This is a genomic window from Clostridia bacterium, assembly GCA_017405765.1.
In the GTDB taxonomy this organism is placed as follows: Bacteria; Bacillota; Clostridia; order Oscillospirales; family RGIG577; genus RGIG577.
This window is the reverse complement of sequence record JAFQZS010000050.1, coordinates 1-57,671: the sequence shown is the minus strand read 5'-3', so window position 1 is coordinate 57,671 and position 57,671 is coordinate 1. Positions and strand designations below refer to the sequence as shown.

Sequence of the window (57,671 nt, the reverse complement as noted above, 5' to 3'; positions counted from 1 at the left end):
AAGGTTTACAGGGCGATTTGCGACGACGATACCAAAAGAGCAAGACACGCCGTATCAATGATCGTGGGGCGAGATACGGAAAGGCTTGACAAGGCGGGCATAATACGCGCCGCAGTTGAGACGGTCGCGGAGAACACATCGGACGGGGCGGTCGCGCCTATGTTTTTTTTGGCAATAGGCGGCGCGCCGCTTGGCTTTTTTTACAAAGCCGTAAATACAATGGACTCGATGATAGGATATACCGATCCGCCGTTTAAAAATATAGGTGCGTTCGCGGCGAGAGCCGACGATGTATTTAACTTCATACCGGCGCGCATTTCGGCGCTTTTTATGCTCGCTGCAGGCGCGATTTTGGGATTTGACGCAAACGGCGGCGTGAAGATATTTAAAAGAGACAGATATAATCACAAAAGCCCAAATTCCGCTCAGACGGAATCGGTATGCGCAGGTCTTTTGGGCATACGCCTTGGGGGCGGCGCATGGTATCACGGAACGTTCCACGAAAAACCGTATATCGGCGACGATACAAGAGATATAGAAAATGAAGACATAGCGCGCGCCTGCCGCCTTTTATATTTGACGTCGGTCATCACGCTTATGGTATTTTGCACGATCAAAATCATTATTATCATATAGGGGGAAAACGCAATGCTTTATAATACAAAAAATCCCCATGGCGGCGATATATACTCGGGAAACATCACGCTTGACTTTTCCTCGAGTATTAATCCGCTAGGAACGCCCGAAAGCGTTAAAGATGCCGTTCGCCGTGCAGCCGAGCGCATACACGTTTACCCCGACCCTTATTGCCGCAGACTTACTGAGTCTGTCGCGGAGTATGAGAATATAAAAAAAGAGAATATCATTTTCGGCGCAGGCGCGTCAGAGCTTATATACGCTTACTGCGGCGCGCTTTTGCCGGGGCGCGCAGTCTTGACTGCGCCCACGTTTTCGGAGTATGAAAGGGCGCTCGGGCGCGCGGGCTGCGAAGTATACAGATATGAACTTGCGCGTGAGAACGGATTTGCCCTTGGGGAAGGATTTCTTGATTTTATAAAAGAAAAATCTCCCGACGCAGTATTTTTATGCAATCCAAACAATCCGACGGGAAGGCTTATATCCGAGCGCACTTTGATCAAGATACTCGATCTTTGCGTCGACACGGGAACGGCCTTTTTTTTAGACGAGTGCTTTCTTGACCTTACAAACGGAGGCGAAAGCCTGAAAAGGTATATTTCGGAATGTTCCGGCCTGTTTATTCTGAAGGCATTTACAAAGAATTTCGGCATGGCGGGAGCGCGCCTGGGATATGCGCTTACAAGCGACAGCGAACTTATCTCAAAGATGTCTTGCGAGGTACAGCCGTGGAATGTGTCGGTAATATCGCAGGAGGCCGGTCTTGCGGCTCTAAGCGAGACAGATTTTTTAAAAAGCGCGCGTTCGCTCATAGAAATACAGAGGTCATGGCTTAAAAAGGAGCTTGAAGGGCTGGGATTTTGGGTATGCCCGTCAGACGCGAATTTTCTTATGTTTTACGGCGAAGAGGGACTTCATATCCCGCTTAAAGAGCAGGGGATAGCCATAAGAAACTGCGCAGATTTTCATGGACTGGGAGAGGGTTGGTACAGGGCGTCGGTAAGAATACAAAAGGACAACGAAGCTCTTATCAAAGCGCTCACAAACGCTGTTTTGGAGAAAAGATATGGCTAAGAATATTATGATACAGGGTACAATGTCAAACGCGGGGAAAAGCTTGCTTGCCGCCGCATTATGCCGCATTTTCAGGCAGGACGGACTTCGCGCCGCGCCGTTTAAGAGCCAGAATATGTCGCTTAATTCCTTTATTTCGTCCGACGGAGGCGAGATGGGGCGCGCACAGGCAGTACAGGCGGAGGCGGCCGGCATTGCGCCTGACGTAAGGATGAACCCCATACTGTTAAAGCCTACTACGGATATGGGAAGTCAGGTCATCGTCGGAGGCCGCGTTTTGGGCAATATGAGAGCTGCGGAATACTATAAAAAAAAGCGTGAGTTTATCCCCGATATAATGGCGGCGTATGAAAGCCTTTCCGAAGAATACGACGTTATAGTGATAGAAGGCGCGGGAAGTCCGGCGGAGATAAATTTAAATAAAGACGATATCGTGAACATGGGGCTTGCGCGCATGGTAGACGCGCCCGTACTGCTGGTCGGAGATATAGACCGCGGCGGCGTGTTCGCGCAGCTTTACGGCACGGTGGCGCTTTTATCAGGCGAGGAGCGCGCCCGAATAAAGGCGACGGTCATAAATAAATTCAGAGGCGACAGAACGATACTTGAACCGGGACTTGATATTTTAAGGGACCTTTGCGGCGTTCCAGTAGCGGGGGTCATACCGTATATGAATATCGACATTGACGACGAGGACAGCTTAACAAAGCGCTTTTCGAACGATAAAAAGAGAAGGCTCATAGATATTGCCGTAATACGCCTGCCGCGCATTTCCAACTTTACCGATTTTTCGCCCTTTGAGCGCTACGACAGCGTATCGTTAAGGTACGTAACGCATCCGCGCGAGCTTGAGGGTGCGGATATGATAATGATACCTGGTACGAAAAGCACGATAGAGGATCTAAAGTGGATTAGATCGCGCGGACTTGAGGCAGCCGTAAAGCATGCGGCTTCAAACGGTACGCCCGTTATGGGCGTCTGCGGCGGATATCAGATGCTCGGACGAAGCATTACGGACGAGGGAGGCAGCGAAAGCGAAAATACGTCGTCCGTGCGAGGCATGGAGATGCTTGATATGGATACGGTATTTTTTAAAGATAAGGTGCAGACGCAGACAAGAGGCGTTTTTTCCTCAGTTGAGGGCGTGCTTTCTTCTTTGAACGGCCTTTCTTACGAGGGATATGAGATACACATGGGACGAAGCGCACAAGAGTCTTCGCCTCTTTCGGGGAAGGGAAACGTCTACGGCACGTATATACACGGCATATTCGACGCCGAAGGGATAAGCGAACGCATTATTCATGCGCTCTGCGCCGAAAAAGGTGTAGATCCGTCTCTCATTAATGCTTACGATACGAAAGTGTATAAAGAACGTGAGTACGACTTGCTTGCCCGTATCGTCAGAGAAAACATAGATATGGAGCTTATTTATCGTATTTTGAATAAAGAGGTGTGAATATGGCGGGGCTTTTGCACATTTACTGCGGAGAAGGCAAGGGTAAAACGACTGCCGCCGCAGGGCTTGCTTTGCGCGCGGCAGGCGCGGGCATGCGCGTTTTGTTCGTGCAGTTTTTAAAGGACGGCTCATCTTCGGAAATAAAGGCTCTCGAAAAGTTTGAGAATATCAGCATAGAAGTATGCAAAAAGAATTACGGTTTTTTTAAGCATATGAGCGATGAAGAAAGAAAAGAAGCCGCGCACGCCTACTGCGAGCTTTTTAAAAATGCAGTAAAAAAGAGCGAAAACGGAGTGGATATGCTTATACTTGACGAGATAATATCGGCCTGCAGCCATAAGCTCATTTCGGAGGCGATGCTTACGGATTATATAAAGAGAAAGCCCGCAGGCCTCGAGCTTGTATTGACGGGGCGATATCCCTCTGATGCGCTTATAGATCTTTCCGATTATGTTACCGAAATGAAGAAAATAAAGCATCCTTACGACAGAGGTATAGCGGCACGCCGCGGAGTGGAATTTTAAAAGGAGAGGCGTATATGGAGAAAAGGTTAAACTATCTTAAAGCTTCGGTGCGCCCGCTCGATACGGCGGCAATGGATGCGGCGAGAGAGCGTCAAAGCAGGCTTGCAAAGCCGCCTGGAAGCTTGGGAAGGCTTGAAGCGCTGTCGGTCCAGGCAGCGGGGATAACGGGACAGGTCCACAATGAGATAAAAAAGACGCAGCTTCTGGTGTTCGCCGCAGACAACGGCGTTGTTTCAAAAGGCGTATCGAGCGCGCCGCAGAGCGTTACGTTAAAGCAAGCCGTAAATATTGCACAGGGCAGAACGGGAGCCGCTGTTTTGGCTAAGACTTTCGGCTGCGGCGTGACCGTCTGCGACGTGGGCATAAACGGCGATGTTTCATGCACGGATGTAATAAATAAAAAGATAGCCTATGGTACGCATGACATTTCGACAGGCGCAGCCATGACAAGAGATCAGGCGCTTAGGGCTGTGCTTACGGGCTTTGAAGTTGTGGAGATAACAAAAGCCGACGCCGTAGGTATAGGGGAGATGGGTATAGGAAATACGACAACGGCCTCTGCGGTGCTTTGCGCGCTTTTGGATACAGATGTAACAAGCGTGACGTCGCGCGGAGGCGGTCTTACTGACGCGGCTTTTGAAAACAAAAAAGCAGTTATACGCGCCGCCTTAGAAATAAACAGGCCGGATAAGAACGATGTTTTAGACGTCATTTCAAAAGTCGGCGGATTTGATATAGCGGCAATGTGCGGCGCGTTTTTAGGCGCGGCATATTTTAAAAAGCCTGCAGTCATCGACGGTTTTATTTCCATTGTTTCCGCACTTTGCGCCGTAAAGCTTTGTCCGAACGTTTTGGGATATCTGATACCAAGCCATGCATCTGTTGAACTAGGGTATAAAGAGGCGGCAAAGGCGCTTAAAGTTAGACCGCTGTTTGATTTCGATATGCGCCTTGGCGAGGGCAGCGGCTGCCCGTTCGCGCTTGCGGCGCTTAGAGCTTCGTGCGAGGTCGTCAATAATATGGCGACGTTTGATGAGGCGGGTATTGACGATTCGTACCTTGAAGATATAAGGCGCGAAATATAGGCTTAGCGTATCATAAATTGCGGGAGGATATAATGGGCAGGCTTGTGCTTGTAATGGGCGAAAACAACAGCGGCAAAAGCGCGTTTGCCGAACAGCTTATTCTAAAAAGCGGCGAAAAGCGATATTATATAGCGACGATGACGCCGGTGACCGAAGAAAACCATGAACGTATAAAAAAGCATAAGGCTGCGCGCGCACGATACGGCTTTAAAACTCTTGAGCTTCAGTATTCGGTGAGCGATGCAGATATCGCGCGCTATAGCGCCGTGCTTCTTGAGGATGTGTCTAATCTGCTTGCGAACACTGTTTTTGAAGGCAGGGGTTCTTTGGAAAGCGTTTATTCCGATATTCTGAAGCTTAAGGACAGATGCGATATCCTCGTTGCCGTTACCATATCGGGACTTACCGAAGAAGGCTTTGATAAAGATACCGCGCACTATATCAGCGCGCTTAACGAATTGAACGAAAAGCTTTCAAATTCGGCGAACGCTGTTATCATAATGAAGAATAAAAAACATTTATATGTGAAAGGCTCAGAAAATGATATTTTTTAAAGCGTTTCTTACCGCGCTGTCAACCTACAGCGCGATACCCGTGCCGCAGTCTCGGTTTGACGAACGCACGATGAAATACGCCATATGCTTTTTTCCGGCAGTCGGAGTTATAATCGGCGTTATTCTTTTAGTCTGGTATAAGCTTTCAGCTGCCGCAGGACTAAGCGGTATTATGTTTTCGGCTGTCGCGTCCGCTTTGCCTGTAATTATAACGGGAGGCATTCATCTCGACGGTTACATGGACACGGTGGATGCGATTTGTTCGCACAGAGAGCGCGAACGAAAGCTTGAAATAATGAAGGACCCTCACACGGGAGCCTTTGCTCTTATCTATATCGTAGTATATTTTATAATATACTTCGCGCTGACAAACGAGCTGTATATATTGAGGGCTTTTTCTGCGGCTTTTCCTGTGTTCATTATATCGCGCGCGCTTTCGGCCTTTTTGGCGTTGCGGCTTCCGAATGCGAGAGGCATGGGCATGCTTCTTTACTATACCGAAAGCACCGAAAAATCGAAAGCGGAGCTTGCGGCGCTTATAACAGCGGCGGCTGCGTGCGTGCTTATGATAATAATATCGCCGCCGTGCGGCATTTTTGCCGCCGTGCTTTCGGTTTTGTGGGTGCTTTTATACACACATACGGCAATGAAGCAGTTTGGGGGAGTTACCGGCGATACGGCGGGCTTTTTTTTAGAAGTCTGCGAGCTTTTATGCCTTGCCGGCGTATTGATAGGAGCTCTTATAAGATGATCGACGTTATATTTATCCGCCACGGAGCGACGGCGGGCAATCTTTTGAGGCGATACGTCGGACGAACGGACGAGCCGCTTTGTGCGGAGGGCATAAAACAGGCGCTGTCGCTTAAAAAAGAGGGATTTACCCCCGATCATATTTTTGTAAGCCCGATGAAGCGGACTTACGAAACTGCAGAGCTTATATTTCCGAAGAGGCGATTTATCATGTACGAAGGCTTTAAGGAGACTGACTTCGGCATATTCGAGGGAAAGACGGCGCGCGAGCTAGAATGCTGCCCCGAATACCGCGCGTGGGTCGAATCGGGCTGCCTCTCCGATATACCGAATGGTGAAAGTGTTGCGCACTTTAAGGAAAGATGCGTAAAAGCCTTTGATGAAGCGATTAGAAGCGTGCCCGACGGCTCAAGTGCCGCGTTTGTGATCCACGGAGGGGTGATAATGGCGATACTCGAGGCGCGCGCGACGCCGAAGCGAGATTTTTATGAATATCACATAAAAAACGGGGAATACATACGGGGACGATATAACGGGAAGACGATAGTCTTTTTGTAACGTAAAACCGGCGCGCTTTGCGGCACGCCGGTTTTGTAATATATACGCTATTCCACATCCTGCAGCGCATCGTAGCCTTCTTCGCCGGTGCGCACCTTTACTACGTTTTCAACGTCGTAGACGAATATTTTGCCGTCGCCTATATGTCCGGTATAGAGCGTTTTTTTCGCGGTCTCAATAACGCTGCGGACGGGCACCTTGCTTACAACGATGTCTATCTGTATTTTGGGAAGCAAAGTGGCCTCCATCTGAACGCCGCGGTAAAATTCGGGCTTGCCCTTTTGGAGCCCGCACCCTAAAACGTGCGATACCGTCATTCCTGTTATGCCTATATCCATAAGCGCATTTTTAAGCGTTTCAAAGCGAGATTCCTTGCAGATTATCTCGACCTTTGTGAATTTAGGTCTATCATCGCTGAAAACGGGCATTTTTCTTACGGGAACGGCCTCGGAAACGGGAATATCACCCGAAACGACGACGGGCGCAGCACCCTCGTCAACGTAATCGGGCAGCATTGCAAAGCCGGCATATGCAGAGGGGAGACCGTGCTCCGATGCATCGAGGCCCGCAAGCTCATCTTCTTTTGAAGCGCGAAGACCTATCGTATGTCTGATAATAAGGAAAACAATCGTTATTGTCACTGCTGTCCATGCCGAAACACAGACAAAGCCCAAAGCCTGTATGCCCAAAAGCTCAAATCCGCCGCCGTAGAAAAGGCCTGTAAGCGTTTCGCCCGATGCATTTGAAACGGCATATCCCGGCGCGTCGGAAGTTGCGAACAGTCCAACGGCCAATGTGCCCCAAATGCCGTTTATTCCGTGAACCGCAACTGCTCCGACGGGATCGTCAATATGAAGCTTATGATCGAGAAGCCATACGCCGAATACGACAAGCAAGCCTGCGACCGCGCCGATGACAGCCGCTCCCGAGGCGCTCGTAACGTCGCAGCCTGCGGTTATCGCAACGAGTCCCGCAAGCGAAGCGTTAAGGCACATCGAAACGTCTACCTTGCCGTATTTTACCCATGTAAATATCATGCATACGACGGTAGCAACTGCGGGGGAAACGGTAGTCGTAAGAAAGATCGAGCCAAGCTGGTCAACGGTAGTCGCTGCAGCTCCGTTAAATCCGTACCATCCGAGCCAAAGGATAAAAACGCCCAAAGCGCCGAGAGCAATGTTGTGGCCAGGGAAGGCGTTTACCTTTGTAACTTTTCCGTTTTTGTCGCAAGTAAACTTTCCTATACGAGGACCGAGTATCTTAGCGGCTATTAAGGCCGATATACCGCCGACCATATGTATGGCGCAGGAGCCCGCAAAATCGTGAAAACCCATTTGCGAAAGCCAGCCTCCGCCCCATATCCAATGCGCCTCTATGGGGTATATAAGCGCCGAGAGAATGGCAGAATAAACACAGTAAGAAAGGAATTTGGTGCGTTCTGCCACCGCGCCCGAAACGATAGTAGCGGTAGTGGCGCAAAATACCAGGTTAAATACAAAGCCGGAAAAATCGAAATCCGCGTATGCCGTAAACAGGTCGAAGCCGGGTCTTCCTATAAAGCCCAGAACGTCTTCTCCCATCAGCAGGCCGAAGCCAATGAGTATGAAAACAACAGTGCCGATGCAGAAGTCCATAAGGTTCTTCATTATGATGTTGCCCGTATTCTTTGCCCGCGTAAAACCGGCCTCTACCATTGCAAAGCCTGCCTGCATCCAGAATACGAGTGCGGCTCCTATAAGAAACCACACGCCGAAGACCTGTTCGGACGCAGAGGCAGAAACCAACTCTCTAATTACGTCATCCATTTATATCATCTCCTTATAATGTTTGCCGCTATAATGAACGGCTTTTAGAAAAAACATGTTTTAAACTCAAAAAACGGCGCCTTTGGGAGTATTCCCGAAGACGCCGTTGTCTTGCCGCGCGGATCATTATGAGCTTAAAACAAAAAAGACGTTTTTAAGCGGATATGCTTAAAAACGCCTTTGTTTTACAATTCGCATTATAATCGCCAAGTAAAATGATGTCAATATATTTGCGCATATTTTTTTCTTTTCGGTGAAAAATGCAGAAATAACACCTTTTTCTAAGAAAATATGTGAAAAATATCGAAGGGTAATATAAGTATAATGAGACAAAAAAGCATCATTGGCCAACGGAGGTTATACTATGAAAAATATTACATACGGCTATATCCGCGTGTCGGCGCATGACCAAAATGAACAACGTCAGATCGAGGCAATGAGAGAGTTCGGCATAGAAAAGAGAAATATATACGGCGATAAGCTCTCGGGAAAGGATTTTGATCGTCCCGGATATATTCGTGTGCTAAATAATCTGAAGCCAAACGATACGCTGGTGATAAAAAGCATTGACAGACTGGGAAGAAACTACGAAGAGATATTGGAGCAGTGGCGGATAATAACGAAGGATAAAAATGCGGCGATAGTCGTGCTGGACATGCCGCTTTTGGACACGCGGGGGAAAAAGGACCTTACGGGCACGGTCATTGCCGATATAGTTTTGCAGCTTTTAAGCTATGTGGCGCAGACGGAACGTGAGTTTATAAGACAGAGGCAGGCTGAAGGAATAGCGGCGGCAAAGGCGAACGGGGTAAAGTTGGGGCGAAGACCGAAGAAGCCCCCGCATGGTTTTAATGAAATAAAATCAAAATATATGGAAGGCCGTATTTCTGCAAGAGAAGCGTCGAACAGAATGGGTATCACTCATAAGACGTTCCTTAAGTGGGTGAGGACGGAAGAGCTGAAAGCGCAGGAACAAAAAAGCTTCGGCAAAGCGTAAGAACGCATTCTGCCAAAGCTTTTTTATTAAATAATCTTTAGTCTCTCAAGAGCTTTTTAAGACCTGCAGCAAGTCCCTGCTGGGAGAGCGGGTACATCTTTATTTCGTTTTCGATCACGCGGCGCGATTCGCTTTTTCTGTTTATCAGGCTTTGGAAGGAGGGATTTAACCATATTGTATGGGGATATCTCTTTTTTATCCTTCTGAGCCACTCAAGACCGCTTGAATTTTCGCCGGCGTCGTAGCTGTAATAGCTTCTGAAATCAAGTTCGTCGAGCGCCATGAACGCATCGCCTACGATTATGACCTTATACTCAGGCGAAATGTTTTTCATCATGCGCTCTGTTTTGATGATCTTCGTCGGATCCAAAGTGGGTTCCGTATACAGCCTTGAATATATGCAGTTATGAAAATAATATACCTTAAGATCCTTGAAATGATTGCTCTTCATCGCCGCCTGGAAAAGCATACTGCAAAGCTTGCTGTAATACTCCATCGAGCCGCCCGAATCTATGAGCAGGAGAAGCTTTACGGTATTCTTTCTCGGTCTGCCGTAAACTATCTTCAGATTGCCTGCATTATCTGAGGTCTCGCGTACCGTCTGGTTTATGTCGAGCTCCGTTTTCGGCGCTTCTATGCGCGATGAATACTGTCTGAGCAGCCTAAACGCCATAACGAACTGGCGTGTATCAAGCGTGTTGTCGTTGCTCCAGTCGCGGTATCTGCGTTCCCCTGCAACGGTGAGCGCACCGCCGTGACGCCCCTGACCTGCAACTCTAATGCCTACGGGAGCGGCGCCGTTGTGGCCGAAGGGGCTTACACCGCGCGTGCCGACCCAGAACTTGCCTTTATTATGCTCCTTCTTCTGCTGCGTTAAGCGCTCTTTAAGCATTTCTTCCATGCGCTCAAGCGTAAGATCCTCAAGCCATGCTGAGCGCTTTTTGTCTATCTCGGTCGTCTTGACCTGCTTGCGGCTGAGCCATTTAAGGAATTCCTCGGGTATCTCGCCGGGGAAGGGCACGTCTTTAAAATAATCAAGAAAGGCTGCGTCGAACTTGTCGAAATTGGACTCCGTTTTAACGAGTATATTGCGGCAAAGGTAATAAAAGCCCGTAAAGCTCGATCCGCCGAGTCCCTTGTCGAGAGCCTCGGTAAGAGTCATCCACTCGTTTAAGGATACGGGAACGCCGCGAGATTTCAACAGGTAAAAGAAAGGTTCAAACACAAAAAAACCTCCAATATCAGCCGAGTTTCGCGTGCATCTGGTCTATATCCTCGTTCTTCTTTAAAAGCACGCCGGCAAACGGTATCGTTTCGCGTATCGTATCATAGGGGATGCCTGCCGCCTGTATTGCAGCTATCCAGTCGATGACCTCGGAAGTAGAGGGTTTCTTCTGGATATCGGGCAGGGAGCGTATCCAATAGAAGGCTTCCATAACATGAGCGAGAATATTCTCCTCAAGGTCGGGATAATGCACCTTTACTATCTCGCGCATGAGCTCCTCGTTCGGGAACTCTATATAATGGAATATGCAGCGGCGAAGGAAAGCGCCGGGCAGTTCCTTTTCCGCGTTCGAGGTTATAATAACTATCGGACGGTGCTTTGCCTTGATGGTCTTGCCCGTTTCGGGAATATAGAACTCCATCTTGTCAAGCTCCCAAAGAAGGTCGTTCGGGAATTCGAGGTCTGCCTTGTCTATCTCGTCTATAAGAAGCACCTTCTGCTCGTCGGAGGCGAACGCCTCGCCCAACTTGCCGAGAGAGATATACTTTTCTATATCGTCAACACTGTTTCCGCCGAACTGGCTGTCGTAAAGACGCTGTACGACGTCGTATACATAAAGGCCGTCCTGCGCCTTCGTCGTTGATTTTATGTTCCATATTATAAGGTCCATGCCGAGTGCGTTCGAGATGGCCTGCGCGAGCATGGTTTTACCTGTGCCGGGCTCGCCTTTTATAAGAAGCGGCTTCTCAAGAGCCATTGCTATGTTGACAGCATCAGTAAGTTCTTTTGATACTACATATTCTTCGCTGCCCTTAAATTGCGTAAATTCCATTTGCTTACCACCTTTAAACATATTTGATTTAATTATAAAGTCTGGGGCATATAAAAGTCAACAATAAAGCTTCAACGTCAAAAAATAAAAAGTGTATACTAAAGCGCCGCTTTATGATAAAATATAATCAAAACAAGTCTTTTTGGGGAGGATTAAAATGTTTTCCGGAAAAACTGTAGTAATAGGGATAACCGGCGGTATAGCCGCCTATAAGATACCGAATCTCGTAAGCATGCTCGTAAAAAAGAACGCGAACGTGCGCGTTATCATGACAGAAGCGGCAGAAAAGATAGTGTCGCCGATACCGATGGAGAGCCTAAGTAAGAACAAGTGCCTTATCGACACGTTTGACCGAAACTTCACCATGGAAACGGAGCATATAGCCGTTGCCGATTCGGCGGATGTGCTTATAATAGCTCCCGCTACGGCCAACACGATTGCAAAGCTTGCGCACGGCATCGCCGACAATATGCTCACTACGGTCGCGCTTGCGTGCCGCTGCAAAAAGCTCATCGCGCCCGCGATGAACACGGCGATGTACGAAAATCCCGTGACGCAGGACAATATAGAAACGCTTAAAAAATACGGCTGGGAGATAATAGGTCCCGTCGGCGGCAGGCTCGCCTGCGGCGCGGTGGGACTTGGCAAAATGGTCGAGCCGCAGACGATGCTTGAGTGTATTGAGCGCGCGCTTTACGAAAAGAAGGATTTTGCGGGGAAGAATATCATCGTTACGGCGGGGCCGACGCGCGAAGCTATAGACCCCGTAAGGTATATAACTAACCATTCTAGCGGAAAGATGGGCTATGCGATAGCAAAGCGCGCCGCATTAAGGGGAGCGCGCGTCACGCTTGTGAGCGGCCCCGTATCGATAGCGCCGCCCGAGGGCGTAGAGGTAGTAAATATCGTTTCGGCACAGGATATGTACGACGCCGTTGTAAGCCGCTTCGACAAAGCCGATATAGTTATAAAAGCGGCGGCTGTGGCCGATTACAGACCGGCAGTTGCCGCTGAGGACAAGATAAAAAAGAGCGACGGCGATATGAAGATAGAGCTTGAGCGCACGAAGGATATAATAGCGACCCTGGGAAGCATGAAGCGCGAAGGCCAGTTCTTATGCGGATTTTCGATGGAAACGCGCGACATGGTCGAAAACTCGAAAAAGAAGCTTGAAAAGAAGAATCTCGACATGATAGCCGCAAACAACGTGAAAGTCAAGGGCGCGGGCTTTGCGGGGGATACGAATATCCTCACGGTAATAACGCGCGGCGAGGCGAGAGAGCTACCGCTTTTATCTAAGGAAGATGCGGCGGATGTTCTGCTTACGATGATCGCGGAAAAGATGGGTCTGTAAATGTAAATGGACGAAAGGTATATATTCAGAAGAATAAAAAAAGATGAGCTGCCGCTCATGTTTTCACTCATAGAGGCGCGCATACGCTGGATGGACGAGGTGGGCATAGAGCAGTGGAACAAGACTCATTATACCGAAGTATATCCTTTGGAGTACTACGAGGGATACAGAAAAAGGGGAGGCGTGTTCGTTCTTATAGATATGTATGACGGCGCGCTTGCAGCGGCGGCAGTTATAAAGACCCAAGACGAAAGATGGCCAGAAAACGACGTGAAAGCGTATTATCTTCATAATTTTGCTTCGGACATAAGAAAAAAGGGAGCGGGCTCCGTTTTTCTTGAGCGCATGGAGACGTACGCAAAGCTTAACGGCATGGATTATATGCGGCTTGACTCGGCGGTCGGCAACGAGCCTCTTAAGTATTATTACGCCGTAAGGGGATATACGCCGTGCGGAACGTGCGTGGACGGACTTTACGAAGGTATACTTAGGCAGAAGGCTTTATAGCCGAAACGGCGTTTTTTTCGTCAAAAGACTTGAAAAACGTATAGTGTTTATGTATAATATGCTTGTAAAAAATTTTGCACGGTTTTATTTATTCGGAGTATTGACATTATGAAACGTTCGGGTATGATTTTCACTGACAGACAGACAGACAGAATAATTCTGTCTTTTTTCGCACGGAGATATACTCGAAAAAACGAATACATATAAGATAAAAGCATGATATCAAAGGCTTATAAAAGCCTCTGACGTTGTGCTTTTTTGTTTTGGCATAATGCTTTTTGACTATGCATATTAAGCTGTAAGGGATAAAATTTATATACATTTCCCGAAAAAACATCAAGGAGGAAGATAAGAAATGAAGAAAAGTTTTAAGGTTTTAGCCCTCATACTTGCGCTTGCTATGTGCGTATTTGCTTTTACGGCATGCAGCAGCCAGAAGAAGGCTGAGGACGCGGCAGATCAGGCGCAGGAAGCAGTTGACGAAGCAGTTGACGACGCATCGGCAGCAGTTGACGAAGCAGCTGACGCCGCTGCGGACGCTGCAGCTTCGGTTGCAGGCGGCGAGATCTGCGACACCGGCGCATTCAGCGTAATGGTTCCCGACGGCTGGAAGGCATTCCCGCAGTCCGAGCCCGGCAAGTTAAAGGTATATAAGGGCGCGACCAGCGAAGACGATATGTACGGAAAGCCCGGCATAGACATTACTTACAGCGCAAGCGGTTCGTACTATCTCGTGACCGGCGTGTTCGATTCCTATGAGGAAGTTGCAGGCGTAACGATAGGCGATCGCGAGTGGAGCGGCGCAGAGGGCGCTTACAGCTCGAGCATGAACCTTACGTCTCTTAGTGCCGTTGACGGCGAAGGCTATTTTGCGGTAGATATCTGGCAGCCCACTGACGGCAATACCATTTCGCCCGACGACGCTGACGTAATTGCTATTATAACGAGCCTTACGGCAGATGCAGCTGAGTAAATAATTCATTTTTCCCTTTCATATTCATATCATGAAGTCTTTAGCGAAAAGCGTACGCACAGGCGTACGCTTTTTCGCTTGTATGAAAAGCCCCGCCGTTTTATTCGGCGGGGCTTCAGACTGCCAAAAAAGAGCCCCACCGATGAAAAAACATTTTTTCATTAAATCATTAAAGCTGTTTCAATATCTTTAAACAAGCCAACATAAAAAGCTTAATATTCTTGAGTTGGTTTTGCCCGCCAAAAAGCTTACGTTTTTGGCGGGTTTTCATCTATCCTTAAAAAACGCCTCTGCCGTATAAAAATACGCCGACGCGCCGTTTTTTTAAGCATTGGCCCCTCTTTTTTGAAAGTCTGCAGTGTGTCAAAAAGTAGTTTTTTGACACACTGAAAAACCCCGCCGTTTTATTCGGCGGGGCTTTATATTCGTATTCGTCTCGTATTCGGTATAACGGATAAGCTTACTTAATTCATTTTATATATTTTGTTGAGACCGCGAAGAAGAAGGTTTTCGTCGTATACTATTTCGCGTCTGCATTCGGGAACTACGTACTGAGAAAGACCGCCCGTCGCTATGACCGAGGCTTCCTCGCCCAGCTCGTCTTCAATGCGCTCTATCATTCCGTCCATCATCGACGCCGCGCCGAAAATGCTGCCGCTCTTCATACAATCAACGGTGTTGCGGCCGATGCAGCTTTCGGGAGCCTCTATGGATACCTTGGGGAGCTGGGAAGTATGCGAGCTTAACGCGTTCAAGGAAAGCCTGAGCCCCGGCATGATAACTCCGCCCAAATAGCGTGAGTCTTTGCCTATCACGGATATCGTTGTTGCGGTGCCCATATCGAAAACTATGGCGGGAAGCGTATAATCGCTGACTGCTGCCACAGCGTCGGCTATGAGGTCGCTTCCGAGCTGCGCGGGATTGTCTATATCTATCAAAAGCCCCGTGTTGAGCTCTGCGCTTACTATTAGCGGATCGAGTCCCGTAAGCATTTTTACGGCTCCCGTGAGCGCCGATTTTATCGGAGGCACTACGGAGCATATTATTGCGCCGTCGATCTTTTTATAGTCAACGCCGCCCACATCCATAAGCTGACGGAAAGATATAAGATACTCGTCCGCCGTTTTGCTCGTATCAGTGGAGATCCTGAAAACCTTTACTATCTCGTCGTTTTCAATAAGACCGACAACGATATTTGAATTGCCGGCGTCGATTGCCAAGAGCATGATGTTTTTCCTCCGGTATCAGTTTTTGATAAAGCGTCCGCCGAAAGCCTTTAAGAGCGCTTTGCCTATTACGGTCACGAGCACTGCTGCGGCGATCGCCTCAGGTATGCCGGAAGCCGTTACAGTAGCCATAACGAGGGAGAATACGGCGGTGAGAGCCACGTTTCTCGCTTCGGCATACTGCTGTGCGAAAAGCACGTAAATGCTGCCCATAACGAGTATCGTGTTAGTCATCGAGCCGATAAATCCTACGATCGGAAGCGCAACGAAATCATTTACCTTCGAGCGGGAAAATGCTTTCCATACCCATCCGGCTACAACGCCTATAAGTATGCGGCAGCCTACGGCTATCCAAACGGCTTTAAGCGCGCCGGGTACGCCGGTGGTGCTCAAAAAGGGAGAAAAGGCGAAGGAAAGCAGGGTGGGAGCTACGGTGTTGCTTACAAGCGAGCAGATACCGAACACGCCGCCGAGGATACCGCCTGCCAGCGGGCCCAGCAGTATCGCGCCGATAATGACGGGAATGTGAACGGTCGTCGCCTTGATGATCGGGAGCTGGATAAGCCCCAAAGGCGTATTCGCCAGAATGATGATGATGGCAGCCATCAGCGCGACGCCTACCATCCAGCGGATCTTAGAACTTCCTGCTGTGTTGTTCATAATAATTCGTCCTCCTTGCTGTTGCCCCATGTGCGGGTGCAGCGCAAATATTTTGGAAATACCGAATACGCTTGTATTGTACAATGTAATATTAAAATATTCAAGTGATTTGTGAAAAAAATAATTAACAGAATGTAAACAAAAAAGCCGCGAAAAAATCGCGGCAAAAGCTATATCTTTATTATTATCGGCTCGTGGCCCACGGCGGGGAGGAAGCGCTCTAAAATATCCTCCGTCTTTATTTTAAGGCTCGTCGTGTTTTCGCAGGGGTGACAGCCGATATATTCTTCTTTGATAACGTCCTCATCGATTATCAGCTGCACTTTCCCGTCGCGGTCATTCATAAGTCCCATAATGCTTACGCTGCCCGGATGAAGGTCTAAAAACTGCTCCATGTATTCCTCGGGCGCAAAGCTAAGCCTCGATATGCCGAGCTGGGGAGACACCTTGCTCGTTTTAAAGGGCTTGCCTGCGGGCATCATAAGAAGGTAGAACTTTGTGCGCTGTCTGTTTGAAAGAAAAAGGTTCTTGCATATCATAATGCCCAGCGTAAGGTCGACGGTGTGAAGCTCGTTCATCGAGCGCGCGCGGTTGTGGTCGGTTCGCTGATATTCTATGCCCAAACGGTCGAGCATATCGTAAGTCTTTATTTCACGTTCGCTTCGTCCCGTTGTGTCGGCGGGACGGCCGCTAAATATTTCCATTTGATCAAAGCCTCCGGATATATATTGACGACGCATATTTATTTCGCGCCGCGGTCTTTTTTCCATTGTTTTATCTTTAAGAGCCTGTCTTTGAACCTGCCCTCGAGCCCTTCTTCGGTGGGCTTATAATATTCGCGCCCCAAAAGCGAGTCGGGGAGACACTGCATATCCGAGAGCTTGTCCTTCGTGTCGTGCGCGTAAATATATCCCTTGCCGTATCCCTCGTCTCGCATGAGCTTCGTTACGCCGTTTCGTATGACGAGCGGCACAGGATCGCTTATCGTTTTAAGCGCGTCCGTCTTCGCGGCAAGGTACGCGGCGTCCATAGCGTTGGATTTCGGCGCAAGCGACATATATATCACGGCCTCGGTAAGATGCACGCTGCATTCGGGCATTCCTATAAAGTGGCATGCCTGATACGCGGCGACGGCTATCTCAAGCGCTCGCGGGTCCGAAAGCCCCACGTCCTCGCTTGCGAAGCGCACGACGCGCCGCGCCACGTAAAGCGGGTCTTCGCCCGCTTCGAGCATACGCGCAAGCCAATATACGGCGGCGTCGGCGTCGGAATTCCGCATTGATTTATGAAGCGCGGAGATAATATTGTAATGCTCCTCGCCATTCTTATCGTATAAAAGCGCCTTGCGCGAGGTGCATTCCTCGACCGTCTCTATGCTCACGGCGACGCGGTCGCCGTCCATCTCGCCGTTCAACACGGCCATCTCAAACGTTGAAAGAGCCGTGCGCGCGTCTCCGTTCGCGAATTGTGCTATCATTCGAAGCGCGCGTTCGCTTATTTCGACGGTCTGTTTTTCAAGCTCATACCACTTTTTTACGGCGCGCGTGAGAAGTTCGTATATGTCGTCCGGCGAAAGCGGCTTCAATACGAAGACCTTGCAGCGCGACAGAAGAGCGCCGTTTACCTCAAAAGACGGATTTTCGGTAGTCGCGCCGATAAGGATTATGCTGCCCTTTTCAACGAAGGGCAGAAAAGCGTCCTGCTGCGCCTTGTTGAAGCGGTGTATCTCGTCAACAAATACGATGGTCTTATCGCCGAAGGCGCGGTTTTGATCGGCCTCGTTCATAACGGCGCGGATTTCCTTGATGCCGCTCGTCACGGCGGAGAAATTTATAAAGCGCGCCTTTGTTTTTGCGGCGATGACGTTTGCTATCGTCGTTTTTCCTATGCCGGGAGGGCCCCAGAATATCATGGACGACACCTTGTCCTGCTCTATTATGCGCCTGAGTACCTTGCCTTCGCCCAAAAGATGCTTTTGTCCCACTATTTCGTCCAAAGTGCGCGGACGCATACGCGCCGCAAGCGGGCGCGGCACGTTGTTTTCAAACATTGATATCTGCACGTCTGCGGCGGCCTCCTTTTTTATCGATATAATATAAATTATATCAAGCAAAGAGCGCGTTTGCAAGTGCGGCGGGAATACGAAAAGCCCGAAAAACGACGCGCGTTTTTCGGGCTTTAATACGGTTTTGGAAAAATCAGAAGCCTGCTTTGAATTCTGCAGCGATCTCCTGAGCCGCGATGATCGCATCGTAAACGGCCTGATAGGAGGTGTCGCCCTTGGTGTACTTAACGGAGCTGTTCGGATTCATGTCAACGAGCTTGGCCATCTTTGCCGCGCCTGCCTCAAGATCGGTGATGCCGATGTCGGAGAGCATCGTGGGAAGTCCCACCATGTTGAGGAATTCGAGCACTTCTTCAAGCTCGGGAGCGTTCTCCATAACGAGCTGGATAACGAGACCTACCGCTACCTTCTCGCCGTGCCAGTAATCGTGAGCCTCAGGGAATGCAGCGAACCAGTTGCCGAAGCCGTGAGCGCCCGCAACGCCGGTCTGCTCGCCGCCTACGCCGCTTAAATATACTGTAGACTCGAGGCAGTCTTCAAACGTAGAGGTAACAACGCCCTTCTTTGCAGCCTGAAGCGCAAGATAACCCGTCTCCATAAGGTTGTCGTAGCACATGCGAGCCAGAGCAAGACCCGTCTTCGAGATAGTGCCCTGAGAGAAGGTGGGAACGTTCTGCTCGTAGCAGGTGCGTCCCTCAAAGTACGTAGCTATTGCGTCGCCCATACCGGAGATGAAGTAGCGCACGGGAGCCTTCGCCATTATCTCGGAGTCAACAATGACCATATCGGGGTTCTTGTGGAAATAGCTGTAGCCTGCGATGCCGGTGCCGTCTTCCTTGTAGTACATGGATATGGACGTGCAGGGAGCGTCGGTAGCGGCTACGGTGGGAGCCATTATAACATAGATGCCCTTGTTGGTGCCTGCAGCTCTCGCGGTGTCGAGCGCGTTGCCGCCGCCTACGCCTACGATAACGTCTATATTGTTCTCTTCGATCATTTTTTCGGTTCTTGCAACTTCTTCGTAGCTGCAAAGTCCGGAGAACTGATGGAACATAACGGTCTCGTCTGCGCCCTCAAAGCTCTTTTCGATCTTCGGCTTCGTCTGTGCGAGAGCTCTCTTGCCGCCGATAACGAGATAGTGCTTGCCAACGCCGCAGCGCTGTCTTAATTCGCAAAGCGCGTTTCTGCCCAAAATGAACTTGGGGGGTACTCTTAATACTCTAAGCATGATAAAAAACCTCCAGTATATTTTTTTAAGGTCTGTAACTTATTTTTTTATTATACACTTGTTTTTTTAGGATTTAAAGCTCTTTTAAAGAAAAAAGCGTTAAAATATACAAAAGGCTTAAAAAGAGAACAGAGACAACTGACAGAAGCTCTTTAAGAGCGGTAAACACTGAATAAATATAGTATAAAATAATATATATGTATTTTTACGCAAAAAAAATAGCCGAATGCAATAAAAATGCATTGACAAACATAAAAAAAGGTGTTAAACTAATTAACTGCATATGCGGCAATTTTGATAAGAGGTGTACACTTGCCCTTACTCGTATTATAACGGACGGTTTTATATTTTGCAACAGTTTTTTAAAAAAATTGTTGAAAATATATAACAAAAGTGCAATTATGTCTGAACCTGTATATCGACTTAAAGATCTGCCGCATATCGGACGGATGAAACCTAATTAACCGTGAATGGAGTGATGCGATCGTGGTTAAACCTGTGCAGTACGGAAATAACACGAGAATGAGCTTCTCTAAGATCTCCGAGGTATTAAAAATGCCTAATCTTATCGAGATACAGAGAAATTCATATGCGTGGTTTTTGGAGGAGGGGCTTCGTGAAGTTTTTCGCGATGTATCTCCCATAGTTGACTATACCGGTAACCTTGTTCTGGATTTTGTGGATTATACTCTTGACGAAACTCCGAAATACAATATCGAAGAATGCAAAGAGCGCGATACGACATATTGCGTTCCTTTAAAGGTGAAGCTGAGGCTTGCAAACAAGGAAACGGGAGAAATAAAAGAACAGGAAATTTTCATGGGCGACTTTCCGAAGATGACGCCCTCAGGTACGTTTATATATAACGGCGCAGAACGTGTTGTAGTGTCCCAGCTCGTGCGTTCGCCCGGCATATATTATACGAAGGAACAGGATAAAACGGGCAAGTACCTTTATGCTACGACCGTTATCCCCAACCGCGGAGCATGGCTTGAATATGAGACGGACTCGAATGATCTGTTTTTCGTGCGTATAGACAAAAACAGAAAGATACCCGTGACCGTGCTTATCCGTGCATTCGGTTTCGGCACGAATAAAGAGATATTAGACATTTTCGGCAACGACCCGCGTATACTTGCAACGCTTGAAAAGGACACCACGACAAACGTGGACGAGGGCCTTATAGAAGTTTATAAGAAGCTGAGGCCGGGAGAGCCGCCTACAACGGACGGCGCGCGTTCGCTCGTGAACACCATGTTCTTCGATGCAAGAAGATACGACCTTTCAAAGGTAGGACGATATAAATACAACAAAAAGCTTGCGCTCGGCAGAAGAATCGCGGGAAAGACGCTTAAAGATGCGGTAGCCGATCCCATGAGCGGAGAGATCCTTGCAGAGGCGGGAGAAAAGCTTTCTGCCGAAAAGGCAATGGCTATAGAGCGCGCAGGCGTATCCCTCGTGCTTCTCGACGTTGACGGCGAGGAAGTAAAGGTGTTCTCCAACGGTATGGTAACGCTTACCGACTTCGTTTCGCCCGAAATCGCCAAAAAGCTTGAGATAACCGAAAAGGTGCGCTTCGACGTTTTAAAAGAGATAATAGAAACAAAAGACAGCGATGATGAAATAGAGGCGGAAATAAAGGCGAGAATAGACGATCTTATTCCCAAGCATATAATCATTGACGATGTAATGTCGTCTATAAACTATCTTAACGCTTTGGCATACGGAATAGGCACGGACGACGACATAGACCATCTCGGCAACCGTCGCCTGCGCTCGGTCGGCGAGCTTTTGCAGAACCAGTTCCGCATAGGCTTTGCCCGTATGGAACGCACGATACGCGACCGTGTGCAGACTCAGGAGATAGACACCATAATGCCGCAGGCGCTTGTAAATATACGCCCCGTAGTTGCGGCCATAAAAGAGTTTTTCGGTTCGTCGCCGCTGTCGCAGTTCATGGATCAGACGAATCCGCTTGCGGAGCTTACGCATAAGCGCAGGCTTTCCGCTCTCGGCCCCGGCGGTCTTTCGCGTGAACGCGCAAGCTTTGAGGTGCGCGACGTTCACCATTCGCATTACGGCAGAATGTGCCCCATAGAGACGCCCGAAGGACCCAACATCGGTCTTATATCGTACCTTGCGTCTTACGCAAGAGTAAACGAGTTCGGCTTTATCGAGGCGCCGTATCGCAAGGTTGACAAGGAAACGGGCAGAGTCACCGACGAGATAGAATACATGACGGCAGACGTTGAGGACAACTACGTCGTAGCTCAGGGCAATGAGCCTCTTGATGAGAACGGATGCTTTAAACGCCAGATGGTAAACGCCCGCTATCGTGACGAGATACTTCTTATAAACCGCGCTCAGGTCGATTATATGGATGTATCTCCTCAGATGCTCGTATCAATTGCAACGGCGATGATACCCTTCCTTGAGAACGACGACGCAAACCGTGCGCTCATGGGCTCCAACATGCAGCGCCAGGCCGTGCCGCTTTTAAAGACGCAGGCCCCGATAGTAGGCACGGGCATGGAGTATAAGGTGGCCGTGGACTCGTGTGTTACGCGACTTGCGGGCGACGACGGAGTAATTGAAAAGGTCAGCGGAGACGAGATAGTCGTTCGCTTTGATTCGGGAGAACGAGAAGTTCACAAGCTTTTGAAGTTCAAGCGCTCGAACCAGGGCACGTGCATAAATCAGCGCCCGATAGTGAACCGCGGACAGCGCGTTAAGAAGGGCGAAGTAATAGCTGACGGCCCCTCCACCGACAACGGCGAGATGGCGCTGGGCAAGAACGTGCTCATAGGCTTTATGACATGGGAAGGCTACAATTACGAGGACGCCGTTTTAATAAACGAAAAGCTCGTGCGCGACGACGTATATACTTCCATTCATATAGAAGAATATGAAATAGAGGCAAGAGATACGAAGCTCGGCCCCGAAGAGATAACGAGAGATATCCCCAACGTGGGCGAGGACGCGCTTAAGGATCTTGATGAAAACGGCATAATAAGAATAGGCGCGACGGTGCGCGCCGGCGACATTCTTGTAGTAAAGGTAACGCCGAAGGGCGAGACCGAGCTTACGGCCGAGGAAAGACTTCTTCGCGCCATATTCGGCGAGAAGGCAAGAGAGGTGCGCGACACGTCTTTAAGAGTTCCTCACGGCGAGTCGGGCATAGTTGTTGACGTTAAGGTTTTCACCCGCGAAAACGGAGATGAGCTTACCCCCGGCGTAAACAAGGTCGTACGCGTATATATCGCGCAGAAGCGAAAGATATCGGTAGGCGACAAGATGGCGGGACGCCACGGAAACAAGGGCGTTATCTCACGCATACTTCCGCAGGAGGATATGCCTTTCCTGCCGGACGGCACGCCGCTCGATATAGTTTTAAACCCGCTGGGCGTACCTTCGCGTATGAACATAGGACAGGTGCTCGAGGTGCATCTCGGTTATGCGGCGAACAAGCTGGGCTATAAGGTGGCGACTCCCGTATTCGACGGAGCAAACGAGAAGGACATAGAGCAGCTTTTAAGAGAATCGGGTCTTTCTCCCGACGGCAAATCCATACTTTATGACGGACGCACGGGCGAGCCGTTCGACAACCCCGTAACGGTAGGATATATGTACTTCTTAAAGCTTGCCCATCTTGTTGACGATAAGATACATGCGCGCTCGACAGGCCCGTATTCGCTCGTAACTCAGCAGCCGCTCGGCGGTAAGGCGCAGTTCGGCGGACAGAGATTCGGCGAGATGGAGGTTTGGGCGCTTGAGGCATACGGCGCGGCTTACACGCTTCAGGAGATACTTACCGTAAAATCCGACGACGTTGTGGGACGTGTGAAAACGTATGAATCCATCGTTAAGGGACAAAATGTGCCTAAGCCGGGAGTTCCCGAATCGTTTAAGGTGCTCATAAAGGAAATGCAGTCTTTAGGTCTCGACGTCAGAGTGCTTGCAAAAGATATGCAGGAGATAGAGCTTAAAGAATCGCTTGACGACGATGATGAGACGGATGTGGCAGTAGCAGAGCTCGGCGATATGCGCGGCGTGGGAGACGAACTGTTTACGCAGGACGACTTTGACGCTGAAGGCGGCGGCTTTGAAGATGATGAGGATGATGCGCAGGAGTTCGATTTTGATTCCATAGGCTTTTCTGCCGAGGAGCCGGACGCAAAAGAACCCGAGCAGCATGGCGAATTGAATTTTGACGATTGATCAAACGGCCACGCATGAGTGAATTTAAATCAAATGAAATGAGAAGGAGCGGTTCATTTGGATCACAATGTATTTGAAGCAATAAAAATCGGTCTTGCGTCTCCCGAAATGATAAGAGGATGGTCAAGAGGCGAGGTAAAGAAGCCGGAAACTATAAATTACAGGTCATTAAAGCCCGAACGCGACGGACTTTTCTGCGAAAGGATATTCGGCCCCACGAAGGACTGGGAGTGCCACTGCGGAAAATATAAGCGCATACGCTATAAGGGCAAGGTGTGCGACAGATGCGGCGTTGAGGTAACGAAGTCAAAGGTGCGCAGAGAGAGAATGGGTCATATAGATTTGGCGGCGCCCGTGTCTCATATATGGTATTTCAAGGGCATACCGTCGCGCATGGGACTTATACTTGACATGTCGCCCAGAATACTTGAGCGCATACTTTACTTTGCGCTGTATGTTGTCACTGACCCGGGCGACACGAGGCTTATGAAAAAGCAGGTGCTTACGGAAGCCGAATACCGCGATATGCGCGATAAGTATGAGGACAGCTTCGAGGCGGGAATGGGCGCGGAAACCATAAAGAAGCTATTGCAGGAGATAGATCTTGACGAGCTTTCGGAGGAGCTCAAAGAGGAGCTTAAAACAGCTACCGGCCAAAAGAAGATGCGCATAGTAAAAAGGCTCGAAGTAGTTGAGGCTTTCAGAATATCCAACAACAAGCCGGAATGGATGATACTCGACTGCATTCCCGTTATACCGCCTGAGATACGCCCGATGGTGCAGCTCGACGGCGGCAGATTTGCAACGAGCGACTTAAACGATCTTTACAGAAGGCTTATAAACAGAAACAACAGACTTAAAAAGCTTTTGGAGCTCGGCGCTCCCGATATCATAGTAAGAAACGAGAAGCGCATGCTTCAGGAAGCAGTTGACGCTCTCATCGACAACGGCAGGCGCGGCCGCCCCGTAACGGGCCCGAACAACCGCCCCTTAAAGTCGCTTTCCGATATGTTAAAGGGTAAGCAGGGCCGCTTCAGACAGAACCTTTTAGGTAAGCGTGTTGACTACTCCGGAAGAAGCGTTATCGTAGTCGGCCCTGAGCTTAAGATATATCAGTGCGGTCTTCCGAAGGAAATGGCGCTTGAGCTTTTCAAGCCTTTCGTAATGAAGCGCCTTGAAGACAAGGGACTTGCGACAAACGTAAAGAGCGCGAAGAAAATGGTAGAAAAGGTGCGCCCCGAGGTCTGGGATGCGCTCGAGGACGTTATAAAGGATCATCCCGTGCTGTTGAACCGTGCCCCCACGCTTCACAGACTCGGTATCCAGGCTTTTGAGCCTATCCTTATAGAAGGCAGGGCGCTTAAGCTCCATCCGCTCGTATGTACGGCGTACAACGCCGACTTTGACGGCGACCAGATGGCTGTACACGTTCCGCTTTCAGCGGAAGCGCAGAGCGAAGCAAGATTTCTCATGCTCTCCGCGAACAACCTTTTAAAGCCTCAGGACGGCAAGCCAGTTACCGTTCCGACGCAGGACATGGTATTAGGTTCGTATTATCTTACAGGCGTACGCGACGGCGAAAAGGGCGAGGGCAAGGTGTTCTCCAGCGTAAACGAAGCGATGATGGCGTACAGCGAGGGCCTTATAACGCTTCACGCGAAGATAAAGGTAAGAGTTGAAAAAGAGATAGACGGCGTAAAGTGCTCCAAGATAATCGACGCAACTATGGGACGTCTCATATTCAACGAGTTCATTCCGCAGGATCTGGGCTTTGTTGACAGAAACGACCCCGAAAAGCGTTTTGACCTTGAAATAGCATTCCTCACCAGCAAAAAGAAGCTGGGCGAGATAATCGACAGATGCATAAGGATACACGGCCCCACTGAAACTGCCGAGGTGCTCGATAAGATAAAGTCCACAGGCTTTAAATATTCGACGCGCGGCGCTATAACGATCTCCGTATCCGATATGGTAGTGCCCGACGAAAAGCCCGTTCTTATCCATGAGGCGGAAGAGCATGTTGAGCGCATACAGCGCCAGTATGACAGAGGCCTTATAACCAACGAGGAAAGATATCAGCTCGTTATTAAGGAATGGGATAAGACGACGAAGAAGGTAACGAAGGCGCTTGAGGACAATCTTGACGACCTTAATCCTATCAACATGATGGCAAACTCCGGCGCCCGCGGCTCCATAAACCAGATACGCCAGCTTGCAGGTATGCGCGGACTTATGGCAAATACCGCCGGACGCACGATTGAGATACCGATAAAGGTCAACTTCCGTGAAGGCCTTAATATACTCGAATACTTCATATCCTCGAGAGGCGCAAGAAAGGGCCTTGCCGACACGGCCTTAAGAACTGCCGAATCGGGTTACCTTACGAGGCGTCTTGTCGACGTGTCGCAGGAGGTAATAATAAGAGAGAACGACTGCGGCACCGAAAGAGGCATAACCGTATCCGAGATACGCGACGGCAACGAAGTAATAGAGAAATTAAAGGATCGTCTCCCCGGCAGATTTACATGCCACGACGTATTTCATCCCGAAACGGGCGAGCTGCTTATTGCCAAGGGTGAAATGATAGATTATGCGATGGCAGAAAAGATCGCCGACGCAGGCGTAAAAAGCCTTGAGATACGCTCCGTGCTGGGATGCAAAGCAAAGCATGGCGTATGCGCTAAGTGCTACGGTTCCAACCTTGCCACCGGCGGCCTTGTGAACATCGGCGAGGCTGTCGGCATAATAGCGGCCCAGTCCATAGGCGAGCCCGGCACCCAGCTTACGATGCGTACTTTCCATACGGGCGGCGTTGCGGGCAACGACATTACGCAGGGTCTTCCGAAGGTCGAGGAACTTTTCGAGGCGAGAAAGCCGAAGAATCTCGCAATACTTGCAGAGATCTCGGGCGAGGTGCGCATAGAGGAGATAAAGAAGTCGCGCCATGTTATTATCTTTAATAAGGAGACCGGAGAGGAGAGAGATTATCCCATCGCATACGGCTCGCGCCTCAAGGTGATTGAGGGACAGCATGTGGAACTGGGCGACGAGATAACGGAGGGCTCCGTAAATCCGCACGATATCTTAAAGGTAAAAAGCGCTGTAGACGTGCAGACGTATCTTATCCAGGAGGTACAGCGCGTTTACAAGATGCAGGGCGTTGATATAAACGACAAGCACATCGAAATAGTTGTTCGCCAGATGATGAAGAAAGTAAAAGTCGAGGACAACGGGGACACTGATCTGCTTTTGGGTTCTCTTGTCGATATAAGCGATTTTGAGACTGCAAACGAAAAGATCAGAGAGCGTATCGAGGCAGGGGAGATAGATCTGCGCGAAGCAGTATGCTCGCCCGTGCTTCTCGGTATCACAAAAGCATCGCTTGCTACCGATTCGTTCCTTTCGGCAGCTTCGTTCCAGGAGACCACTCGCGTTCTCACCGATGCTGCCATTAAGGGCAAGATAGATCCGCTTATAGGTCTTAAAGAAAACGTAATAATCGGCAAGCTGATACCGGCCGGAACCGGCATGGCAATGTACAACGCCGGCATAGAGGTTGAAGAAGTACAGTAATATATTTATTAAAGACGCAGCGAAGATCGAAATGAACGATCCTCGCTGCGCTTCTTTCATAAGCCGGATCATCACTTGAAAATCCGCAGAAATACAGGCAAAAATCGCCTTATGCAATATTATGAAAAGATATAGTATAGGTATAATCTTTTTTGTTAGAATAGATATTGACTTTTTTCCGTATCAAATGGTATCATAAATTACTGTGGGCATATGCTGTACTTGAAACAGCAGGCCTGCAAAGGAGTAAATAAAATGCATACTTTTATTAAAGACGCATTAAAGATCGAGAACGCCATATGCGGTATAAAACAAGTAAAGAAGGCTTTAAAAAGCGGCGCCGTTAAAACGCTGTATCTTGCATCGGATGCCGAAAAACGGCTTATTGCTCCTATAGTTGCGCTTTCTGAAAGCCTGTATATCCCCATAGTATGGGTATCGTCTATGCGCACTCTCGGAAAAATGTGCGGTATAGACGTAGGCTGTGCAGCGGCAGCGACGTTCAATGCGTGATTTTTGCTCAAACCGGGCTCGTCCCGTTTTGATATAAAATTTTAAAGAAAGGAGGAAAAAAATGCCTACCTTTAACCAGTTAGTAAGAAAGGGCAGAGAGACTCAGATAAAGAAGTCTACGGCTCCGGCGCTGCAAAAGGGTATGAACACCTTGAAGAAGCGTCCGATAGACCAGAGCTCTCCGCAAAAGAGAGGCGTTTGCACTACGGTAAAGACCATGACCCCGAAAAAGCCTAACTCGGCTCTCCGTAAGGTCGCAAGAGTAAGACTCACGAACGGTATCGAGGTTTCCTCGTATATTCCCGGCGTAGGACACAACCTTCAGGAACACAGCGTTGTTCTTATTCGCGGCGGCAGAGTTAAGGACCTCCCTGGTGTGCGTTACCACATTATTCGCGGTACGCTCGATACGCAGGGCGTCAACGGCAGAATGCAGGCGCGTTCAAAGTACGGCGTTAAGAAGCCGAAGGCGTCAAGCAAATAGGACACGCAAAACAACTCAGACGCAAAGTGCATAGTGTGCGTGATTGTCGATCCACCGCCCGAACGGTGCGGGACCGCACTTTTGGGGCGGAGGATCAACATTGACCTCACGAGCGCTTGCGGAAGCAAAGGGCTTTCGAGTACCTATGATAGCTTATTATTTTTAGAAGGAGGGAAGAATAGTGCCTAGAAGAGGTAATGTACCAAAGAGAGATGTTTTGCCTGATCCTATGTATAATTCGAAGATGGTAACCCGCCTTATCAACAATATTATGTATGACGGTAAGAAGGGCGTTGCGCAGCGTATAGTTTACGATGCATTCGATATCATCAAGGAAAAGACAAGCAGAGAACCTTTGGAAGTATTTGAAGAGGGCTTAAACAATATCATGCCCGTGACCGAGGTCAAGGCTCGCCGTGTCGGCGGTGCCACCTATCAGGTTCCTATGGAAGTACGTCCCGAAAGACGTCAGACCCTTGGTCTTCGCTGGCTCAGAGTTTACTCCAGAGCAAGAAGCGAAAGAACGATGGCCGAGCGCCTTGCAAACGAGATCCTTGACGCAGTGAACAATACCGGCGCTGCTGTCAAGAAGAAGGACGATACTCACAGAATGGCAGAAGCCAACAAGGCGTTTGCACATTACAGATGGTAATAACGATTAAGCGGATTTGTTTGACCGCAGTATTGAAAGGAGAGGACATATGCCAAGACAGTTTTCACTTGAGATGACTAGAAACATTGGCATAATGGCCCATATAGACGCAGGAAAAACTACGACCACAGAGCGAATCCTGTATTATACGGGAAGAACGCACAAGATAGGCGAAACACATGAAGGCTCAGCAACTATGGACTGGATGCAGCAGGAACAGGAGCGCGGTATAACGATAACCTCCGCGGCTACTACCTGCAGATGGCTCGACCATCGCATCAATATAATTGATACCCCGGGACATGTTGACTTTACGGTTGAAGTTGAGCGTTCACTTAGAGTGCTCGACGGTTCAGTTACTGTTTTCTGTGCTAAGGGTGGAGTTGAACCCCAGTCCGAGACTGTATGGCGCCAGGCCGACAAGTACGGCGTACCCAGAATGGCATACATCAACAAGATGGACATAATGGGCGCTGATTTTTACAGAGTCTTAAAAATGATGCACGACAGACTTCACTGCAATGCAGTCGCGCTTCAGCTTCCGATAGGTGTTGAAGCCGATTTCAAAGGAATAATCGACCTGCTTGAAATGAAGGCGTACGTCTATTACGACGATATCGGCAAGGATATGCGCCTTGAGGATATCCCCGCAGATATGGTGGATACCGCAGAGGAATATCGCGCGACGATGATCGAAGCCTTGGCCGATGTTGACGATGATTTTGCAGAGCTTTATCTTGAGGGTCACGAGTTTTCGATACCCGAGATAAAAACGGCTATACGTAAAGCTACTATAGTAAATAAGTTCGTACCCGTAGTATGCGGAACTTCTTATAAGAACAAGGGCGTTCAGAAGCTTCTTGACGCCATAGTAGATTACATGCCGTCGCCGCTTGATATACCCCCGATAAAGGGCATCGTTCCGCGCACCGAGCAGGAAGAGGCTCGTCATGCGGACGATAAAGAGCCGTTCTCGGCGCTTGCATTCAAGATCGCCACCGACCCGTATGTAGGCAAGCTCTGCTTCTTCAGAGTATATTCCGGTACGATAAATGCCGGCAGCGGCGTTTTAAACGCGACAAAGGGAAATAAAGAGCGCATGGGACGTCTTTTACAGATGCACGCGAACGACCGCGAAGATATCCCCACGGTTTATTCCGGCGATATCGCAGCAGCCGTCGGTCTTAAGAACACCACGACCGGCGACACGCTCTGCGCTGAGAATGCGCCTATAATTCTTGAATCAATGGAATTCCCGGAGCCTGTTATAAGAGTTGCCATCGAGCCCAAGACTAAAGCAGGTCAGGAAAAGATGGGCATAGCTCTTTCCAAGCTTGCAGAGGAAGACCCGACGTTCAGAACTTATACCGATGAAGATACAGGTCAAACCATAATTGCCGGCATGGGCGAGCTTCACCTTGAGATAATCGTTGACAGACTGCTCCGTGAATTCAAGGTCGAGGCAAACGTAGGCCGTCCCCAGGTTTCCTATAAGGAGACGATACGCAAGAAGGTCGACGTGGATCACAAGTATGCGCGCCAGTCGGGCGGTAAGGGTCAGTACGGTCACGTTAAGATCATCGTTGAGCCCAACGAGTCCGGTAAGGGATACGAGTTTATAAACAAGATCGTCGGCGGCGCTATTCCGAAGGAATACATTCCCGCTGTCGATGCAGGTATTCAGGGCGCTATGGAGTCGGGCGTACTTGCGGGATACAATGTTGTCGACGTTATCGTAACGCTCTACGACGGTTCGTATCACGAGGTAGACTCTTCCGAGATGGCGTTCAAGATCGCAGGTTCAATGGCTTTTAAGGAAGCAATGAAGAAGGCCGATCCCACTATACTTGAGCCTATAATGAAGGTCGTATGTATAGTACCTGAGGACTATATCGGCGACGTCATAGGAGACTTAAACTCTAGACGCGGCCAGATATTAGGCTTCTCCGCGCTTCCGGGCGCACAGCAGATAGAGGCTAACGTACCTCTTTCCGAGATGTTCGGATATGCGACCGACCTTCGTTCGCGCACTCAGGGACGCGGTCAGTACACCATGGAGCCCAGCCATTTCATTGAAGTTCCGAAGAGCATTCAGGAGAAGATCATCTCCGGCAAGTAAGTGCAATCGGCTTTAGTGAAAATTAAAAAATATCATTGATTTTTGTGTAAATAAAATATACAATAATCTATAGAACATTATTAAGAGTAAAATAATTATTTATAAAGGATTTAAGGAGGATTAAACATGGCAAAGGAGAAATTTAACAGAAGTAAACCCCATGTAAATATCGGTACTATCGGTCACGTTGACCATGGTAAGACTACTCTTACCGCTGCCATCACCAAGGTGCTTGCATTCAAGGGTCAGGCTCAGTTCGAAGCATATGACATGATCGACAAGGCTCCCGAGGAGAGAGCAAGAGGTATCACAATAAACACCGCTCACGTTGAGTATGAGACTGACAACCGTCACTACGCTCACGTTGACTGCCCCGGACACGCTGACTATGTTAAGAACATGAGCACCGGCGCAGCTCAGATGGACGGCGCTATCCTCGTTGTTTCCGCAGCTGACGGCCCGATGCCGCAGACCAGAGAGCACATCCTTCTTTCCCGTCAGGTTGGCGTTCCTTACATCATCGTATACATGAACAAGTGCGACCAGGTTGACGACCCCGAGCTCTTAGAGCTTGTTGAAATGGAGATAAGAGAGCTTCTCACCGAGTATGGCTTCCCGGGCGACGATACCCCGATCATCAAGGGTTCCGCACTTGAGGCACTTGAGAGCGCTTCCACCGATCCGAATGCTCCGGAGTACGCGTCCATCATAGAGCTTATGGATGCAGTTGACTCTTACATTCCGACTCCCGACAGAAAGAGCGATCTTCCGTTCCTTATGCCTGTCGAGGACGTATTCACCATCACCGGCCGCGGCACCGTTGCTACGGGCAGAGTTGAGAGAGGTACTCTTAAGCTTTCCGAAGAAGTTGAGCTCGTTGGTCTCAGAGAAGACAAGAGAAAGATCGTTGTTACTGGTATCGAGATGTTCAGAAAGCTTCTTGACTACTGCGAAGCAGGCGACAACGTAGGCTGCTTACTGCGCGGCGTTCAGAGAAACGAGATCGAAAGAGGTCAGGTTCTTGCAAAGCCCGGCACCATCAACCCGCACACCAAGTTCAAGGGCGAGGTTTACGTTCTTACCACTGCTGAGGGCGGCCGTCATACTCCGTTCTTCAACAACTATCGTCCGCAGTTCTATTTCAGAACTACCGACGTTACCGGCGTGATCGCGCTTGAAGAAGGCGTTGAGATGTGCATGCCCGGCGATAACGCTACCATCAATGTTGAGCTTATCAGCCCCATCGCTATCGAGCAGGGCTTACGTTTCGCTATCCGTGAGGGCGGCAGAACGGTTGGTTCCGGCGTTGTTGCAGCTATCAACGAGTAATTTGATTATAAACTGAATAAGAGGACTGTCCGGCGGCAGTCCTCTTGTTATAAAAACAGGCTTTCTATTTTTTTGAAACATTTGGGAGGAATTATCAATGATCAGAAGATATACCGACAATCCGTTCAAGCAGGTCGTTTTCCCGTTCCCGTCGGAAGACAAGGCAGGCATTCAGAACGTGATCGCAACGAAGGCTGACACCGACGGCGCTCTCAATCAGTGGGCTCGTTCAGTCCTTTTACCTGGCTGCCAGGTTCCGCTGCATCCGCATGAGAACACTCAGGAAGTATTCGTAATGGTATCTGGTTTCGCTTCCTACAACGACAACGGCGAAGAGACCATAGTAGGCCCCGGCGACGTTATGTACGTTCGCGCAGGCCAGAGCCACGCTATAGGCAATCCGTTCAAGGAGCCTGCAGTTGTTTTTGAGCTCAACCTTCCCGATACTCCTATAGGCACTGACAGCGGTAAGGCGTCCAAGATGGGCTTCAACATCTAATTAGCTGCTTATTTATTACGATAATTTTTTAAGGAGGCACATACAATGATCAGAAGATACACCGATAATCCGTTCAAGCAGGTCGTTTATCCGTTCCCGTCGGAAGACAAGGCAGGCATTCAGAACGTTATCGCAACGAAGGCTGACACCGACGGCGCTCTCAATCAGTGGGCACGCTCCGTACTTATGCCCGGTTGCAACATCCCGTTACATCCGCATGACAATACTCAGGAAGTATTTGTAATGGTATCCGGTTTCGCTTCCTACAATGACAACGGCGAAGAGACCATAGTAGGCCCCGGCGACGTCATGTACGTTCGCGCAGGCCAGAGCCATGGTATCGGCAATCCGTTCAAGGAGCCCGCAGTTGTTTTCGAGCTCAACCTGCCCGACAAGCCGACAGGCGAGGACAGAAACAAGACCGCTATGGGCATGGGCTTTAAGATCTAAGTATAGCTTTTACGAATAAAAACGGTTCCTGAGAGGGAACCGTTTTTGCGTTTTGAGAGTTTTATTCGGCCTTGAGGGCGTTGCCCGGTACGTAGAATATAGAATAGAGAAGCTTTTCTGCGCGCGTATCAGACGCCTTTTCTTATTTCAGGCTGCTTTTATATTCGCTTATGCTCATGCCCGTCCAGATACGAAAGGCGCGCAAAAATGAATTAAGCTCTGCGTAACCCAAGAGAAAGGCTATATCGTTTGCATTCATATCCGTGTTTCCGATATAGTGCTTTGCAAGCAGCTCCCGTGTTCCGTTAAGCTGCTTTTGGAACGTTGTGTTTTCTTCATTCAGCTTGCGCTGAAGCGTTCGCTTTGTCAAGCCGAGTTTTTCGGCGACGTTTTCAATTCCGCATTCGCCTGAGGGCAAAAGTTCGGTAAGCGCGCTTCTTACGCGGGCGCTTATGCTGTCGTCAACGTCGAGATCGGAAAGGCGTTTGTTAAGCTCTCCCTCGAAGAAACTCCACATCTCATCGTCATGGCTTATGAACGGCACTTCAAGGTCTTTAAGCTCAAATGCAATTAAATTATCACCTTTATCTATTCTGCATCCGAGATGATCCGAAAACAGTCTGTCGGCAGGGCGACCCATCTTGGCGTATACGGGGGAGATATGTTCGCCCGTTGCGCTTCTTATTATATTGACGAGAAATGCCATTTCGCACATTATGAGAAATTGCGGGAGTTCGTTTTCGCCTGCTGACTCAAGCGTAACGGACAGCGTTTTTACGTCGTTTTTTATATTAAAAGCTAAAGGACCGATAAGCTTTTTGTACTTTGCAAGACGCTCAATGCATGTTTTCCCATTTTTACTGCAGTATGAGGCAAAAATCGGAGGTGAGAAGCTCTCGATTTTATTCGTTGAGGCAAGTTTTATCGCAGTCTCGCTTCCGTTTGAAAGCGTCCCCAACGCTTCCATAAACCTAAAATATTGCTCTTCTGTCATTAAAGTGTTCCTGTGAGCAAATGTATCGGCAGGAAGCATGGCCTTTTTCAGCACACATTCAAGGTTTATGCCGTGATATTTCAGCAGATCGCCGTATCTGCCGTCAAGTACGAACTTCGTCATTATTCTTTCTCCAAACGGTAATTATTGCTTTTTGGCGCTGCCCGCGAGCTGCTGATTATATACAAAATCAAGCATCGTCTTTTTTGGGAACATCGGAGCCATTTTCATCATTGGAGACTGCCAGCCGGGAAGCCCCGATATAACGTTTAGCTTTCCTGCAAGCATTCCCTCGTAGCCGTCCTTTGCCACGTCGTCAGGCTTTACCGCGTTTGCAAAAAGCTTCGTATCGGCAAGGCCGCCCGCATTTGCAAATCCCGTTTGCATTGCGCCGGGCATGAGTGCGGTGACTGTTACGCCGGCGTCTTTAAGCTCGCGCCAAAGCGCGTTTGAAAAACTGGTGAGATATGCTTTAGTCGCGTAATACACCGCCTGCAGAGGCCCCGGCATAATTGCTGCGGTAGAGGATACATTGAGTATTTTGCCCTTTCTTTCGATAAGATCGGGGAGAAAAAGCTTGCACAATCTTGTGGGTGCTTCTATATTAACTGAGATCATGCTCATATCCTGCTCCATCGTACGCTCTCTTGCGAAGTTGCCCTGACCGCCGAAGCCGGCATTGTTTATGAGAAAATCAATATTCCAAGCGTTTTCCTTGCATACGGCATAAATCCTATCAACATCTTTCGGATTTGACAGGTCTGCTTCAATTGTGTGGACTGTCACGCCGTATTTTGCCTCGGTTTCGGTCTTTTGCGCTTGCAGCTTTTCGCTTCCTCTCGCAACGAGAACGAGGTCGCCGCCCCGCTCGGCATGGAGCTTAACGAAGCAGGAGCCAAGGCCGCCCGTTGAGCCGGTTATGAGCGCTGATTTCTTTTCCATGATAATACCTCCGTTTTGTTTGTCGGTTTGATTATACAAAAAACAATAGGGGAGAGTAACATCATTGAGCGCCATGTGATAATCAATTCGCGCCAACACGGCAAAATGCATGATGATCATTATAATGAGCAGTCAGGGAAACATGTCCGGAATAATTTATGCATTAAAGATGCTGTCTGTAAAATTCGGGCTTATACGCTTCGTTTCGCATAGCGTCCTTTACCTGCGCAATAAGGCGCGCGTTGTCGCGGTTGAAAGTGCCGCGCAGGTTTATATAATTAGATATGTGATTTGAGCGAAATACGGTGCCTTCACTGTCTACATTTTCTAAAAAGAGTATCATTTCCTCAGCCACCTCGGGCGCGCAAAGAAGCTCAAATCTGCCGCTTTGCACGTCGTCGTAAAGGGGGGTGCCCTTTATTACCATAAGCGTGAGAAAACCGAGATATTCGGGCTTTATTTCGCTTACGCATTTTGCAGAAAGTATGGCGTGCTCTTTTAGGCGCGCTCTGCCGCCAAGACCGGATATCACGGTGAGGGAGAGCTTTATACCGCTTGCACGAAGCTTTTTGCCGGCCTCGACGATCTCGGCGGCCGTTACGCCTTTTTTCACATTCTTAAGAACAACGTCGTCGCCCGATTCAAGGCCGACGTAGACCATTTTAAGTCCCGCTTCGTTCAGCGCAGCAAGCTCTTCGGGCGACTTTTGGAGGATATCCGCAGGCGCACCGTACGAGGTTACGCGTTCGCACTCGGGATAAATGCGCTTTATTGCGCCGAGTACAGTCAAAAGGTCTTCCGTTTTCGCTATGAGCGCGTCGCCGTCAGCTAAAAAGATTTTGTCAACAGGGCCGCGGTATCGCCGCCGCACGTCCTCAAGGTCGGCAATGACTTCATACGGCTTTCTTATCCTGAATTTTTTGTCCTTATACATCGAGCAGAAGGTACAGTCGTTTCTGGCGCAGCCTATAGTGTGCTGTATTATAAGGCTGTATGCTTCGCTCGGCGGTCTGTATATCGTGCCTTCGTATATCATTTTGAAAAATCGCCTCCATAGTCTTTGTTTAAATATATCACCCATCCGGCGATCGGTCAACAAAGCGAACATGAAAAAGGTTTGAATGACGGATACGATTTTTGAAAAAAATATTGACAAGAGCAAAAAAACTGTGATATACTTTCATAGTCACATAAAGGGGTATAGCTCAGCCGGTAGAGCAGCGGTCTCCAAAACCGCGTGTCGTGAGTTCGATCCTTACTGCCCCTGCCAAATGTGCAGAAAGCCTTGATAAATCAAGGCTTTCTTTTATTGGGCTAAAGCGCAAAAAAGACCCGCTTCTCATTGCGAAAAGCGGGTCTTTTTTATGATTTTATTCAGTTCTGACAAGAGTCGCAATTATCACAGTTTTCGCAGTCGGGGAAGAGAGTGTGATCATACTCGATGCCGTTTTTGTCATAATAATCCTTTACGGCAGCCTTTACGGCTTCTTCGGCAAGCACGGAACAGTGGAGCTTGTGAGCCGGAAGTCCGTCAAGGGCTTCAACGACCGCTCTGTTCGTAAGCTCGAGCGCTTCGGAAACGGGCTTGCCCTTTATAAGCTCGGTAGCCATGGAACTTGTTGCGATAGCGGAGCCGCAGCCGAACGTGTTGAACTTTACGTCGGTGATGATATCGTTTTCGATTTTTAAGTATATCTTCATGATATCGCCGCATTTTGCGTTGCCTACTTCGCCCACGCCGCTTGCGTCGTCGATTATGCCTACATTTCTCGGGTGCTGGAAATGATCCATTACTTTTTCACTGTATAACATATTGTTTTTTGCCCTCCTTTAAATCATGCCAAACGGGTGACATTTCCCTTAAATACTCTACAACTTCTTTAACTGCTTTGATAATATGCTCAACTTCATCCATGGTATTTTCTTCACAGAGCGTGAGCCTTAAAGAGCCGTGCGCGATCTCATGGGGGCGCCCTATGGATAACAGCACATGGCTAGGGTCGAGAGAGCCTGAAGTGCAGGCCGAACCCGACGATGCGCACACGCCCTTAGCGTCCAAAAGAAGGAGAAGTGACTCGCCCTCGATGCCCTCAAAGCACATGTTGACGTTTCCCGGCAGGCGGCAAGTCTTGTCGCCGTTTACTATTGAATGAGGTATCTCGGAAAGCCCCTCGATGAGCCTGTCGCGCATTTTAACAAGCTTATCACGATTTTCGTCTATCTTTGAGCACGCTTCGTCCAGCGCAGCGGCCATGCCCATAATGGCGGGGATATTTTCCGTTCCGGCACGCTTTCCTCGCTCCTGTGCGCCGCCCTCTATGATATTTGTAAGCGGTATCCCCACTCTTGAATAGAGCGCGCCAACGCCCTTGGGGCCGTGAAATTTGTGAGCGGAGAGCGAAAGCATATCTATATTCTGCTCTTTAACATTGATTTTTATATGACCTACCGCCTGGACCGCATCAGTATGGAAAATAACGCCGCGTTCCTTGCACACCGCGCCTATCTCTGCTATCGGCTGTATCGTGCCGATCTCGTTATTAGCGTACATTACGGTTACGAGAGCAGTATCGTCGCGTATTGCGGCGGCCACCTCGGAAGCTGTGATTATGCCGCATTCGTGCGGGTCTAAAAGCGTTACCTCGAAGCCCTGTTTTTTAAGCTTGTCGAGCGTGTGGAGTACTGCATGGTGTTCAAATGCAGTTGAAACGATATGTTTTTTACCTTTTTTGGCGCCGAAAGTCGCTGCTGATATTATAGCCTGATTGTCCGCCTCGCTGCCGCCTGAGGTAAAGTATATCTCACGCGGTTTTGCGCCAAGTTCGGCAGCTACGCGCGCTCTGGCGTCTTCAAGCGCTTCGGCGGCCGTTTGACCTATCGAATGAAGGCTTGACGGGTTGCCGTAAACTTCATTCATATAGGCAGTCATTGCATCTATTGCCGTGCGGCTCATTTTTGTTGTGGCCGCATTATCTGCATAAATCTGCATAAAATCACCTTCTGAAGTTCATAAAATAAGTTGATGTACAGCAGTCTTATCTGCTAAAGGGAATTATAGCGCAATAAACCTATTAAGTCAATAGGAAAATGCTTTTTTGTGAACTTGAACACAACGCATAGTACATATGTTGACGGCTTAGTATATATTTGCTATTATTTTAAATATAGAAGTATATTTAATACAGCGGGAAGTGAAAAATGCTTAATCAGTTTTCAAGATCACAGCTTATATTGGGCACAAAAGCCATGGAGAGTCTTCGTGCATCGCGCGTAGCCGTGTTCGGCGTCGGCGGCGTTGGCGGCTGTACGGCGGAGGCACTGGCGCGCGCGGGAGTCGGCGCGCTGGACATCGTTGACTCTGACAAGGTGAGTATCACTAACCTTAACAGGCAGATACATGCTCTTCACAGCACGATAGGTCAGTATAAGGTCGATGCGGCGCGTGCGCGCTGCCTTGATATAAACCCAAATCTAAGGATAAACACGCATAAGGTCTTTTATACGCCCGAAACGGCGGATAAGTTTGATTTTTCGGATTATGACTATGTAGTTGACGCGATAGATACCGTTACCGGAAAGCTGTGTCTTATAGAGAACGCTGTCAAAGCCGATGTTCCCGTAATAAGCTCGATGGGCGCGGGAAATAAGCTTGATCCGACGGCGTTTGAGGTTTCGGATATCTATAAAACGTCTGTATGTCCGCTTGCAAGGGTAATGCGGCGAGAGCTGAAAATGAGGGGGATAAAGCGCTTAAAAGTCGTATATTCAAAAGAGCCTCCCGCTTCATTTGCCGCAGGGGAAGCGCCGGATGAAGAAATGACGTCCGGTACTCGACACGCGCCGGGCAGCGTATCGTTCGTGCCTCCGGTAGTTGGTTTTATAATCGCTTCGGAAGTCATAAAGGATATTATAAAAAACAATTTAGATACAGGTGATGAAAAATGAAGACTATTGAAACAAATAATGCCCCTAAAGCAATAGGCCCGTATTCGCAGGCCGTGGAAGCCGGAGGTTTTATATTTACTTCGGGACAGATACCCATTGATCCGAAAAGCGGGACACTTGTTGACGGCGACATCAAGGCCCAGACAGAGCAGGTAATAAAAAATCTCGAAGCCGTTTTGAAGGCGGCGGATGCAAAACTTTGCGACGTTGTAAAGACGATGTGCTTTTTACAGAGCATGAATGATTTTACTGCATTTAACGAAGTATACGAAAGATTCTTTTCCCACAAGCCCGCAAGAAGCTGCGTGGAAGCTGCAAAACTTCCGAAAGGCGCGCTTGTAGAGATAGAGGTAATTGCACATAAGCGCGCTTAGAATGAACAAATCAAATCAATAAAAAAGCCGCGAGCTTTAATAAAGCCCGTGGCTTTTTTAAATAAAGTATTCGATCGTACTATCCTCGGTAAGCTTTGTGGTTTCGTTAAATAGAATAACTGCCTCTCGAAGCTTTGGATCGCCCAGCGAATAAATATCGCAGGTTTCCTTATTGAAATAAGTGAATGGCACTATGCGATTATAAAACGTGGGATGGTTCAAAGTAATATGTATATCGCTGTGGGGAAAGGCCTCTGTTTCGTAGTAAGGGTCAAACATAAGTATGTTTTCTTCGCGAACGCCGGTAAGGAGAACATAATGCTCCACGTCGTAAAAGAGACGGACGACTGCGACGCCGTTTCTTTTCAGAGCGTCGTTTATGAGACTGTCTTGACCGATAAATACTTTTTTGCCGCGCAGATATCTTGAGGAAACAGGCATATATCCCACTTTTCCCAAGCCGTCGAGCCAGCCGCTTAAAAACATCATAGCCATATGAGACGTTCCGCTTTTGCCCTGTGCGCCATCGCTTGTGTAGCAGTCAAGAGAGTAAAGCATAATGTTTCGTATAATATCCGGCGCGATTTCCTCACGCTCAAAAAGTACGCTCAGAGCGTTTAAAAGAGACGTCGGGCCGCAGTCGTATTCTGATAATTGATAATGAAGCGGATTTTTCATAAAAGAGCCCCTTTGATAAAATGCTTTTTTAGCGCGCCTAAACGATAGTTCCTCCGCCGAACACGACGTCGCCGTCATATAATACGACGGCCTGACCGCGCGTAACAGCGCGCTGCGGCGTTTCGAATTCAACTCTTATGACGTCTCGGTCAAGCTGAGTGACTAAAGCCGGAGACTCGGGATGACGGTAGCGCACCTTGGCCGTAAGACGTATGGGAGAGGTTATTTCTTTTACGGGGATAAGGTTTATGTTCTTTGCGATAAGCACGTTTGAAAAAAGCTCGCTGTTTTTTGAAAGCGTGACCGTATTATCAAGCGGATCTATTTTTGACACATATACGGGCTCGGGCATGGAAAGCCCAAGTCCTTTTCTTTGTCCTACGGTGTATCTTATTATGCCCTTATGTCTGCCCAGCACATGTCCGCTTATATCTATAAAATCGCCCTCGGGGTACGTTCTGCCCGTGTATCGTTCGATAAAATCGGCATATTTTCCGTCGGGGACAAAGCATATATCCTGGCTGTCGTGCTTTTTGGCGTTTACAAAGCCGTTTTTTTCGGCGATCTTTCGTATCTGCGCTTTCGTCATGGCGCCTAGCGGGAATATCGTGTGCTTTAGCTGCTCCTGCGTCATTGAATAGAGCACGTAGCTTTGGTCCTTTTTTGGATCGGAGCCTTTTTTTAAAAGATATCGTCCCGATTTTTCGTCGAATTCGATCCTCGCGTAATGTCCCGTTACGACGCGGTCGCAGCCGAGCTCTTGCGCGCGAAGGAACATCTTGTCAAATTTCAGATATCTGTTGCAGTCTATGCACGGATTGGGGGTCATGCCGTTTTCATATGCATATATAAATCTTTCGATAACATATTCCTTAAATTTATCGGAAAAGTTAAAGACATAGTGCGGTATGCCGAGAGAGCGGGCGACTGCGCGCGCATCTTCCGCATCGTCAAGAGAACAGCAGGTGCGTTCGTTTGAAACTTTTATATCCTCGTTTGAAAACAGCCGCATAGTAACGCCTATGCAGTCATATCCGTTTTCTTTCATGATAAGAGCTGCAACGCTTGAGTCTACGCCGCCGCTCATTGCAATAATTGCCCTGTTGTTCATAATGAAAGTTACCTCTTTTTTATATATTGCCGACTTAAGTTAAATAAGCCCGGGGTCGCGCTTTGCGCTTCCTATGTCTGTTACTATCCTGTAGCCTGCGCTTTCTATGCGCCGTCGGAGGCATCCGAGGCACTGAGCCGATTCTTCTCCGGTGCATATCTTATTCTCATAAAGCTCGTAAAGCGCTCTCGTTCGCACGGGGGAGAGATTAGGCATAACTACGTTTGCGCCCGCACGAAGCCCCATCTCGCGTCCCTCGGGATGAATAGTGCCGAGCGCCGTTGTCGCTGGGATAAGCGCATAGGGGAACATAAGGCGAAGTATGGAAATGAGGCTCAGCGTAAGCGGAAAGCTGCCGTTTTCCTTATCGGCGAACGGAGTGGCGGGATGCGTAATATATGGTCCTATGCCGATCATTTCAGGCTGAAGCTGTTGCAAAAAACGCAGATCCGCAACAAGATCGTCAAGCGTCTGATAAGGCGAGCCTACCATGAATCCCGATCCAACCTCAAAGCCGATCTCTTTCAGATCATAAAGGCACTTTTTCCTGTTTTTAAGACTCATGCTTTCGGGGTGAAGCTTTTTATAATGCTCTTCTTCGGCAGTTTCATGCCGCAGAAGATAGCGGTTTGCACCTGCTTCAAAATAGGCGCGGTAACTCTCTTTAGGCTTTTCACCCACGGAAAGCGTTATGGCGCAGTCGGGAAAGCTTTCTCGCACGGCAGAGATGATATCGCACATCACGTCGTCTTTGAAATAAGGGTCCTCTCCTCCTTGAAGCACAAAGGTGCGAAAACCGAGAGCGTAGCCTTCCGTGCAGCATTCAAGTATCTCGTCTTTTGAAAGCCTGTACCGAAAAAGAGTTTGATTGCCCCTTCGTATACCGCAGTAGTAGCAGTTGTTTTTGCAGTGATTGGTAAATTCAATAAGACCGCGTATATATACTTTATCGCCGTATATGGAACGCCTTACGTCGTCTGCACAGCTGTAGAGCGCATCTTTTTCGCTTTCGCAAAGCATGATCTCTTTAAGCTCGCTGTCCGAAAGCGTGCGCTCGTCTTTAAGCTTTTTTATCAAGCCTTTTAAATCCGTCATTTGTCCGTTACTCCCAAATGCTTTATACGTTTATAATATCATATAAGACAAATAAAATATACAGCTGATCAAAAACTGCGTCAAATATATTAAACCTATATGAATAATATGATTAAATTGTATGTCCGATCGTTGTTTTTGTCAAGAAAAAGAAAAAATATATATTCGTATTGACAAGAGAAAAAAGGAGTGCTATAATTAAGCCTATAAAATAGCTAGGTTTAATGGGAATTAAATCAAGGAGGTAATTCGATGAGACCGATAAGCCTTTGGGCGCGATGTTGAAGGTGAAACATCGCGTAACCGAATATATATAAAGATAAATATAAAAAAGGAGAATAAACCATGAAAGTATATAATAAAATAACTGACCTTATAGGCAATACTCCGCTTTTAAAGCTTGAAGGCTTTTCAAAAAAGCGCGGACTTCTGACTGATGTTTACGCAAAGCTCGAATACTTTAATCCGGCAGGCAGCGTTAAGGACAGAATTGCAAAAGCAATGATAGACGACGCCGAAGAGAAGGGCGTTTTAAAGCCGGGCGCGGTAATAATAGAACCTACGAGCGGAAATACAGGCATAGGCCTTGCGTCGGTAGCGGCTTCGAGAGGATACAAAATAATACTTACAATGCCTGAAACAATGAGCGTTGAGAGAAGAAATCTTTTGAAAGCATACGGCGCGCAGCTTGTTTTAACCGACGGCTCTAAAGGTATGAAGGGCGCTATTGAAAAGGCAAAGGAGCTTTCGGAGAGTATAGAAAACAGCTTTATCCCCAGTCAGTTTACAAATCCGGCAAACCCGGCGATACATAAGGCGACTACGGGTCCCGAGATCTGGAGAGATACAGACGGAAAGGTAGATATATTTGTAGCCGGCGTCGGCACTGGCGGTACGCTTACGGGCGTGGGCGAATACTTAAAGAGCCAAAATCCCAATGTTAAGATCGTGGCCGTCGAGCCCTCTACATCGCCTGTGCTTTCAAAGGGTACTGCGGGACCGCATAAGATACAGGGCATAGGAGCCGGCTTTGTTCCCGATACGCTCAACACCGATATCTATGACGAGATAATCCCCGTTGACCACGAAGACGCCTTTTCGGTGGGACGCGAGCTTGCAAAGGAGGAAGGGCTGCTTGTAGGCATTTCGTCGGGCGCGTCTCTATGGGCTGCCTCGGAGCTTGCAAAGCGTCCCGAAAACAAGGGGAAAGTGATAGTCGCGCTGCTTCCGGATACAGGCGAGAGATACCTTTCCACTGCAATGTTCAGTGAGTGATATATAAAAACAAAAGTCTCGGGTCATACGGATGATCCGAGACTTTTATTATTTTTCACAGCAGTTGTATTCGCGGTTAAGCAGATCGCATATCGTTATGCTTTCAAGATAATTATTGATCATGGAGTCGAGACGCTCCCACATCGGAAGCGTAATGCATTTTTCGGCATGGTCGCATACGCTTGCTTTGTCTCCCACGCAGGACACGGGCGAAAGGCTCAGCTCCGTAAGTTTAAGTATACTTCCTACAGTGTACATATTGGGTTCTTTTGTGAGAGTATAGCCGCCGCCTTTTCCGCGCACCCCTGAAACAAATCCGGCTTTGCTTAAAATAGCCACAATGCTTTCAAGATATTTTTCCGAGATCTCATGGCGGGCAGCAATATCTTTGAGCGGCACAGATCCCTGTCCTTCATGCTCTGCAAGGTCCAGCATTACGCTCAGGGCGTGACGCCCCCTTGTTGATATCATCATGTTAGTATACCTCCCCTATAAACCTAGTATATCACAGGGTTTTTTTAAAATCAATAAATATTTTTTACAAAACGGTGTGTCAGGAAGCGAATGCTTTGGTATAATAGCTAAGGATGTTTATGCATATAAAAAAGGAGATTTGTTGATGTTCACGCGTGAACGCAATATAGAAGTAACAAATTTTGATATATACACGCCAAAGCTGCCTGCGGGGAGCGCGCTTAAGATCGCGCTTATAAGCGACCTTCACAGCTATATGTACAGAAACGAGCAAGACAGCATTTTATCGCTTATTTTTTCACAGTCGCCCGATATTGCCTTGCTTGCCGGAGATATCGTTGACGAAAAAATATCCGAGCGCGGCGCGTATGTTTTTGCACAAAAGCTTGCGCCCCGCATACCGTCGTTCTACGTGACGGGGAACCACGAATACAGACGAGACGATGTGCCTAAGATAAAAGAGGATATGGCGCGGTTCGGAATAAAGGTGCTTACTAACGAATACGTGAGACTGAACGTTTCGGGCTGCGAATTCATTTTGGCCGGTCTTGACGACGAAAGCGGCTATGAAAGCGCCGAGCTTTGGCTTGAGGACGCAAAAAAGGCGCTTGAGCCGCTTAAAGCGGAGCGCCTTGCGAAGATACTTCTCCTCCATAAGCCGCATATGGCAAGATACTTTGCGGGATACGGTTTTGACGCCGCGCTCAGCGGTCATACGCACGGGGGGCAGATACGAACGCCGTTTAAGAAACGCGGCTTATATTCTTCCGGCCAGGGGCTTTTCCCCGAGCTTAGCGAAGGGGAGTACGATGTTGACGGATTAAAGCTCATAATAAGCCGGGGATTGGCAATAGAGCGCCATTTGCTGCGCTTATTCAATCCTCAGCAGCTTGTGATAGTAACGCTTATGGGCAAGTAACGCTATTCGAGCGGCTTTAAAGGAAGCATAAAACCGTCAAGCTCGCGGCTGCATATGTCTCCGCCTATAACGCGTCCGTCTTTGGTAATGAGATCTGCGTATACGGTATATTCGGCTTCATCGAAGTTGTGTATTTGATAAGTGTATCTCATGCAGTGCTCACCGCGGTATGGCTCAAGGTCGAAGCCGACTGCTTTCTGAAGCTCGTTATAGCGCGAATAGACGTCGCCGAAGTCATCCGGTATTTGTATCTCTTCTGTTTCTAAAGGGTCGGGATTTACGAGATAGCCCATGCTTTCAAGGTAGAATACGCGCTGTTCATTGTTTGAGATCCCCGTCTTTTCATCAGCTTCTGCCGAAACAGAAGCGCTTTTTTGCAGGCTTTGCGCGAACATAAAAGCGCCGACAATGAGACATGCAGCTATAAAGAATATAACGGCGCGCTTTTTTGTGGCCTTAAAAGTAAAAATAAACATACACTCACTTCCTTTTCTTTAAGATATATATTTTCAAAACTTAAAAATATGATAAAGAGGTAGCGGCATGAGACTTGACAAAATGCTTTCGGAATGTACAAGCGAAAGCCGAAGCGAGATAAAAAAGCTGATAAGACAGGGGAGGGTAAGCGTGAACGCCGTGCCCGTGCGCTCGCCCGATATGAAAATAGACGAAACGCGCGATACTGTAACGCTTGACGGAAGAACTATTGAGTATAAGCCGTATCTTTATATCATGCTAAATAAGCCCGCAGGATACGTAAGCGCGACACAAGACAAGGCCGAGCGCACCGTGATGGAGCTTTTGCCCGAAGAATATAAGGGCCGCTCGCTTTTCGTGGCGGGCAGGCTTGACAAATATACAACGGGCCTTATGATACTGACGAACGACGGTCAGTTCGCACATGAGGCATTGTCGCCAAAGTCCCATGTAAAAAAGACATATCTTGTTACGCTTTCTTGCCCGGTAGGCGAAGATGATGTGAAGGCGTTCAAAGACGGCATATACATCGAAGGCGGATATCTTACAAAGAGCGCAGAGCTTGTTATAACGGGAGAGCGCAGCGCAAGAGTTACAATAAGCGAGGGAAGGTATCATCAGATAAAGCAAATGTTCGGCGCGAGAGGGAACAGCGTAGTCGAGCTTAGGCGCATATCCTTCGGCGGACTTAGGCTTCCCGATGATTTAAAAGAAGGCAGCGCAAGGGAGCTTAGCGATGAAGAACGCGCGAGTGTTTTTGTTAAAATCGATTGATTTTGAAAATGTTTTTTGTGCAATGAGTAAAATTTTCCGATTTGATACATTTTAACGTCCGCACATCGTTTTTTGTGGTAATATATATTCATGCAAAAAAATACGGGGGTAATAAAGATGTCCGGATTATTGCTTAAAGGAGTATCAAAACGTTACGGAAATGGGATAAACGCCGTTTCCAATTTCAATCTCGAACTGACAAAAGGCGAGCTTACAGTTCTTGCGGGTCCGAAGGGCTCGGGAAAAAGCACCATTATCAATATGATCTGCGGATTGGAAACGGCTGATGAAGGAGAAATATTCATAGATCAGCACAACTGCGCGGGGTTACTTCCCAAGGAGAGAGAAGTCGCCGTTATATTTCCCAGTCATACTTTTTATCCGGGGCATACAGTATATGATAATCTCGATTTCAGCTTAAGGCTTGTTAAGTGCTCCAAAGAAGAACGTCATAACAGGATAATGAAAACGGCGGAGGATATGGGCATATCCGATACGCTTAAAAAGCTTCCGGAGAATCTTACTTCGGCGGAAAGCTTTAACCTTATACTTGCGCGCGCCGTGATAAGGGAGCCTAAGATCATACTGATAGACGAGCCGTTTCCCGATATTCCGTCGCCTGAGCAGGAGCTCTTTTGGAACGCCATAGTAGAGGTCAATAAAAAATTCAGGTACACAGTGATAGTTGCGACAAATAATCCCGAGCAGGCGCTTGCCATAAAGGCGCGTACCGTTGTACTCAAAAACGGATATATACAGCAGATAGACAGCGTTGAAAAAATCTACGAAAATCCGACGAACGTCTATGTGGCGCAGTTTATAAACAAATTCAATATGACGACGACGGAAGGCGTGCTGAATGAGAACGAAGAGGGCGGATTGGAGCTTTTTATTGATAAAGCATCTGTAGTGATACCTATTGACGCCCCCGAAAACAAAAAGCTTAAAAGCTATGTTGAACGCGAAGTTACGGTAGGTATCCGCCGCAATCCGCTAAGGCCCGAAAAAAACGCGGAAAAGGGCGTCAAGGGTAGAATAGAAGAGATAACGGAAGAAAACGGAGTAAGAAAAGGGCTTTTTAAGAGCAAATTATTTGAAGCAAATATAACAATAGATGAGACTATAAAAAAAGGCGACAAAGTTGCTCTTCAGGCAGGCAAAGGCTCATTCTTTATATTTGACAGAGACACCGGCAAAACGATATTTTGACTCAAAAAAGAAAGCGCGAACAAAAATTCGTCGCTTTCTTTTTTATAGCAAAAAAACTTTTGACAAGGTATTGTATTTCTTGAGAATTTACTATAAAATATAATGTGAGATTATGTAGAATTATTGTGCATAATAACATAATACAGTTGATTTGCATAAGATTTTAGCCATATGTCAGGTGTTTGCGCCGTCAAAATTTACCGCAGACGGCAGCAGTCTGTTATCCGATGCGGCGGTTTGGGAGGTTAAAATGTCGGGAAGATTGTTTCAGGGCGTTATACATGAGATGAAGGACGCGGTTGACCGCACTATCGGCGTGCTTGATGAAGCAGGTACCGTTATCGCCTGCACTAATCTTGCTATGATGGGCACATCACGTGACGAGGTGTCCGTAAATGTAAATCAGGGATTTGAAAAGCTTGTTCAAAGCGGATATACGTATAAGCCTTTCGGCACGAAAACGCATCTTGATTTTATCGTTTTTGTCGAGGGTGAGGACGAGCTTGCGTTAACGTTTGCAAATATGATCGGCGTTTCTTTGAACAGCGTAAAGCAGTATTATGATGAAAAATATGAAAAGAGCACCTTTGTAAAGAATATTATTTTAGACAACGTGCTTTTTGACGATATTTACGTTAAGAGCAAGGAGCTTCATTTTCAAAATGATACGAGCCGCGTTGTATTTCTTATACGAACCATCGATTCGACCGATTTTTCGGTGTTTGACATCATTTCAAATCTGTTCCCGAACAGGAACCGCGATTTCGTCGTAAATATCAACGAAAACGATATCGTACTTGTAAACGAAGTAAAAAGCACAGCTACTCTAAAGGATTTTGAAAAAACGGCGCGCACTATAGTTAATACGCTGCACGGTGAGCTTTTTGTAAAATCCATTGTCGGCATCGGCACGATGGTGACCGACTTAAAGGATCTTGCGCGCTCCTTCAAGGAGGCTGAAATAGCGCTCGAGGTCGGCAAAATATTCGACGAGGAGAAGCTTATAATAAGCTATGAGAATCTGGGTATAGGCCGCCTTATATATCAGCTTCCCACGACGCTGTGCGAGATGTTTTTGCAGGAAGTATTAAAGAAGGGCTCGCTTGAGTCGCTTGACAACGAGACTTTGTTTACGATACAGAAGTTCTTTGAAAATAACCTGAACGTATCGGAAACGTCGAGAAAGCTGTTCGTGCATCGAAATACGCTTGTGTACAGGATAGAAAAAATAAGAAAGATCACGGGACTTGATTTAAGAGAATTCGACCATGCGATCATTTTCAAAGTGGCGCTTATGGTAAAGAAATACTTAACGTCAAATCCGACAAAGTTTTAATAAATCGAACGATAAGCTAAGTATTTTAAGATGCTTTAAAGAACGCGGGGAGATCTCGCGTTCTTTTTTAATATCGCGTTTTTTATCTTATAACGAATTACGAGGCATAATTATGAATAAAAAGTTTCTTTTTGTGAATGTTATGTGAATTTTGCGGCTTTAAGCGCTTTTTTGCTTGAAAAGTCGGCGCATAATTATTATAATAGCGATAATCGGTGAAAAAACGCTTGTTTGTATACTGCGGTTTTGCAGGGCAAAAGGGGGTCTTAAAATGGTACTGTTCAACAAGGTCACCAAGACGTATGCAAACGGCACAAAGGCTCTTGAAAATGTTAGTTTCAGAATAGATCAGGGCGAATTTGTGTTCATAATCGGCACTTCGGGCGCAGGAAAAACTACAATAACTAAACTTATAACACGCCAGGAAGCGTTTGACTCCGGCGAGGTCGTAGTAAATAAATATAGGCTTAAGACTTTAAGAAACAGCCAGATACCGTATCTTCGCAGAACGGTGGGCGTAGTCTTTCAGGATTTCAGGCTTATCGACAATAAAACGGTATATGAAAACGTGGCTTTTGCCATGCGCATAGTAAACGCGCCGGCTAAGGAGATAAGGGCAAGAGTGCCTCATGTGCTTTCGCTCGTGGGGCTTTCGCATAAGGCGAAGGCTTATCCCACGCAGCTTTCTGGCGGTGAACAGCAGCGTGTGGCCATAGCCAGAGCGATAATAAACTCGCCGTCGATACTTATCGCGGATGAGCCTACAGGTAACGTAGACCCAAATATGTCGCGTGAAATAATGGACCTTTTCCAGGCGATAAACGATCGCGGCACAACTATAATCGTCGTAACGCACGAGCTCAGTCTTGTGAGACGAATGAAAAAACGCGTTATTCAGCTTGACGGAGGACAGATTCTTTACGATAAGGTTGGTGTCGGGCAGGAATGAAAAGAATAAACGCATTTTACTTTATTAAAGAAGGTCTGAAAAACACCTTCACACAGGGCTTTATGGGTATAGCGTCGATAGCGATACTGCTTTCGTGTCTTGTCATAATAGGTATATTTATTTTAACTACTGAAAATATAGACTTAAATCTTAAAAATATAGAGGAACAAGACGAGATAGTTGCATTTGTAGACGAGGTGCTCACTTTGGAAGAGGCGCAGGACTTGAAATATGTCATTGACGCCGTTCCTCATGTAAAGGAGAGCATATTCGTATCGAATTCCGAGGCTTTAAAGACATTTGAGGGACAGCTGGAGGGCGCGGATGATATCATGGCCGAGCTTGAGAGCGACAACCCGTTACGCCATTCTTACAGAATTTTTGTAGACGATATCGAGGACAGCGGCGCTGTTGCCGAATCGGTAAAAATGATCCCCGGCGTTATCAAGGTACGTCATAACGAATTTGTTACGAATAATATAATCAGCCTAAGAAACGTATTTTCGATAGCGGCATTTGCCTTTTTCATTATACTTCTTGCGCTTTCCGTATTCATTATATACAATACGATACGCCTTGCCACTGTTGCGCGGCGCAAGGAGATAAACATAATGAAATTCGTGGGCGCGACGAACTGGTTCATTAGGTGGCCGTTTGTCATCGAGGGTCTTATAATCGGGCTTCTTGCGGCAACTCTTGCATATTTTTGCTCGTGGTACTTATATACATATTTTGTTGACAACGTATTTGAGGGCATAAATATTGTTAAGCTGCTTGATTTCGGTGCGATGAGCGGAACGCTTGCGCTTATATTCTATGGAGTGGGAATACTGATAGGCGTTATAGGCAGCGCATTTGCGATAAGGAAATACCTCAAAGTCTGATAAAAGGAGGTAAACATGAAAAAGAAGAAGTGGATAGCTGTTATTGCAATAGTGATCGTTGTTGCCTTCCTTATTATGGCCGTTCTGCCAATGGCTACGAACTTCTCTGCGTCTGCAGCGAATGACATTTCATCAAAGAAAAATCAGCTTACGTCACTGGCTTCACAAAAATCGAAAATCCAGAATGAGATAAACGCCATAAAAAACGACAAAAGCAATGAAATGGCGTATAAAGATAAGCTTGAGCAGGAGATAGCGCTTACCGAGCAGGAGATCAAGACTTTAAACGCGCTTATTGCCGATTATGAGACTCAGATAAGCGAGAAGCAGACGGAGATAGATGAGCTTCAGATAAAGCTTGACAATCAGATAGCGCAGTTTAAAGGGCGCGTTCGCGTAATGTATGAGGACGGAGAGTCGTCATATCTTGAGGTGCTTTTAGAATCAACTTCATATTTTGCGTTTCTTACGCGCATGGAATTTGTAACAAGCATAATGGAGCGCGACAACCGCCTTATTGATGATATGAAGGCCACGAGCGCGCAGCTTAAGGCCGCAAAGGCCGAACTTGAGACCAGCCTCTCCGAAACTGAGGACGCAAAAGCCCAGATCGTTGAAAAGCAGCAGGAGCTTCAGCAGAGAAGCGCCGAAAGCCAGGCGATAATAGATAAGCTTACGAATGACGAGGCGTATTTGAAGGAGCAGTATTCCATAGCAGAAAAAGAAGCAAATCAGGTGCAGGCCGAAATAGACAGGATCTTAGCCGAACAGAAGAAAACGCAGGCCGCGAAGGAATACGTCGGAGGCGTGTTCGGTTGGCCGCTTCCGGGATACTCAACGATATCGTCTCCTTTCGGAATGCGCTTTCATCCGACGCTTAAAGTTTACAAGCTTCATACGGGCGTAGACCTGCCCGCGCCGAAAGGTACCAAAATAGTGGCGGCAAACGCCGGTACCGTTATCACATCCACGCGGAACGGGGCATACGGAAACTACGTGGTCATTGACCACGGCGGCGGCAGGACGACGCTTTACGCTCATATGAGCTCGAGAAGCGTTTCGACGGGGCAGACGGTAACGAAAGGACAGCAGGTCGGAACGGTGGGCTCTACGGGATACGCTACCGGCAATCATCTCCATTTTGAGATAAGAATAAACGGCTCGCTCGTCAATCCCATGAGTTATTTCAAATAGATCCGTAGAACTAAATCCTAAGTACGCCGCGTATGGATATATGCGGCGTATAACTTTTTAAGAGTCAAATAATATTTGAAAGGCAAATGATATATGAATAACGACAGAAAAAAAGTAAGCATAGGTACTTTGATCTGGGCCATGCTACTCGTATGTATCGTAACGGCAGCGGCGTGCGGATTTTTTTTCAAATCGGGCGCGTCGGCATCGGCGTTCACCTCGCATAATTCGGGCCTTGCATCAAAGGTAAGCGAAATAAACGCCATTGTAGACAATTATTATATAAATCCGGAGGGGGAAACTGTCGTCGATCATGAAAATATGGAGGACGTAGCGCTGTTTATGTATATCCGTGCGCTGGGCGACAGATATTCTTATTATACGAATGCCGAGGGGAGAAAGCGTCAGAACGAAGAAACCGAGGGGCATTTTACCGGTATAGGCGTTACCGCTACGGCGACTGATGACGACCTCATAGAAATAATCGAAGTATACGAGGATTCCCCCGCAAAAGAGGCGGGACTTCTCACGGGCGATATAATAATCGGAGTTGACGGCACGAGCGTTTACGAGGTGGGATATCAAAACGGAGTTGACCTTGTGCTGGGAGAGGCTGATACCGACGTGCAGCTTGACGTTTTAAGGGGAGAGGAAGAGCTTTCCTTTGTTATAACGCGAAAAACGATAGATGTTGACGCCGTAAACTTTAGGATGCTTGAGGGGAATATAGGCTACATACGCATAAGAAGCTTCAACGACGTAACATACGACGGTTTTACCGACGCATTAAACGAGCTTGATAAACTGACAAACGGCGCAGGACTCTCGGGTATAATATTCGATTTAAGGAACAATACAGGCGGCGGGCTTCAGAGCATAGTCAGCGTACTTGACGAGATACTGCCCGAGGGCGATATAGTAAAACTTGTAGATAAAGAAGGACACGAAAAAGTGTATGCCTCCGATTCAAAAGAGATAGACGTTCCGATGTGCGTGCTTGTTAACGAATCGACTGCCAGCGCGTCGGAGCTGTTCGCGGGTTCTCTGAGGGATTATAATAAGGCGCTGATAGTCGGCACGAGGACGTACGGAAAGGGCTGCGCCATTTCAACTTTCCCGTTAAGCGACGGAAGCGTGATATCAATAGTTACGGAGATGTATTATACGGCTTCGGGAGCGAATTTTGAAGGCGTGGGCATAGAGCCCGACGTCGTAGTAGAGCTCTCCGACGAGCAGAGGAGACATATATTCGCGCTTAACGAGAACGAAGACCCGCAGATGCGCGCCGCGCTCGATATACTGGAAGGCGAATAAGATAAAAAGATAAAGGCTTAAAAGCTTTTATCTTTTTTTCACATTTAAAGTAAAAATTATTGTACTGATTTTCATAATATGGTACAATAAATAAAATAACATTTGAAAACCGGTGTCGGATCATGGCATAAACTTTAAAAATTTTCGGAGGTGCGCAAATGTATTCAAAGCTTTTTGAGGAAGGAAAAATAGGAAAACTAAAGATAAAGAACCGTCTCGTAATGACGGCTATGGAGCACGGTCTTGCCAATCTTGACGGTACCCCGTCAGAGGATATGATAGCCTACTACGAGGCGCGCGCAAAGGGCGGCGCGGGACTTATCATAACAGGCATCACCCGTATAAACGACGAGCACGGTCCCGGCGCGCTCTGTCAGCTTTCCGTAACGAAGGACAGACATATCGAGCCGCTCTCGCGTCTTGCTCAGGCCGTTCAGAGACACGGCACGAAGATATTCATCCAGCTGCAGCATCCCGGCCGCGAGGGAATGATAAAGCTCAATTCCGAGCCATTTTGCACCGCCCCTTCCGCTATCGAGTGCAAGCTTTCACGTCAGCCCACGAGAGCGCTTGAGAACAGCGAAGTAAAAGAGCTCGTCGGGCAGTTCATAGACGGCGCCGTAAGAGTTAAGAAGGCCGGCTGCGACGGCGTTGAGATACACGCCGCTCACGGTTATCTTATCAATCAGTTTTTAAGCCCCTATACTAATAAGCGCGACGACGAATACGGCGGCAGCTTTGAGAACCGTATGCGCTTTATCACCGAGATAATAAAGGGAATACGCGAAAAGTGCGGCCCCGATTTCCCGATAAGCGTTCGCCTTACCGTTGACGAGTTTTTAAATCAGACCGGCGTAAAAGAGCCGTACATCGACTTAAAGGAAGGCATAAAGATATCAAAAGAGCTTGAAAAGCTCGGCATAGACGTGCTTGACGTAACCTGCGGTATGTATGAGACGGGCGTTACCTCGATAGAGCCCATATCCTTCCCGCAGGGTTGGAGAGGCAATCTTATAAAGGCCGTTAAAGACAGCGTTTCGCTGCCTGTTATCGCCGTTTCCGTTATCCGCGAACCCGAGGTTGCGAATTCCTATGTTGAAAACGGCATCGTGGACTTCGTAGCATCCGGCAGAAGCTGGCTTGCAGACGAGGACTGGGGCAGAAAGATGCAGGAGGGACGCGAGAAGGAGATACGCAAGTGCATATCGTGCATGCACTGCTTCGGAAGCCTTATGCAGGATATGATGAAGGGCGTACCGTTCGAGTGCGCCGTAAATCCGCGCCTCGGCCGCGAATACAAATACGGATTTGAGAAGCCCGATACTGAGGGTCATAAAGCGATAGTCGTAGGCGGCGGCCCTGCAGGCATGATCGCGGCTCAGACGCTTGCGATGCGCGGCACCGACGTTACGCTTTACGAAAAGGCCGACAAGCTCGGCGGTGCTGTAAATCTTGCTAAAATTCCTCCGCACAAGGAGCGTATGCAGTGGGTGACCGACTACTACGAAAACGAATTCGAGCGTCTCGGCGTTAAGGTGGAGCTGAATAAAGAAATAACGGCGGCCGATATAGAGGCTCAGTCGCCCGACGCAGTAATAATCGCGACAGGCGCGACTCCGGTAGTGCCGGAGAGCATTCCTGGAATTAAAAACGACAACGTATACACAGTTGAGGACGTGCTTTCGGGCAAGACTCAGCTTAAGGATAAGAATATCGTGCTTGTCGGCGCCGGCCTTACAGGCCTTGAAACGGCGGAATTTCTCTGCGCCGGCGGCAATAAGGTGACTGTCGCCGACATGGTAAAGAGAGCGGGTCAGGGCGCAAACCCCACCAATGTGGGCGACGTATCCATGAGACTTAGGAAGTTCGGCGTTAAATTTATGATGCTCCATTCATTAAAGGAGATAAAGGCCGACGGCGTCGTGCTTACCAATCTTGAGAGCAACGAGGACGTTACGGTTCCCGCCGACGCAGTAGTGCTTTCGCTTGGCGAAAAGCCGAACAACGCTCTTTACAACGAGCTTAAGGAAAAGGGAATAGACGTTCATATTGTAGGCAATGCTGTCCGCTCCGGCGTTATAGCTCCCGCAACGAGGACAGGCTACGAAACGGCAAGAAACCTCTTCGTAAAAAAGGATGAGGAGTTCGGCTTTGCCGCATCCGTTCCGATGCTCAAGAAGTTCATAAGCTACTCCATGATGTCGAATCAGGAAGGTCTGTATATGCTCTACATGACGGACCCCGCAGCTATAAAGAAGGCGCTTCCCGCACCCTTAAAGCCTTACAGTATGCCCGTAGTAATGATCTCGGCATGCGACGTACACGATCCTTCGTTCGCGCGCCCCTATCAGGAAGCCGTAATGTATATCCTCTGCTATCATGAGAAGCAGCTCGGATGGTACTGCGCTGCGCTCCTTTTAGGCGGAGCGGGCGCGGAGATGGCGACTCAGATAGGACGCGACGGCGGATATCCGAAGAAGCTCGGTGCGGAATTTGAGTTCCAGAAGGACGGGAACACCGCGAAGGTGATGATAGCAAGACACGGCGTTCAGATTCTCGACGCAAAAGTGGAGATAGGCGAATACAACAACCGCATTGCTCACGGCCTGTTCGGTAATCCCTCGCTTGACGAAAAGCAGTCGCAGGATATGTTCCTCTACATATACAACAGAAAGCAGGCGAGCATGGTAAAGAGCACCACCGAGTTTGATTATAAGAAATGGAAGCCCGGTTTTGCAACGATAAAGCTTCAGTCGAGCGTTGACGATGCGTGGAACGATCTGCCGGTAAGACACGTTATAGGCGGCGCATACTGCGTAAACGACCTCCTTTTAAAGAGCTTTGAGGTTGCCGCGAGCGTTCCCACGAAGGAAGTGCTTGCAAAGCTTATTTACGGACGCTACGATAAGAGCACATTCTTAAAGACCTTCAGAGACGAGATAAACTGATGATTTTATGAAGCGGCCTCAATTTTCGGGGCCGCTTTTCCCTTGTTTGCAAATAACTTAAAAAACAGGGTGATGATATGAAAAGACTGACGGCAATATTTCTCTGTGTTATGCTTATTCTTACGATGGCGCCTGCGGCTTTTGCACAGGATGACGCCTCTCTTACCATACTCGACGAGCCTTCAGGTCTTAAATGGGCGTAAACGAGTACGGCGAGCCGTTTCCGGGGCTTATATCGCATATGCCGGCAAGTCTGTCACAAGGCCTATACAAGGTAACTGTTTATCGGGAAACGGATAAAGAAGATGTAAGAATAGCTTATATGACTTTTTACGGCAGCGGATATAATTATTATTATTCTTCTTTCGTGAGCAATTTTGAAGAAAGCGGAAATTATTACTTCACCGTACAGACTGTGGGCGACGGTACGGAGTATGCAAGCAGCAATACGGTAAAGTCAGACACATGGCAGTTTATAGCCCCGACGGAGCGTATCCCCGAGGCTTACGGACTTTTTTGGAGCCTTGAAAAAGGGCGGTTCATGATGAACTGGGATTACGATGAAGCCGAGCTTGTATTCGGTACAAAGACCAGGATATTCTTTTCTCCCGATTTGAATGAAGAGCCCGTAGATATCGGAGGGACCGATTCCATGTCCGTAAGGAAAAGGACTTTTAAGAATACTGATTCATCATTACCGCCATCATACATTGCCAAATGGGGAACGGGGTATTACTTCTTTAAGGTTAAACTGATAAGCGGCGACCTTACAACGGCGCTTTGCAGCGAGTGGTCTGAAATGAGTGAGCCTATATATATTTCCGACAGTTCAGTCGCTTTGAATGATATTACAAAGCACATAGATGAAGACAGCACGTCTGAAGAGATCGAGGACGCAATAGAGCAGGTGAGAAATCTTGATACGGACAAGCTGGCCGTAAATATGACCGCGGATATCCATAATACTCAGGCCGCCGCACTGATCGACAAGCTCGAACGGCTTGCGAAAAGAACGCCGGAAGTGGAAGTGACCGACGACATGAGCGGCGTCATTGACGAAAACGACGTTTCGGTCATCGGCGCAGGGCTTAACGCCGAAGCGGGACAGTCGGTCGTGCTTAAAATCGACAGAGCCGAAAACGATCATGTACTGCCGACTATGTATAAGAATACGGTGAGCTTTTCAATGGATATCGTGGACGCAGAAACGAATGAAAGCATAATAACGGAGAACGAAGAGCTTTCGGTGCCCGTTAAGGTGTCGCTTCCGATACCGGACGGCATAAACCTTAATTTTCTTAATATTCTCCACCACCATGCAGACGGCTCGTATGAGGTGATACATCCCTATATAGACAGAGAAAAAAGAACGGCAACCTTTGTGCTGCGACATTTTTCCGACTTCTCTTTTGCGGAGTGCGAGGACGCGGAGG

The 57,671-nt window shown here is 48.1% G+C and carries 52 protein-coding genes and 1 tRNA gene (1 of these 53 running past the window's edge); 35 read left to right on the top strand and 18 right to left on the bottom strand.

What is annotated here, in order from left to right; translation table 11 throughout:
- The 8 genes in view from cobD to IJG50_09235 are tightly spaced (at most 32 nt apart) and all read left to right on the top strand, a layout consistent with a single transcriptional unit that may run on beyond the window.
- A protein-coding gene (cobD, locus tag IJG50_09270; GenBank protein MBQ3380030.1) for a cobalamin biosynthesis protein CobD crosses the window boundary here: on the top strand, positions 1-636 show its 3' portion. Its footprint begins 327 nt before the window's first position; 636 of the gene's 963 nt are visible here — the last part of the coding sequence; its start codon lies off the left edge, out of view; the stop codon is at positions 634-636.
- Positions 637-648: 12 nt separating this feature from the next.
- Positions 649-1,710 carry an aminotransferase class I/II-fold pyridoxal phosphate-dependent enzyme gene (locus tag IJG50_09265; GenBank protein ID MBQ3380029.1) on the top strand — a complete coding sequence of 354 codons (1,062 nt, stop codon included), beginning with the start codon at positions 649-651 and terminating at the stop codon, positions 1,708-1,710.
- Positions 1,703-3,166: a cobyric acid synthase gene (locus tag IJG50_09260; GenBank protein ID MBQ3380028.1), complete on the top strand. Its 1,464-nt coding sequence runs from the start codon at positions 1,703-1,705 to the stop codon at positions 3,164-3,166. The genes IJG50_09265 and IJG50_09260 overlap by 8 nt, the downstream gene beginning before the upstream one ends.
- Before the next feature lie 2 nt (positions 3,167-3,168).
- Positions 3,169-3,690, top strand: a complete 522-nt coding sequence (locus IJG50_09255) for a cob(I)yrinic acid a,c-diamide adenosyltransferase (GenBank protein ID MBQ3380027.1) — start codon at positions 3,169-3,171, stop codon at positions 3,688-3,690.
- A gap of 14 nt (positions 3,691-3,704) precedes the next feature.
- A complete protein-coding gene (cobT, locus tag IJG50_09250) occupies positions 3,705-4,775 on the top strand; it encodes a nicotinate-nucleotide--dimethylbenzimidazole phosphoribosyltransferase (GenBank protein ID MBQ3380026.1) in 1,071 nt (356 codons plus the stop codon).
- Positions 4,776-4,807: 32 nt separating this feature from the next.
- Positions 4,808-5,329, top strand: coding sequence for a bifunctional adenosylcobinamide kinase/adenosylcobinamide-phosphate guanylyltransferase (locus IJG50_09245; GenBank protein ID MBQ3380025.1), 522 nt, complete (start codon positions 4,808-4,810; stop codon positions 5,327-5,329).
- Entirely contained in the window at positions 5,316-6,080 is a 765-nt protein-coding gene (gene cobS / locus IJG50_09240; protein MBQ3380024.1) for an adenosylcobinamide-GDP ribazoletransferase, read from the top strand. Before IJG50_09245 ends, cobS begins: the two co-directional genes overlap by 14 nt.
- Positions 6,077-6,637 (top strand): histidine phosphatase family protein, encoded by a 561-nt coding sequence (locus tag IJG50_09235; GenBank protein MBQ3380023.1) that lies wholly within the window; start codon positions 6,077-6,079, stop codon positions 6,635-6,637. Before cobS ends, IJG50_09235 begins: the two co-directional genes overlap by 4 nt.
- Before the next feature lie 47 nt (positions 6,638-6,684).
- Here IJG50_09235 and amt read toward each other — a convergent pair whose 3' ends face one another.
- Positions 6,685-8,442: an ammonium transporter gene (gene amt / locus IJG50_09230; protein ID MBQ3380022.1), complete on the bottom strand. Its 1,758-nt coding sequence runs from the start codon at positions 8,440-8,442 to the stop codon at positions 6,685-6,687.
- Positions 8,443-8,806: 364 nt separating this feature from the next.
- Here amt and IJG50_09225 point away from each other — a divergent pair, with 364 nt between their 5' ends.
- The gene (locus IJG50_09225) at positions 8,807-9,439 is read left to right on the top strand and encodes a recombinase family protein (GenBank protein ID MBQ3380021.1); all 633 of its coding nucleotides are present in this window, start codon (positions 8,807-8,809) and stop codon (positions 9,437-9,439) included.
- Between the two features lie 37 nt (positions 9,440-9,476).
- On the opposite strand, the gene IJG50_09220 is transcribed toward IJG50_09225, so the two are convergent.
- Positions 9,477-10,664 (bottom strand): VWA domain-containing protein, encoded by a 1,188-nt coding sequence (locus IJG50_09220; GenBank protein ID MBQ3380020.1) that lies wholly within the window; start codon positions 10,662-10,664, stop codon positions 9,477-9,479.
- Between the two features lie 16 nt (positions 10,665-10,680).
- Positions 10,681-11,496, bottom strand: a complete 816-nt coding sequence (locus IJG50_09215) for a MoxR family ATPase (GenBank protein MBQ3380019.1) — start codon at positions 11,494-11,496, stop codon at positions 10,681-10,683.
- A 157-nt stretch (positions 11,497-11,653) separates the two neighbouring features.
- On the opposite strand from IJG50_09215, the gene coaBC reads away from it, so the two are divergent.
- The 3 genes from coaBC to IJG50_09200 all read left to right on the top strand — a co-directional run bounded on the left by coaBC (position 11,654) and on the right by IJG50_09200 (position 14,330).
- On the top strand, positions 11,654-12,850 hold the full coding sequence (gene coaBC, locus IJG50_09210) for a bifunctional phosphopantothenoylcysteine decarboxylase/phosphopantothenate--cysteine ligase CoaBC (GenBank protein MBQ3380018.1): 1,197 nt from the start codon (positions 11,654-11,656) through the stop codon (positions 12,848-12,850).
- A 6-nt stretch (positions 12,851-12,856) separates the two neighbouring features.
- The gene (locus IJG50_09205; protein ID MBQ3380017.1) at positions 12,857-13,357 is read left to right on the top strand and encodes a GNAT family N-acetyltransferase; all 501 of its coding nucleotides are present in this window, start codon (positions 12,857-12,859) and stop codon (positions 13,355-13,357) included.
- A gap of 355 nt (positions 13,358-13,712) precedes the next feature.
- Positions 13,713-14,330, top strand: coding sequence for a hypothetical protein (locus tag IJG50_09200; protein ID MBQ3380016.1), 618 nt, complete (start codon positions 13,713-13,715; stop codon positions 14,328-14,330).
- A gap of 464 nt (positions 14,331-14,794) precedes the next feature.
- Here IJG50_09200 and IJG50_09195 read toward each other — a convergent pair whose 3' ends face one another.
- The 5 genes from IJG50_09195 to IJG50_09175 form a co-directional block, all read right to left on the bottom strand.
- On the bottom strand, positions 14,795-15,556 hold the full coding sequence (locus IJG50_09195) for a type III pantothenate kinase (protein ID MBQ3380015.1): 762 nt from the start codon (positions 15,554-15,556) through the stop codon (positions 14,795-14,797).
- 18 nt (positions 15,557-15,574) lie between these two features.
- Positions 15,575-16,216 carry an ECF transporter S component gene (locus IJG50_09190; protein ID MBQ3380014.1) on the bottom strand — a complete coding sequence of 214 codons (642 nt, stop codon included), beginning with the start codon at positions 16,214-16,216 and terminating at the stop codon, positions 15,575-15,577.
- A gap of 170 nt (positions 16,217-16,386) precedes the next feature.
- A complete protein-coding gene (locus IJG50_09185) occupies positions 16,387-16,920 on the bottom strand; it encodes a prolyl-tRNA synthetase associated domain-containing protein (GenBank protein MBQ3380013.1) in 534 nt (177 codons plus the stop codon).
- A 38-nt stretch (positions 16,921-16,958) separates the two neighbouring features.
- Positions 16,959-18,266, bottom strand: coding sequence for a replication-associated recombination protein A (locus IJG50_09180; protein MBQ3380012.1), 1,308 nt, complete (start codon positions 18,264-18,266; stop codon positions 16,959-16,961).
- Positions 18,267-18,414: 148 nt separating this feature from the next.
- Positions 18,415-19,509, bottom strand: coding sequence for a glycerol dehydrogenase (locus tag IJG50_09175; GenBank protein ID MBQ3380011.1), 1,095 nt, complete (start codon positions 19,507-19,509; stop codon positions 18,415-18,417).
- A 486-nt stretch (positions 19,510-19,995) separates the two neighbouring features.
- On the opposite strand from IJG50_09175, the gene rpoB reads away from it, so the two are divergent.
- The 9 genes from rpoB to IJG50_09130 all read left to right on the top strand — a co-directional run bounded on the left by rpoB (position 19,996) and on the right by IJG50_09130 (position 33,346).
- Entirely contained in the window at positions 19,996-23,727 is a 3,732-nt protein-coding gene (gene rpoB, locus IJG50_09170) for a DNA-directed RNA polymerase subunit beta (GenBank protein ID MBQ3380010.1), read from the top strand.
- Positions 23,728-23,784: 57 nt separating this feature from the next.
- A complete protein-coding gene (rpoC, locus tag IJG50_09165) occupies positions 23,785-27,300 on the top strand; it encodes a DNA-directed RNA polymerase subunit beta' (protein MBQ3380009.1) in 3,516 nt (1,171 codons plus the stop codon).
- Between the two features lie 255 nt (positions 27,301-27,555).
- Positions 27,556-27,813, top strand: a complete 258-nt coding sequence (locus IJG50_09160; GenBank protein ID MBQ3380008.1) for a ribosomal L7Ae/L30e/S12e/Gadd45 family protein — start codon at positions 27,556-27,558, stop codon at positions 27,811-27,813.
- Positions 27,814-27,874: 61 nt separating this feature from the next.
- Positions 27,875-28,297, top strand: coding sequence for a 30S ribosomal protein S12 (rpsL, locus tag IJG50_09155; GenBank protein MBQ3380007.1), 423 nt, complete (start codon positions 27,875-27,877; stop codon positions 28,295-28,297).
- 181 nt (positions 28,298-28,478) lie between these two features.
- Positions 28,479-28,949 (top strand): 30S ribosomal protein S7, encoded by a 471-nt coding sequence (gene rpsG, locus IJG50_09150; GenBank protein MBQ3380006.1) that lies wholly within the window; start codon positions 28,479-28,481, stop codon positions 28,947-28,949.
- 49 nt (positions 28,950-28,998) lie between these two features.
- Positions 28,999-31,068: an elongation factor G gene (gene fusA, locus IJG50_09145; GenBank protein ID MBQ3380005.1), complete on the top strand. Its 2,070-nt coding sequence runs from the start codon at positions 28,999-29,001 to the stop codon at positions 31,066-31,068.
- A gap of 126 nt (positions 31,069-31,194) precedes the next feature.
- Positions 31,195-32,397 carry an elongation factor Tu gene (tuf, locus tag IJG50_09140; GenBank protein ID MBQ3380004.1) on the top strand — a complete coding sequence of 401 codons (1,203 nt, stop codon included), beginning with the start codon at positions 31,195-31,197 and terminating at the stop codon, positions 32,395-32,397.
- A 97-nt stretch (positions 32,398-32,494) separates the two neighbouring features.
- Positions 32,495-32,896 (top strand): cupin domain-containing protein, encoded by a 402-nt coding sequence (locus tag IJG50_09135; protein ID MBQ3380003.1) that lies wholly within the window; start codon positions 32,495-32,497, stop codon positions 32,894-32,896.
- A gap of 45 nt (positions 32,897-32,941) precedes the next feature.
- Positions 32,942-33,346: a cupin domain-containing protein gene (locus IJG50_09130; GenBank protein ID MBQ3380002.1), complete on the top strand. Its 405-nt coding sequence runs from the start codon at positions 32,942-32,944 to the stop codon at positions 33,344-33,346.
- Between the two features lie 142 nt (positions 33,347-33,488).
- Here the strand turns inward: IJG50_09130 and IJG50_09125 are convergent, their stop codons facing one another.
- The 3 genes from IJG50_09125 to IJG50_09115 all read right to left on the bottom strand — a co-directional run bounded on the left by IJG50_09125 (position 33,489) and on the right by IJG50_09115 (position 36,318).
- Positions 33,489-34,463, bottom strand: coding sequence for a helix-turn-helix domain-containing protein (locus IJG50_09125; GenBank protein ID MBQ3380001.1), 975 nt, complete (start codon positions 34,461-34,463; stop codon positions 33,489-33,491).
- 21 nt (positions 34,464-34,484) lie between these two features.
- A complete protein-coding gene (locus tag IJG50_09120) occupies positions 34,485-35,282 on the bottom strand; it encodes an SDR family oxidoreductase (GenBank protein MBQ3380000.1) in 798 nt (265 codons plus the stop codon).
- 163 nt (positions 35,283-35,445) lie between these two features.
- Positions 35,446-36,318: a B12-binding domain-containing radical SAM protein gene (locus tag IJG50_09115; protein MBQ3379999.1), complete on the bottom strand. Its 873-nt coding sequence runs from the start codon at positions 36,316-36,318 to the stop codon at positions 35,446-35,448.
- A 158-nt stretch (positions 36,319-36,476) separates the two neighbouring features.
- On the opposite strand from IJG50_09115, the gene IJG50_09110 reads away from it, so the two are divergent.
- Positions 36,477-36,552 (top strand) — tRNA-Trp (locus IJG50_09110).
- A 104-nt stretch (positions 36,553-36,656) separates the two neighbouring features.
- Here IJG50_09110 and nifU read toward each other — a convergent pair.
- Entirely contained in the window at positions 36,657-37,094 is a 438-nt protein-coding gene (gene nifU, locus IJG50_09105) for a Fe-S cluster assembly scaffold protein NifU (GenBank protein MBQ3379998.1), read from the bottom strand.
- Positions 37,081-38,271 carry a cysteine desulfurase NifS gene (gene nifS / locus IJG50_09100; GenBank protein MBQ3379997.1) on the bottom strand — a complete coding sequence of 397 codons (1,191 nt, stop codon included), beginning with the start codon at positions 38,269-38,271 and terminating at the stop codon, positions 37,081-37,083. Before nifS ends, nifU begins: the two co-directional genes overlap by 14 nt.
- A gap of 209 nt (positions 38,272-38,480) precedes the next feature.
- Here nifS and IJG50_09095 point away from each other — a divergent pair, with 209 nt between their 5' ends.
- Together IJG50_09095 and IJG50_09090 are read left to right on the top strand one after the other, a co-directional pair.
- Complete coding sequence (locus IJG50_09095) at positions 38,481-39,227, top strand: tRNA threonylcarbamoyladenosine dehydratase (GenBank protein MBQ3379996.1); 747 nt, start codon at positions 38,481-38,483, stop codon at positions 39,225-39,227.
- Positions 39,224-39,601, top strand: a complete 378-nt coding sequence (locus IJG50_09090) for a RidA family protein (protein ID MBQ3379995.1) — start codon at positions 39,224-39,226, stop codon at positions 39,599-39,601. The genes IJG50_09095 and IJG50_09090 overlap by 4 nt, the downstream gene beginning before the upstream one ends.
- A 57-nt stretch (positions 39,602-39,658) precedes the next feature.
- Here IJG50_09090 and IJG50_09085 read toward each other — a convergent pair whose 3' ends face one another.
- Genes IJG50_09085 through hydE form a run of 3 tightly spaced genes read right to left on the bottom strand, consistent with a single transcriptional unit; the run spans position 39,659 to position 42,485 of the window.
- A complete protein-coding gene (locus IJG50_09085) occupies positions 39,659-40,279 on the bottom strand; it encodes a peptidase C39 (protein ID MBQ3379994.1) in 621 nt (206 codons plus the stop codon).
- 37 nt (positions 40,280-40,316) lie between these two features.
- Complete coding sequence (mnmA, locus tag IJG50_09080; protein MBQ3379993.1) at positions 40,317-41,390, bottom strand: tRNA 2-thiouridine(34) synthase MnmA; 1,074 nt, start codon at positions 41,388-41,390, stop codon at positions 40,317-40,319.
- A 39-nt stretch (positions 41,391-41,429) separates the two neighbouring features.
- The gene (gene hydE, locus IJG50_09075; protein MBQ3379992.1) at positions 41,430-42,485 is read right to left on the bottom strand and encodes a [FeFe] hydrogenase H-cluster radical SAM maturase HydE; all 1,056 of its coding nucleotides are present in this window, start codon (positions 42,483-42,485) and stop codon (positions 41,430-41,432) included.
- A 345-nt stretch (positions 42,486-42,830) separates the two neighbouring features.
- On the opposite strand from hydE, the gene cysK reads away from it, so the two are divergent.
- The gene (gene cysK / locus IJG50_09070; GenBank protein ID MBQ3379991.1) at positions 42,831-43,760 is read left to right on the top strand and encodes a cysteine synthase A; all 930 of its coding nucleotides are present in this window, start codon (positions 42,831-42,833) and stop codon (positions 43,758-43,760) included.
- Positions 43,761-43,808: 48 nt separating this feature from the next.
- Here the strand turns inward: cysK and IJG50_09065 are convergent, their stop codons facing one another.
- On the bottom strand, positions 43,809-44,234 hold the full coding sequence (locus IJG50_09065; GenBank protein MBQ3379990.1) for an Rrf2 family transcriptional regulator: 426 nt from the start codon (positions 44,232-44,234) through the stop codon (positions 43,809-43,811).
- Between the two features lie 145 nt (positions 44,235-44,379).
- On the opposite strand from IJG50_09065, the gene IJG50_09060 reads away from it, so the two are divergent.
- Positions 44,380-45,153, top strand: coding sequence for a metallophosphoesterase (locus tag IJG50_09060; protein MBQ3379989.1), 774 nt, complete (start codon positions 44,380-44,382; stop codon positions 45,151-45,153).
- Positions 45,154-45,155: 2 nt separating this feature from the next.
- On the opposite strand, the gene IJG50_09055 is transcribed toward IJG50_09060, so the two are convergent.
- The gene (locus IJG50_09055; GenBank protein MBQ3379988.1) at positions 45,156-45,629 is read right to left on the bottom strand and encodes a DUF4830 domain-containing protein; all 474 of its coding nucleotides are present in this window, start codon (positions 45,627-45,629) and stop codon (positions 45,156-45,158) included.
- Positions 45,630-45,696: 67 nt separating this feature from the next.
- Between IJG50_09055 and IJG50_09050 the strand changes: the two genes are divergently transcribed.
- From IJG50_09050 to IJG50_09010, 9 genes are all read left to right on the top strand, one after another.
- A complete protein-coding gene (locus IJG50_09050) occupies positions 45,697-46,404 on the top strand; it encodes an rRNA pseudouridine synthase (GenBank protein MBQ3379987.1) in 708 nt (235 codons plus the stop codon).
- 117 nt (positions 46,405-46,521) lie between these two features.
- Positions 46,522-47,613 carry an ABC transporter ATP-binding protein gene (locus tag IJG50_09045; protein MBQ3379986.1) on the top strand — a complete coding sequence of 364 codons (1,092 nt, stop codon included), beginning with the start codon at positions 46,522-46,524 and terminating at the stop codon, positions 47,611-47,613.
- Positions 47,614-47,863: 250 nt separating this feature from the next.
- Complete coding sequence (locus tag IJG50_09040; protein ID MBQ3379985.1) at positions 47,864-48,949, top strand: helix-turn-helix domain-containing protein; 1,086 nt, start codon at positions 47,864-47,866, stop codon at positions 48,947-48,949.
- Positions 48,950-49,220: 271 nt separating this feature from the next.
- A complete protein-coding gene (gene ftsE, locus IJG50_09035) occupies positions 49,221-49,898 on the top strand; it encodes a cell division ATP-binding protein FtsE (protein ID MBQ3379984.1) in 678 nt (225 codons plus the stop codon).
- The gene (gene ftsX, locus IJG50_09030) at positions 49,895-50,782 is read left to right on the top strand and encodes a permease-like cell division protein FtsX (GenBank protein MBQ3379983.1); all 888 of its coding nucleotides are present in this window, start codon (positions 49,895-49,897) and stop codon (positions 50,780-50,782) included. Before ftsE ends, ftsX begins: the two co-directional genes overlap by 4 nt.
- Positions 50,783-50,797: 15 nt before the next feature.
- Positions 50,798-51,976, top strand: coding sequence for a peptidoglycan DD-metalloendopeptidase family protein (locus IJG50_09025; GenBank protein ID MBQ3379982.1), 1,179 nt, complete (start codon positions 50,798-50,800; stop codon positions 51,974-51,976).
- A gap of 93 nt (positions 51,977-52,069) precedes the next feature.
- Positions 52,070-53,290, top strand: a complete 1,221-nt coding sequence (locus IJG50_09020; GenBank protein MBQ3379981.1) for a S41 family peptidase — start codon at positions 52,070-52,072, stop codon at positions 53,288-53,290.
- A gap of 158 nt (positions 53,291-53,448) precedes the next feature.
- Complete coding sequence (locus IJG50_09015; protein MBQ3379980.1) at positions 53,449-56,238, top strand: acetoacetate decarboxylase family protein; 2,790 nt, start codon at positions 53,449-53,451, stop codon at positions 56,236-56,238.
- A gap of 193 nt (positions 56,239-56,431) precedes the next feature.
- A partial coding sequence (locus tag IJG50_09010; GenBank protein MBQ3379979.1) for a hypothetical protein occupies positions 56,432-57,671 on the top strand: 1,240 nt, incomplete at its 3' end.

Excerpts from the sequence above, each read along its gene's own strand:
- IJG50_09020 (MBQ3379981.1), top strand. The coding sequence starts at position 52,070 with ATGAATAACGACAGAAAAAAAGTAAGCATAGGTACTTTGATCTGGGCC.
- IJG50_09215 (MBQ3380019.1), bottom strand. The coding sequence starts at position 11,496 with ATGGAATTTACGCAATTTAAGGGCAGCGAAGAATATGTAGTATCAAAA.
- IJG50_09085 (MBQ3379994.1), bottom strand. The coding sequence starts at position 40,279 with ATGAAAAATCCGCTTCATTATCAATTATCAGAATACGACTGCGGCCCG.
- IJG50_09045 (MBQ3379986.1), top strand. The coding sequence starts at position 46,522 with ATGTCCGGATTATTGCTTAAAGGAGTATCAAAACGTTACGGAAATGGG.
- IJG50_09050 (MBQ3379987.1), top strand. The coding sequence starts at position 45,697 with ATGAGACTTGACAAAATGCTTTCGGAATGTACAAGCGAAAGCCGAAGC.
- IJG50_09255 (MBQ3380027.1), top strand. The coding sequence starts at position 3,169 with ATGGCGGGGCTTTTGCACATTTACTGCGGAGAAGGCAAGGGTAAAACG.
- IJG50_09025 (MBQ3379982.1), top strand. The coding sequence starts at position 50,798 with ATGAAAAAGAAGAAGTGGATAGCTGTTATTGCAATAGTGATCGTTGTT.
- IJG50_09040 (MBQ3379985.1), top strand. The coding sequence starts at position 47,864 with ATGTCGGGAAGATTGTTTCAGGGCGTTATACATGAGATGAAGGACGCG.
- IJG50_09225 (MBQ3380021.1), top strand. The coding sequence starts at position 8,807 with ATGAAAAATATTACATACGGCTATATCCGCGTGTCGGCGCATGACCAA.
- amt (MBQ3380022.1), bottom strand. The coding sequence starts at position 8,442 with ATGGATGACGTAATTAGAGAGTTGGTTTCTGCCTCTGCGTCCGAACAG.
- cobT (MBQ3380026.1), top strand. The coding sequence starts at position 3,705 with ATGGAGAAAAGGTTAAACTATCTTAAAGCTTCGGTGCGCCCGCTCGAT.
- hydE (MBQ3379992.1), bottom strand. The coding sequence starts at position 42,485 with ATGACGGATTTAAAAGGCTTGATAAAAAAGCTTAAAGACGAGCGCACG.
- IJG50_09235 (MBQ3380023.1), top strand. The coding sequence starts at position 6,077 with ATGATCGACGTTATATTTATCCGCCACGGAGCGACGGCGGGCAATCTT.
- cysK (MBQ3379991.1), top strand. The coding sequence starts at position 42,831 with ATGAAAGTATATAATAAAATAACTGACCTTATAGGCAATACTCCGCTT.
- IJG50_09190 (MBQ3380014.1), bottom strand. The coding sequence starts at position 16,216 with ATGAACAACACAGCAGGAAGTTCTAAGATCCGCTGGATGGTAGGCGTC.
- IJG50_09265 (MBQ3380029.1), top strand. The coding sequence starts at position 649 with ATGCTTTATAATACAAAAAATCCCCATGGCGGCGATATATACTCGGGA.
- IJG50_09135 (MBQ3380003.1), top strand. The coding sequence starts at position 32,495 with ATGATCAGAAGATATACCGACAATCCGTTCAAGCAGGTCGTTTTCCCG.
- nifU (MBQ3379998.1), bottom strand. The coding sequence starts at position 37,094 with ATGTTATACAGTGAAAAAGTAATGGATCATTTCCAGCACCCGAGAAAT.
- IJG50_09185 (MBQ3380013.1), bottom strand. The coding sequence starts at position 16,920 with ATGGAAATATTTAGCGGCCGTCCCGCCGACACAACGGGACGAAGCGAA.
- IJG50_09245 (MBQ3380025.1), top strand. The coding sequence starts at position 4,808 with ATGGGCAGGCTTGTGCTTGTAATGGGCGAAAACAACAGCGGCAAAAGC.
- ftsE (MBQ3379984.1), top strand. The coding sequence starts at position 49,221 with ATGGTACTGTTCAACAAGGTCACCAAGACGTATGCAAACGGCACAAAG.
- IJG50_09160 (MBQ3380008.1), top strand. The coding sequence starts at position 27,556 with ATGCATACTTTTATTAAAGACGCATTAAAGATCGAGAACGCCATATGC.
- IJG50_09130 (MBQ3380002.1), top strand. The coding sequence starts at position 32,942 with ATGATCAGAAGATACACCGATAATCCGTTCAAGCAGGTCGTTTATCCG.
- IJG50_09115 (MBQ3379999.1), bottom strand. The coding sequence starts at position 36,318 with ATGATATACGAAGGCACGATATACAGACCGCCGAGCGAAGCATACAGC.
- IJG50_09090 (MBQ3379995.1), top strand. The coding sequence starts at position 39,224 with ATGAAGACTATTGAAACAAATAATGCCCCTAAAGCAATAGGCCCGTAT.
- ftsX (MBQ3379983.1), top strand. The coding sequence starts at position 49,895 with ATGAAAAGAATAAACGCATTTTACTTTATTAAAGAAGGTCTGAAAAAC.
- IJG50_09125 (MBQ3380001.1), bottom strand. The coding sequence starts at position 34,463 with ATGACGAAGTTCGTACTTGACGGCAGATACGGCGATCTGCTGAAATAT.
- IJG50_09060 (MBQ3379989.1), top strand. The coding sequence starts at position 44,380 with ATGTTCACGCGTGAACGCAATATAGAAGTAACAAATTTTGATATATAC.
- IJG50_09180 (MBQ3380012.1), bottom strand. The coding sequence starts at position 18,266 with ATGTTTGAAAACAACGTGCCGCGCCCGCTTGCGGCGCGTATGCGTCCG.
- coaBC (MBQ3380018.1), top strand. The coding sequence starts at position 11,654 with ATGTTTTCCGGAAAAACTGTAGTAATAGGGATAACCGGCGGTATAGCC.
- tuf (MBQ3380004.1), top strand. The coding sequence starts at position 31,195 with ATGGCAAAGGAGAAATTTAACAGAAGTAAACCCCATGTAAATATCGGT.
- rpsL (MBQ3380007.1), top strand. The coding sequence starts at position 27,875 with ATGCCTACCTTTAACCAGTTAGTAAGAAAGGGCAGAGAGACTCAGATA.
- IJG50_09200 (MBQ3380016.1), top strand. The coding sequence starts at position 13,713 with ATGAAGAAAAGTTTTAAGGTTTTAGCCCTCATACTTGCGCTTGCTATG.
- IJG50_09175 (MBQ3380011.1), bottom strand. The coding sequence starts at position 19,509 with ATGCTTAGAGTATTAAGAGTACCCCCCAAGTTCATTTTGGGCAGAAAC.
- IJG50_09065 (MBQ3379990.1), bottom strand. The coding sequence starts at position 44,234 with ATGATGATATCAACAAGGGGGCGTCACGCCCTGAGCGTAATGCTGGAC.
- IJG50_09205 (MBQ3380017.1), top strand. The coding sequence starts at position 12,857 with ATGGACGAAAGGTATATATTCAGAAGAATAAAAAAAGATGAGCTGCCG.
- nifS (MBQ3379997.1), bottom strand. The coding sequence starts at position 38,271 with ATGCAGATTTATGCAGATAATGCGGCCACAACAAAAATGAGCCGCACG.
- IJG50_09260 (MBQ3380028.1), top strand. The coding sequence starts at position 1,703 with ATGGCTAAGAATATTATGATACAGGGTACAATGTCAAACGCGGGGAAA.
- IJG50_09120 (MBQ3380000.1), bottom strand. The coding sequence starts at position 35,282 with ATGGAAAAGAAATCAGCGCTCATAACCGGCTCAACGGGCGGCCTTGGC.
- fusA (MBQ3380005.1), top strand. The coding sequence starts at position 28,999 with ATGCCAAGACAGTTTTCACTTGAGATGACTAGAAACATTGGCATAATG.
- IJG50_09095 (MBQ3379996.1), top strand. The coding sequence starts at position 38,481 with ATGCTTAATCAGTTTTCAAGATCACAGCTTATATTGGGCACAAAAGCC.
- IJG50_09015 (MBQ3379980.1), top strand. The coding sequence starts at position 53,449 with ATGTATTCAAAGCTTTTTGAGGAAGGAAAAATAGGAAAACTAAAGATA.
- mnmA (MBQ3379993.1), bottom strand. The coding sequence starts at position 41,390 with ATGAACAACAGGGCAATTATTGCAATGAGCGGCGGCGTAGACTCAAGC.
- IJG50_09195 (MBQ3380015.1), bottom strand. The coding sequence starts at position 15,556 with ATGCTCTTGGCAATCGACGCCGGCAATTCAAATATCGTTGTCGGTCTT.
- cobS (MBQ3380024.1), top strand. The coding sequence starts at position 5,316 with ATGATATTTTTTAAAGCGTTTCTTACCGCGCTGTCAACCTACAGCGCG.
- IJG50_09055 (MBQ3379988.1), bottom strand. The coding sequence starts at position 45,629 with ATGTTTATTTTTACTTTTAAGGCCACAAAAAAGCGCGCCGTTATATTC.